At 62.0% G+C, this 57113-nt stretch carries 51 protein-coding genes (1 of these 51 running past the window's edge); 10 read left to right on the top strand and 41 right to left on the bottom strand.

Features of this window, described 5'->3' with window-relative positions:
• Positions 1-34: 34 nt before the first annotated feature.
• From PQR27_RS32185 to PQR27_RS32225, 9 genes are all read right to left on the bottom strand, one after another.
• Entirely contained in the window at positions 35-589 is a 555-nt protein-coding gene (locus PQR27_RS32185) for a fimbrial protein (RefSeq protein ID WP_408527596.1), read from the bottom strand.
• A gap of 385 nt (positions 590-974) precedes the next feature.
• Entirely contained in the window at positions 975-2360 is a 1386-nt protein-coding gene (locus PQR27_RS32190; RefSeq protein WP_408527597.1) for an MFS transporter, read from the bottom strand.
• A gap of 129 nt (positions 2361-2489) precedes the next feature.
• Positions 2490-3935: an NAD-dependent succinate-semialdehyde dehydrogenase gene (locus PQR27_RS32195; RefSeq protein WP_408527598.1), complete on the bottom strand. Its 1446-nt coding sequence runs from the start codon at positions 3933-3935 to the stop codon at positions 2490-2492.
• Complete coding sequence (locus tag PQR27_RS32200) at positions 3932-4969, bottom strand: aldo/keto reductase (protein WP_408527599.1); 1038 nt, start codon at positions 4967-4969, stop codon at positions 3932-3934. Before PQR27_RS32200 ends, PQR27_RS32195 begins: the two co-directional genes overlap by 4 nt.
• A 45-nt stretch (positions 4970-5014) precedes the next feature.
• Positions 5015-5539, bottom strand: coding sequence for a formaldehyde-activating enzyme (gene fae / locus PQR27_RS32205; RefSeq protein ID WP_093634452.1), 525 nt, complete (start codon positions 5537-5539; stop codon positions 5015-5017).
• Between the two features lie 601 nt (positions 5540-6140).
• Positions 6141-6431 (bottom strand): H-NS histone family protein, encoded by a 291-nt coding sequence (locus PQR27_RS32210; protein WP_408527600.1) that lies wholly within the window; start codon positions 6429-6431, stop codon positions 6141-6143.
• A 300-nt stretch (positions 6432-6731) separates the two neighbouring features.
• Positions 6732-6935 carry a hypothetical protein gene (locus tag PQR27_RS32215; protein ID WP_408527601.1) on the bottom strand — a complete coding sequence of 68 codons (204 nt, stop codon included), beginning with the start codon at positions 6933-6935 and terminating at the stop codon, positions 6732-6734.
• Between the two features lie 510 nt (positions 6936-7445).
• On the bottom strand, positions 7446-7706 hold the full coding sequence (locus PQR27_RS32220; RefSeq protein WP_408527602.1) for a hypothetical protein: 261 nt from the start codon (positions 7704-7706) through the stop codon (positions 7446-7448).
• Between the two features lie 87 nt (positions 7707-7793).
• The gene (locus PQR27_RS32225; RefSeq protein WP_408527603.1) at positions 7794-9299 is read right to left on the bottom strand and encodes a sigma-54 interaction domain-containing protein; all 1506 of its coding nucleotides are present in this window, start codon (positions 9297-9299) and stop codon (positions 7794-7796) included.
• A gap of 312 nt (positions 9300-9611) precedes the next feature.
• On the opposite strand from PQR27_RS32225, the gene PQR27_RS32230 reads away from it, so the two are divergent.
• Complete coding sequence (locus PQR27_RS32230) at positions 9612-11012, top strand: GntP family permease (protein WP_408527604.1); 1401 nt, start codon at positions 9612-9614, stop codon at positions 11010-11012.
• A gap of 163 nt (positions 11013-11175) precedes the next feature.
• Here the strand turns inward: PQR27_RS32230 and PQR27_RS32235 are convergent, their stop codons facing one another.
• From PQR27_RS32235 to PQR27_RS32305, 15 genes are all read right to left on the bottom strand, one after another.
• Complete coding sequence (locus PQR27_RS32235) at positions 11176-12132, bottom strand: phosphatase PAP2 family protein (RefSeq protein ID WP_408527605.1); 957 nt, start codon at positions 12130-12132, stop codon at positions 11176-11178.
• Between the two features lie 55 nt (positions 12133-12187).
• Entirely contained in the window at positions 12188-13930 is a 1743-nt protein-coding gene (locus PQR27_RS32240; RefSeq protein WP_408527606.1) for a vWA domain-containing protein, read from the bottom strand.
• Between the two features lie 113 nt (positions 13931-14043).
• The gene (locus PQR27_RS32245) at positions 14044-14652 is read right to left on the bottom strand and encodes a TadE/TadG family type IV pilus assembly protein (protein ID WP_408527607.1); all 609 of its coding nucleotides are present in this window, start codon (positions 14650-14652) and stop codon (positions 14044-14046) included.
• Between the two features lie 86 nt (positions 14653-14738).
• Complete coding sequence (locus PQR27_RS32250; RefSeq protein ID WP_408527608.1) at positions 14739-15233, bottom strand: TadE/TadG family type IV pilus assembly protein; 495 nt, start codon at positions 15231-15233, stop codon at positions 14739-14741.
• A complete protein-coding gene (locus PQR27_RS32255) occupies positions 15230-16141 on the bottom strand; it encodes a tetratricopeptide repeat protein (RefSeq protein ID WP_408527609.1) in 912 nt (303 codons plus the stop codon). Before PQR27_RS32255 ends, PQR27_RS32250 begins: the two co-directional genes overlap by 4 nt.
• Positions 16138-17100 carry a type II secretion system F family protein gene (locus PQR27_RS32260; RefSeq protein ID WP_408527610.1) on the bottom strand — a complete coding sequence of 321 codons (963 nt, stop codon included), beginning with the start codon at positions 17098-17100 and terminating at the stop codon, positions 16138-16140. Before PQR27_RS32260 ends, PQR27_RS32255 begins: the two co-directional genes overlap by 4 nt.
• The gene (locus PQR27_RS32265; RefSeq protein ID WP_408527611.1) at positions 17097-18071 is read right to left on the bottom strand and encodes a type II secretion system F family protein; all 975 of its coding nucleotides are present in this window, start codon (positions 18069-18071) and stop codon (positions 17097-17099) included. Before PQR27_RS32265 ends, PQR27_RS32260 begins: the two co-directional genes overlap by 4 nt.
• A complete protein-coding gene (locus PQR27_RS32270) occupies positions 18068-19459 on the bottom strand; it encodes a TadA family conjugal transfer-associated ATPase (RefSeq protein ID WP_408527612.1) in 1392 nt (463 codons plus the stop codon). Before PQR27_RS32270 ends, PQR27_RS32265 begins: the two co-directional genes overlap by 4 nt.
• The gene (locus tag PQR27_RS32275) at positions 19459-20679 is read right to left on the bottom strand and encodes a CpaE/TadZ family protein (RefSeq protein ID WP_408527613.1); all 1221 of its coding nucleotides are present in this window, start codon (positions 20677-20679) and stop codon (positions 19459-19461) included. Before PQR27_RS32275 ends, PQR27_RS32270 begins: the two co-directional genes overlap by 1 nt.
• Positions 20680-20706: 27 nt before the next feature.
• The gene (locus PQR27_RS32280) at positions 20707-21081 is read right to left on the bottom strand and encodes a CpaD family pilus assembly lipoprotein (protein ID WP_408527614.1); all 375 of its coding nucleotides are present in this window, start codon (positions 21079-21081) and stop codon (positions 20707-20709) included.
• Between the two features lie 22 nt (positions 21082-21103).
• Entirely contained in the window at positions 21104-22582 is a 1479-nt protein-coding gene (locus tag PQR27_RS32285) for a type II and III secretion system protein family protein (protein ID WP_408528373.1), read from the bottom strand.
• An 81-nt stretch (positions 22583-22663) separates the two neighbouring features.
• Entirely contained in the window at positions 22664-23608 is a 945-nt protein-coding gene (cpaB, locus tag PQR27_RS32290; protein WP_408527615.1) for a Flp pilus assembly protein CpaB, read from the bottom strand.
• A gap of 12 nt (positions 23609-23620) precedes the next feature.
• Positions 23621-24130, bottom strand: coding sequence for an A24 family peptidase (locus PQR27_RS32295; RefSeq protein ID WP_408527616.1), 510 nt, complete (start codon positions 24128-24130; stop codon positions 23621-23623).
• Positions 24131-24215: 85 nt separating this feature from the next.
• Positions 24216-24392, bottom strand: coding sequence for a Flp family type IVb pilin (locus PQR27_RS32300; protein WP_408527617.1), 177 nt, complete (start codon positions 24390-24392; stop codon positions 24216-24218).
• Between the two features lie 477 nt (positions 24393-24869).
• Positions 24870-28340: an ATP-binding protein gene (locus tag PQR27_RS32305; protein WP_408527618.1), complete on the bottom strand. Its 3471-nt coding sequence runs from the start codon at positions 28338-28340 to the stop codon at positions 24870-24872.
• A gap of 747 nt (positions 28341-29087) precedes the next feature.
• Here PQR27_RS32305 and PQR27_RS32310 point away from each other — a divergent pair.
• The 4 genes from PQR27_RS32310 (at position 29088) to PQR27_RS32325 (ending at position 33900) form a co-directional block, all read left to right on the top strand.
• Positions 29088-29339 (top strand): hypothetical protein, encoded by a 252-nt coding sequence (locus tag PQR27_RS32310; protein ID WP_035560791.1) that lies wholly within the window; start codon positions 29088-29090, stop codon positions 29337-29339.
• 389 nt (positions 29340-29728) lie between these two features.
• Positions 29729-30724, top strand: a complete 996-nt coding sequence (locus tag PQR27_RS32315; protein WP_408527619.1) for a DedA family protein/thiosulfate sulfurtransferase GlpE — start codon at positions 29729-29731, stop codon at positions 30722-30724.
• A 90-nt stretch (positions 30725-30814) separates the two neighbouring features.
• Positions 30815-32527, top strand: coding sequence for an FAD-dependent oxidoreductase (locus PQR27_RS32320; RefSeq protein ID WP_408527620.1), 1713 nt, complete (start codon positions 30815-30817; stop codon positions 32525-32527).
• A gap of 149 nt (positions 32528-32676) precedes the next feature.
• On the top strand, positions 32677-33900 hold the full coding sequence (locus PQR27_RS32325) for a winged helix-turn-helix domain-containing protein (protein ID WP_408527621.1): 1224 nt from the start codon (positions 32677-32679) through the stop codon (positions 33898-33900).
• A 22-nt stretch (positions 33901-33922) separates the two neighbouring features.
• On the opposite strand, the gene PQR27_RS32330 is transcribed toward PQR27_RS32325, so the two are convergent.
• From PQR27_RS32330 to PQR27_RS32355, 6 genes are all read right to left on the bottom strand, one after another.
• Positions 33923-34522 (bottom strand): LysE family translocator, encoded by a 600-nt coding sequence (locus tag PQR27_RS32330; RefSeq protein ID WP_408527622.1) that lies wholly within the window; start codon positions 34520-34522, stop codon positions 33923-33925.
• Between the two features lie 154 nt (positions 34523-34676).
• A complete protein-coding gene (locus PQR27_RS32335) occupies positions 34677-34934 on the bottom strand; it encodes a hypothetical protein (RefSeq protein ID WP_408527623.1) in 258 nt (85 codons plus the stop codon).
• A gap of 117 nt (positions 34935-35051) precedes the next feature.
• Positions 35052-37235, bottom strand: coding sequence for an NHL repeat-containing protein (locus PQR27_RS32340; RefSeq protein WP_408527624.1), 2184 nt, complete (start codon positions 37233-37235; stop codon positions 35052-35054).
• A gap of 362 nt (positions 37236-37597) precedes the next feature.
• Complete coding sequence (gene scpB, locus PQR27_RS32345; protein ID WP_408527625.1) at positions 37598-38398, bottom strand: methylmalonyl-CoA decarboxylase; 801 nt, start codon at positions 38396-38398, stop codon at positions 37598-37600.
• The gene (locus PQR27_RS32350) at positions 38395-39654 is read right to left on the bottom strand and encodes a CaiB/BaiF CoA transferase family protein (protein WP_408527626.1); all 1260 of its coding nucleotides are present in this window, start codon (positions 39652-39654) and stop codon (positions 38395-38397) included. The genes scpB and PQR27_RS32350 overlap by 4 nt, the downstream gene beginning before the upstream one ends.
• Before the next feature lie 39 nt (positions 39655-39693).
• A complete protein-coding gene (locus PQR27_RS32355) occupies positions 39694-41022 on the bottom strand; it encodes an MFS transporter (RefSeq protein WP_408527627.1) in 1329 nt (442 codons plus the stop codon).
• Positions 41023-41197: 175 nt separating this feature from the next.
• Between PQR27_RS32355 and PQR27_RS32360 the strand changes: the two genes are divergently transcribed.
• Complete coding sequence (locus tag PQR27_RS32360) at positions 41198-42115, top strand: LysR substrate-binding domain-containing protein (RefSeq protein WP_408527628.1); 918 nt, start codon at positions 41198-41200, stop codon at positions 42113-42115.
• Positions 42116-42138: 23 nt separating this feature from the next.
• On the opposite strand, the gene PQR27_RS32365 is transcribed toward PQR27_RS32360, so the two are convergent.
• Positions 42139-43038, bottom strand: coding sequence for a DMT family transporter (locus PQR27_RS32365; protein WP_408527629.1), 900 nt, complete (start codon positions 43036-43038; stop codon positions 42139-42141).
• 158 nt (positions 43039-43196) lie between these two features.
• On the opposite strand from PQR27_RS32365, the gene PQR27_RS32370 reads away from it, so the two are divergent.
• Positions 43197-44114 carry a helix-turn-helix domain-containing protein gene (locus PQR27_RS32370; RefSeq protein WP_408527630.1) on the top strand — a complete coding sequence of 306 codons (918 nt, stop codon included), beginning with the start codon at positions 43197-43199 and terminating at the stop codon, positions 44112-44114.
• A gap of 36 nt (positions 44115-44150) precedes the next feature.
• On the opposite strand, the gene PQR27_RS32375 is transcribed toward PQR27_RS32370, so the two are convergent.
• The 3 genes from PQR27_RS32375 to PQR27_RS32385 all read right to left on the bottom strand — a co-directional run bounded on the left by PQR27_RS32375 (position 44151) and on the right by PQR27_RS32385 (position 49944).
• Positions 44151-47171, bottom strand: coding sequence for an FAD-binding and (Fe-S)-binding domain-containing protein (locus PQR27_RS32375; protein ID WP_408527631.1), 3021 nt, complete (start codon positions 47169-47171; stop codon positions 44151-44153).
• 56 nt (positions 47172-47227) lie between these two features.
• Complete coding sequence (locus tag PQR27_RS32380) at positions 47228-48514, bottom strand: MFS transporter (RefSeq protein WP_408527632.1); 1287 nt, start codon at positions 48512-48514, stop codon at positions 47228-47230.
• A 209-nt stretch (positions 48515-48723) separates the two neighbouring features.
• Positions 48724-49944, bottom strand: a complete 1221-nt coding sequence (locus tag PQR27_RS32385) for a pyridoxal-phosphate-dependent aminotransferase family protein (protein ID WP_408527633.1) — start codon at positions 49942-49944, stop codon at positions 48724-48726.
• Between the two features lie 161 nt (positions 49945-50105).
• Here PQR27_RS32385 and PQR27_RS32390 point away from each other — a divergent pair, with 161 nt between their 5' ends.
• A complete protein-coding gene (locus PQR27_RS32390) occupies positions 50106-50810 on the top strand; it encodes a GntR family transcriptional regulator (RefSeq protein WP_408527634.1) in 705 nt (234 codons plus the stop codon).
• A 125-nt stretch (positions 50811-50935) separates the two neighbouring features.
• On the opposite strand, the gene tnpC is transcribed toward PQR27_RS32390, so the two are convergent.
• Both tnpC and PQR27_RS32400 read right to left on the bottom strand, forming a co-directional pair.
• The gene (gene tnpC, locus PQR27_RS32395; protein WP_408523875.1) at positions 50936-52354 is read right to left on the bottom strand and encodes an IS66 family transposase; all 1419 of its coding nucleotides are present in this window, start codon (positions 52352-52354) and stop codon (positions 50936-50938) included.
• A gap of 1247 nt (positions 52355-53601) precedes the next feature.
• Entirely contained in the window at positions 53602-53832 is a 231-nt protein-coding gene (locus PQR27_RS32400) for a hypothetical protein (protein ID WP_408527635.1), read from the bottom strand.
• Positions 53833-54153: 321 nt separating this feature from the next.
• Between PQR27_RS32400 and PQR27_RS32405 the strand changes: the two genes are divergently transcribed.
• The gene (locus tag PQR27_RS32405; protein WP_408527636.1) at positions 54154-54702 is read left to right on the top strand and encodes a PAAR domain-containing protein; all 549 of its coding nucleotides are present in this window, start codon (positions 54154-54156) and stop codon (positions 54700-54702) included.
• Entirely contained in the window at positions 54702-55310 is a 609-nt protein-coding gene (locus PQR27_RS32410; RefSeq protein WP_408527637.1) for a T6SS effector amidase Tae4 family protein, read from the top strand. Before PQR27_RS32405 ends, PQR27_RS32410 begins: the two co-directional genes overlap by 1 nt.
• 367 nt (positions 55311-55677) lie before the next feature.
• Here the strand turns inward: PQR27_RS32410 and PQR27_RS32415 are convergent, their stop codons facing one another.
• The 5 genes from PQR27_RS32415 to PQR27_RS32435 form a co-directional block, all read right to left on the bottom strand.
• Positions 55678-55869 (bottom strand): hypothetical protein, encoded by a 192-nt coding sequence (locus PQR27_RS32415; RefSeq protein WP_408527638.1) that lies wholly within the window; start codon positions 55867-55869, stop codon positions 55678-55680.
• An 8-nt stretch (positions 55870-55877) separates the two neighbouring features.
• A complete protein-coding gene (locus tag PQR27_RS32420) occupies positions 55878-56015 on the bottom strand; it encodes a hypothetical protein (protein ID WP_408527639.1) in 138 nt (45 codons plus the stop codon).
• Positions 56012-56275: a hypothetical protein gene (locus PQR27_RS32425; RefSeq protein ID WP_408527640.1), complete on the bottom strand. Its 264-nt coding sequence runs from the start codon at positions 56273-56275 to the stop codon at positions 56012-56014. Before PQR27_RS32425 ends, PQR27_RS32420 begins: the two co-directional genes overlap by 4 nt.
• Before the next feature lie 74 nt (positions 56276-56349).
• Positions 56350-56553: a hypothetical protein gene (locus PQR27_RS32430; protein ID WP_408527641.1), complete on the bottom strand. Its 204-nt coding sequence runs from the start codon at positions 56551-56553 to the stop codon at positions 56350-56352.
• Positions 56550-57113, bottom strand: partial view of a hypothetical protein gene (locus tag PQR27_RS32435; protein ID WP_408527642.1) — the 3' portion only. The gene runs 72 nt beyond the window's last position; only the last 564 of its 636 coding nucleotides appear in the window; its start codon lies off the right edge, out of view; its stop codon occupies positions 56550-56552. Before PQR27_RS32435 ends, PQR27_RS32430 begins: the two co-directional genes overlap by 4 nt.

Below are 57113 nucleotides of genomic sequence, written 5' to 3' on the forward strand. Positions count from 1 at the left end.
GCGTTCGCCCAAGCGAACGCCTCCGGCCATAGCTTTACTGATACTGCATCGTGTATTGAATCGACGTATTCACGGTACCGGGCCCTGCCGTACCCGTCGCGTAGTACTGCGCGAAATACTTCAGGTTTGCGGCACCGGTGGTAATCGTCGACGCGTTGGTTGCGATCTGGTTGTTCGAGTTCGTCGTGATATTGATCGGCTGCATTTGTGCGTTCAGCAGACGGACTTGCACGTTCGTTGCCGTACCGGCATTGATCAGGTTGCCGCTGTTCTGGTCGACAGTGGGGCCGTTTTCGAAGCGGGCGATCGCCTTGGTAGCGCCGGTGCAACCAGTCAGGGCCAGCGCGAGGTCGGTCGGACTCGACGTGCCGGCAACGTTACCCATTGTCGACAACGTACCCGTCGACACCGGTGCGAGCGTGATCGACTTGTCGGCAGAGGTACCGGACGCCGTGCCATTGATCGAACACGTGGTATTCGACACGGTGCCGGTGAAAGTGATCGTGCCGTCCGCTGCGTTGGCGCCAAAGGATGCGAGGCCCAACAGACCGCCGGCGGTGATCGCGATTGCGGAAAGAGTCGACTTCATATTTGCTGTTCCAGTGAGTTAGGAAATGAATTGGATCAACGGCGAATTGATATGGGTTGAAATCCGCCATTTGCCCTTGGGTGCTCCAATGTTCTACGCCGGGAAAATGGCGGTCTTTGCTTTGAACTATTGGCCTCTCGTTCAGGCGTAAAACAATATTAAGACTCGCGATCGCGCGTGTACCTAAGACAACTCTGATTTGGATAGGACTTTCCACACATCGCATGAGATGTTTCTGACGGACGGACTTTTGGTAACGTCAATAAATAGGACTATTCTGAAAAATTCTTGGATGGAACGAGAGAATTCAGGTTGAGCGGCACAAATGGAAAAACCCGCCGCACTGTTGCCAGTGCGGCGGGTTTGATTGAGACGCGTGGGCGCTTTAGGCGCCGCTAGCTTCGTTCAACGTCAGGTATTTTGTCTCGGGCGCCCAGGCGATCGACACCACCATCCCGACCAGCAACACGGCGGCGAGCACCATCATCGTCGCGTGGAAACCTAGGTGGAGAATGCCGAGCGGCAGCAGAAATGTGCCCACGGCCGAACCGAGCCGGCTGCAAGCGATGGCGAGCCCGACACCGCACGCGCGCACTTCGGTTGGAAAACACTCCGGCGGAAACACGCCGACCAGATTCGAAAACGCCGACATTGTCAGGGTGAAGATCGCGAATGCGACGATCATCGCGAGCGTCGCCGACTCCGGCAGCACACTCAGCGCAACCAGCGACGCGCACGTCACAGCAAACGAACCGATCAGAAACGCGCGGCGCGACAATTTGATCGTGAGCCAGATGCCGATCAGCGCGCCGAGTACCAGGAAGCCATTCAGGAGCAAATCCGCGCCCGAGCCGTCGTTCAAATGGATCGCTTTAAGAATGGTGGGCAGGAACGTGTAGACCGCGAAGTACGGAATCACGAGACACACAAAAAATGCGCAATTGAAGATCGTCCTGCGGATCAGATCCTTCCTGAACAGGCGCATGAAGCCGCCACGCGACTGCGCGTGTTCATCGTCGCCGCCATCGAGCGTCACGTTGGGACCGAAATGCTTGAGCACGATCGCCTTGGCTTCGGCAACGCGTCCCTTGCCGTGCAACCAGCGCGGCGACTCCGGTGTGCCCATGCGCAACACCAGCACAATCAGTGCCGGAACGCCCGCCGACGCAAGCAGCCACCGCCACGCATCGGGCGACGCGTCGGCATAGTGCATACCGAGCACATTCGCCACGACATAGCCGATGGTCCACACCACGCTGAACGATCCGAGCAAAGTCCCACGATGTTTGCGCGGCGAGAATTCGGCGAGGATCGCATGTCCGACCGCGAAATCGCCGCCCATGCCGACGCCGATCAACACCCGCAGCAAACACAACTCGAAGGGCGAACTCACGTAGAACTGCGCAAATGCCGCAGCCGTGATGATCAGGAAACTCAGCAGAAAGATCTTCTGTCGTCCGAGGCGATCCGACAGCCAGCCGAACACGAGGCTGCCGAGAAAGATGCCCATCAGCGCGGAGCTGCCGATCATGCCCATCCAGAACGCGTCGAGCGGCATCTGGCGATTCAGCGATGCCAGCGCGTAACCGATCGTGCCGAGCGCGAAGCCTTCAGTAAAGTGCGCGCCGAATGTCAAACCAGCGATCTTGACGTGGAATGCGTTCAGCGGAACGTCGTCGAGAGGAATGGGGCCGTGGGCGGATGCCGCGGCGGCGGCCGGCAAAGTGGGGGCGAGGCCGAGAGTGGCGGCCCGGAAATCCTGATTGCTCACGCTGTCTCCTTCGTTGTGTGGACAACCCTTGCGTGGCCGGCGTATGGCCGGCTTTTTGTGCGCGGGGCTGCATCGTCCACCTCGCCTACGTGCAGCGCGAGGTGGACGCGTAAATGCTCGATGCGACGGCTAGCGGGCGAGGCCGAGGCCGCCCATCAACATGTATTTCAGTTCGGTGTATTCATCGAGGCCGTATTTCGAGCCTTCACGGCCGAGTCCGGACTGCTTGACGCCACCGAACGGCGCGACTTCGGTGGACAGAATCCCTTCGTTGATGCCGACCATGCCGCTTTCCAGCGCTTCGGCAACGCGCCAGGCGCGTGCGAGATCGCGCGTGTAGAAATAGGCGGAGAGGCCGAACGGCGTGTCGTTGGCCGCAGCGATGGCTTCGTCTTCGGTATTGAAGCGGAAGCACGCGGCCACCGGGCCAAAGGTTTCTTCCGCGGCAATCAGCATCGACTTCGATGCATCGATCAGCACCGTCGGCTCGTAAAAGGTGCCGCCGAGCGCATGCGGCTTGCCGCCGGCCAGCACCTTCGCGCCCTTTTGCAACGCGTCGGCGACATGCGTTTCCACTTTCTTCAGTGCCGCCGCGTTGATCAGCGGACCTTGTTCGACCTCGCCTTGCAACGGATTGCCCACGCGCATGTTTCGCACCGCCGCGGTCAACGCCTGCGTGAAGGCGTCGTACACGCCGTCCTGCACGTAGAAGCGATTCACGCACACGCAGGTCTGCCCGGTGTTGCGGAATTTCGAGGCCATCGCGCCCTGGACGGCTGCGTCGATATCGGCGTCGTCGAAAACGATGAACGGTGCGTTGCCGCCCAGTTCGAGCGACAGCTTCTTCAACGTATCCGCCGACTGCTTCGCGAGCAGCTTGCCCACCCGCGTCGAGCCGGTGAACGACAGCTTGCGCACGACTTTCGACTCAGTCAGCACGCCGCCAATCGCCACGGCATCGCCGGAGACAATATTGAATACGCCGGGCGGAATGCCCGCCTTCTCTGCCAGCACCGCGAGTGCGAACGCGGAAAGCGGTGTCTCCTCCGAGGGCTTCAGCACCATCGTGCAGCCTGCCGCGAGCGCGGGGCCCGCCTTGCGCGTGATCATCGCGAGCGGAAAATTCCATGGCGTGATCGCCGCGACCACGCCGACCGGCTCGCGCGTCACAATGATCTTCGCGTTCGGGTTCGGACTCGGAATCACGTCGCCATAGCCGCGCTTCGCTTCTTCCGCGAACCATTCGAAAAAGCTCGCGGCGTAGCCGACTTCGCCGCGCGCCTCAGCCAGCGGCTTGCCTTGCTCGAGGCTCAGCAACTCGGCCAGCGCGTCGCGGTTTTCCAGCATCAGCTCGCCCCAACGCCTCACACGTATACCGCGCTCCTTCGCGGTCATCGCGCGCCATGCAGGAAAGGCCCGCTCGGCGGCGGCGACGGCCTGCGTCGTTTCGGCCGCGCCGCTTCTCGCCACCTGTGCAATCACCTCGCCGGTCGCGGGATTCAGCACCGGGTAGGTATTGACGCTGTCGTGCCATTCGCCGCCAATGTAATGTCCAGTTCGTAGAAACGCGTTCATGCTGCCTTCTCCAAGGTTTCGACGAACGCGCCCTGGGCGAGCCGCGCTTCGCGAGCAATGCGCTTGCCGGCGGTGTAGTCGTTGATCAGATCGCACGGCGTGTAGTTGCGTTCGAGTTCGAACAGTTCGTCGGCGGAAAGCGTCGTGTCCAGCGCGGCCAGCGCGCTATCGAATTGCGCGGGTGTATCGGCGCCGACCAGCATGCTCGCCACGCCGCCATGATTCAGCACCCACGCCTGCGCGATCTGCGCCGCCGAGACACCACGGCGCGCCGCCACCCGCGCCACCGAGGCAGCGATCTCGCGCGACGCGACATCGCCGTACATTTGCGCGGTGAAAAAGTCGGTCTGGTTGCGCGTGGAATTCGCGTCGCAGGTCAACAGACCGCGCGCAAGCGGACTGAACACGGACACGCCGACGCCCTGATCCTGGCAGTACGGAATCATTTCGCGTTCTTCCTCGCGATAGGCAAGGTTGAGTTGCAGTTGCATGTTGATCGGCTTGTGCCAGCCGTGGCGCTCGCAGACCTGCATGATCTTCGCGAACTGCCACGTGTACATGGTCGACACGCCGATATAGCGCGCCTTGCCGGCGCACACGATATCGTTGAGCGCGCCCATCGTTTCTTCGACCGGCGTATTCACGTCGAAGTAATGCAGCATGTAGATATCGACGTAATCCATGCCGAGGCGCGAGAGCGACCCATCGATACCGTCCATGATGTGCTTGCGCGAATGGCCGCCGGCATTCTGATACGTGCCCATGTCGTAACCCACCTTGGTCGTCACGACGATTTCCTCGCGGCGCGCGAGGCGCTTCAGAATGCGGCCCACCACTTCTTCGCCGACGCCCGTCGAATAGAAGTCGGCGAGGTCGATAAAGTTGACGCCGGCTTCGAGCGCGTGGCGCACGATCGGCTCGCTTTGCGCTTCGTCGAAGATCCACGGCTTCCATTGCGGCGTGCCCATGTTCATCGTGCCGAGGCACAGACGCGATACCTTCAGACCCGCTTGGCCGAGGCGAATGTATTCCATAGTGCTTGTCTCCTTCCTGATGGTGCGCGAGCGCTGCGCCGTGCCTTAGCGTTGTTTGGGGGTATAGAACGGGTTCGAAACGTCGCGCGCGGCGGCGAATACTTCATCGCGATGCGGCAGGCCTTTCATCGCCGCGAGGATCGCGTTTTTGCACGCGCGATAGTTGTTCTCGAAGACAGCGTCGAGATCGTCCGTGGCCGGATTGACCCAGTTCGCCGACACCACCACCCAATCGTTTTCCGCTTCGGGCGGCAGCGTGCCGTTTTCCAGCGACTCGGCGACCGCCTTCGCGATGCCCGCCTGCGAAGCGCCCCACGTCGCGTTGCCGTGGAAGTCGCTGCCGATCTGCGCCTTGTTCACGTACAGCGTGAGCGGTTTGGTCGGCACGCCTGGGCGCGCGATCACGACGAACGGCGCGTGGCCCGCGGAGGGCGTCGCCAGGGCAGTGGCGAAGGCCTGTCCCGCCGGACCGTTGCGCGGCCCAACCAGCACGTTGATGTGCGCGAGGTTGACGCCTGGGCCTTCGAATCCTTCGCCGATAAAGAGTTGTTTGTCCGTCGATACGCTCATGGTCTTTCCGTCGAGGTTGAGTGGATGACCGATTGTGCGGTTCGGCATCCGCAACCCTGTATCGATGAGTTTTGATGCGGGGTATGAGGTGAACTCAAGTCCGGGTTTGCCCCGAGCCGTTCGCATCCGGGGATTGAACGCACGCAAAGGTGAGGGTTTTCGGGACTACTGGAGCAGGCGATCGAAGCGCAGCGCAAAGGTGATGAGAGCGCACAACGGTCACGCACCGGGCGTGCGCGGCGCCATCACGAATACGGGGATGGGAAATGCGAGTGGGAAGAGTAAGCAGACGGCCTGAAAGATTCTTCGCAGAGCCTGGGAACCCCGTCGCCAAAGGCTGACGCGGCTTTTGCGGGAGTTGGCCAGCCGCCGCGGCCAAGCCACGCGAAGCTCCGCATAAGGTGCGTAACCCGCCAAAGCCTGGCTCACCGAACAATCAAAGGACAGTGCGGACCACCCTAACGTACGGATGGTTTGCAAGGACGGCACACGCGAAAGGTGAGCGTTTTCGGGACCCTGCCAGCGGTGCGAAAACCGGCGGTCGCGGCTTCACTTCAGAAAACAGCGCGCGTTGCGGGCGAACGCGCGAGGCGATGCACAATCAGGCGTCGATCAGAAAGCGATCGCGATTCTTGCCTGCCAACCAGCTAGGGGAACGGCCACGACCGCTCCAGGTCTCGCCGGTTTTCGGGTTGCGATATTTGGCGACGGAGGCCGTTTTGCGCGCCGTGGTGGGCTTACTCGTAAAGCCGAGCTCTTCCGCGGTCAAGTCGTATTCAGCGACCTTCTGCTTGATGTCAGCGATTGCCTGCGCGACTTCCTTCTCACGCGCCAACGCGACTTCCTTATGGAGTTTTTCGAGTTGGGCGGTCAATTGCTTGTACGAGGCCATGACGGATGCTCCGATCGGATGGACGAGCTGAAGTTCGGACGCCCGGAGGAAGTCCCTTTGGGGACACTATCAGACGAAAAAAGTGCCGGATAGGGAGAGGGCTATGGCTGCCCGCGATTCAAGGCGGTCGCTTTGCCCGCTCACGCACTCAGTCTTCAATGGCATCGTACACGCGACGCCGCAAATCGACCGTCAAAGCAAACGCGGCGCGAGGCAGCCGGCCTCACGCGCTACGTGGTTGACAGAGGACGTTACCCGATGGGACGGTGCACACGGAAAAACAGGATGATGCATGGCGCATCATGCCTTTTGCCTCTCCTCCAGCGCGCAGAGGGCAGCGTTGAGCCTTTTCACCCGACTTGCTTGCGCGGGCACCAGCGCCGCGCCGGACACCGAGTCGATGCGCGTGCGCCAATAGGACAGCGGGATGCGGTCTTCAGCGGAAATATGGGAGATGACGTGTTCAAGATGTTCAATATCTTTTTCGAGTTGATGGTGATTCATTGCTTTCCCCGGAACGACTAATTTGAACTGAGATAACAGCATGAAACGTGCCGCAATGGGTCATTGCATTTTCGAAACGGAAATTATTTCTTATTCACATCATTCAAGCCGGCAGGTACCGGCAAAATATGCGCATCGGTTTGCTACCGACCGCGTGAACCAAGCCTACTGCGACTAACGCCGCCGTTCCGTTAGCCTCCGCACGGACTTCGCCTATTCGCAAATACCGCGCGGGTAGTTATTGGCGCCGACAGCAAGCGACATAATCTATACCGGTCTGCCGGCATATTTATTCCGCATGATCGCTCCATCGGGCAAATGGATATTAAGCGCAGATCTTTATGACGGTGATGTGCCAATCGCGAGAGATCGGCGCTGCGCTATCACCACCTTGAAGCGGATCGACTGAAAAACTGCTGCGGGATGGGAATGCACGCCGTCGTAACCGGGCGGCGGACTACAGGAGGGCCAATGAGAAGCTGACTGCGCCGGCTGCCAGCCGGCGCGCTGTCATTTCGCCTTGCAGGCGTATAACAGGCTGAGCGTGCCGTTGTCGTTAGACTGACGCACCACGTCGTAATCGCCGCCGCAAGCCGCGCGGGCCTGCTGGGTACAGGAGTCGGAGCCGGATGGGCATTGAACCAGCGTAGTCGCACGGCCGTCCGACAGAAATAGCGGCGGGCTACTGCTGCAACCACTCACCAGGACTATTCCGCCGACGCCCAACGCGGCGCAGGCCTGACGCGCGAAAGAAGAAAGACTGCGTTTCATTTGAAACCCCGATTACGTCTTGTTTTTCGATCTTGCGATTGTGCCATGCGGCAATGGCACTGCGTCAGTCGGCGGTGCGCCACTTTGTCAAAGTTCGATGCCGTGCGCCGCGATCTTCTTATAGAGGGTTGCGCGGCCCATGCCGATCTGCGCTGCGGTTTCAATCACGCGACCCTCGTTGGCGTGCAAAGCGTCGGTGAGAAAGCGCTTTTCGAAGGCCGCCATGGCGTCGCTCCACGAGCCAGGTGCCGATGGCGGGGCGGATCTGTCGGTCGCAGCCACAGTTTGCGACAGCGCAGCGGATGCATTACCGGCCGCTGCCGTCGCCACCGAGCGCGGCTGGCGCGCGGCACCGTCATGTGCCGGCCCAATGAATGGCGCCAGCGCGCGGGCATCGATCCGCTCGCTGTCGGACATCATCACGGCACGCTCCAGCGTATTGCGCAACTCGCGTACGTTGCCGGGCCATTCACAGGCACACAGCAGTCGCAACGCATCGCCCTGCAATTCGAAGTGGCTGCCGCCGCGCGCCTGCGTCGACAGATCCTCGAGCATCGCGTAGGCCAAAGCTTCGATATCGGCCAGGCGTTCGCGTAACGGTGGTGCCTGGATCGTCAGCACGTTCAGGCGATAGAACAGATCGGCGCGAAAACGCCCTGCGGCGACCAGCGCGGGCAGATCGGCGGAGGTCGCGGCAATGATCCGCACGTCCGCGCGCACGATCCGGTTCGAGCCGAGCGGTTCGAACTCCTTGTCCTGCAACACCCGCAGCAGCTTGCCCTGCAACGGCAATGGCATGTCGCCGATTTCGTCGAGAAACAGCGTGCCGCCGTTCGCCAGTTCGAACTTGCCGACGCGGCCCTTGCGATCGGCGCCAGTGTAAGCACCGGGCGCGGCGCCGAAGAATTCGACTTCGAGCAAGGTGTCCGGCATCGCAGCGACGTTGACCGTGACGAGCGGCTGATTCGCCCGCGCCGATCCGCCGTGGATCGCATGCGCCAGCAATTCCTTGCCGGTGCCGGTTTCGCCGAGCAGCAACACGGGTGATTCGACCAGCGCCGCACGACGCGCCTGGCGCTTCACCTCGAGACTGGGCGCGCTCGTGCCGACGAAACTGCCGAACGTGTATTTGGCCCGGCGCGCCTGCGCGAGCGAATGACGCGTCGCGATCAACTCCTGCTGCACGCGCGAATAGTGCGAAAACAGCGGGGTCAGCGCTTTCAGCTCGTCGAATAGTGCAAAGCCGACTGCGCCGACCGTTTCACCCGCATCGTCTTTCAGCGGTAGCCGCGTGACGACGAGCGGCTCGCGGTCGGTTTCGAGAATATCGAGCAGAATCGGTTTGCCGGTCTGCACGACCTCACGCATCAGGCTATTTGGAATTACGGCTTCGCAATCGCGACCGATCGCCTGCTGCGGATCCGAGAAACCGAAGCGCGCGGCATAACGCTTGTTGATCCACACGACGCGCGCATCCGCATCGACGATGAACGTGCCTTCGCTGAAGTTTTCGAAGGTGCGGAAAAGCGAGTCCATCGCGCGGCGCAGCACGTCGTCGTAGGCGGCGGGAAGGCCAGCCCAGTCGTTCATCATGGTGTCGCTGTCTCCGGGTATCGTTTTAATTGTGTTTGTCTCATTTCGTAGACAAGCTTATCTCAACGACGAGATGATCGACAAGCTTGCTGCATAAGGGTTTTACCCGAATTCACCGAATCTTCAGCCAGTTTACGTCCCGTTTTTGAGACGTTTGGGTACAATCGGCCGCATCACGTTCCGAACGCCGGCCTGCGAAATCGACCGGCAGCCTGTCGTGGCGGGTGTGGCACGGAACCTGCGTCTGACGGCGCCGGGCCGTCGCCTCATCGGAACGGCGTACACGTAGAACAACCAAGCTTTGGAGACTCAATGTCCTTTGTTATCGTCCTCGCCGCGCTGGCGTTTCTGATGTTTGCAGCCTATCGCGGCTACAGCGTCATTCTGTTCGCGCCAATCGCAGCGCTCGGCGCGGTGCTGCTCACCGACCCGTCCGCCGTCGCACCGGTGTTCTCTGGCATCTTCATGGAGAAAATGGTCGGCTTCGTGAAGCTTTACTTCCCCGTGTTTCTGTTGGGGGCGGTGTTCGGCAAGGTGATCGAACTGTCGGGCTTCTCGGAATCGATCGTGGCCGCGGCCATCCGCTATATCGGACGCTCGCGCGCCAATGCGGTGATCGTCGCGGTATGCGCGCTGCTCACCTATGGCGGCGTGTCGCTGTTCGTGGTGGTATTCGCGGTGTATCCGTTCGCCGCCGAGCTGTACCGCCAGAGCAATATTCCGAAGCGCCTGATGCCGGGCGCAATCGCCCTCGGCGCGTTCTCGTTCACGATGGATTCGCTGCCGGGCACGCCGCAGATCCAGAACATCATCCCGACCACTTTCTTCAAAACGACGTCGTGGGCCGCGCCCGCGCTCGGCGTGATCGGTTCACTGTTCATCATCGTGGTTGGGCTCACGTATCTGGAATGGCGCCGCCGCGCGGCCATGGCCACCGGCGAAGGTTACGGCACGGAACTCCTCAACGAGCCGGAACGCGTCGAATCGAAGCATCTGCCGCATCCGCTGCTCGCCGTTGCGCCGCTGGTACTGGTTGGCGTGGCGAACTTCCTGCTGACCCGCTGGATTCCCGATTGGTACGGTACGTCGTACACGGTCGCACCGGACATCCTGCCCGGCGTCCATACACCCGTCACCACGACGATCAAGAGCGTGGTCGCGATCTGGGCCGTGGAAGGCGCGCTGCTGCTCGGCATCGTCATGGTCGTGATCACCGCATTTGGCCGTGTGCGCGAGCGCTTTGCGGTCGGCACCAAGGCAGCGGTGGCCGGTGCGCTGCTCGCTTCGTTGAATACAGCGTCGGAATATGGTTTCGGCGGCGTGATCGCAGCCTTGCCTGGTTTCCTCGTGGTCAGCGACGCGCTCAAGAGCATTCCGAATCCGCTCGTCAACGCGGCGGTGTCGGTGAGCTCGCTGGCAGGCATCACCGGTTCGGCATCGGGCGGCATGAGCATCGCTCTGGCGGCCATGTCCGACACGTTCATCAAGGGTGCGGAAGCCGCGCATATTCCGATGGAAGTGTTGCACCGGGTCGTCGCCATGGCGAGCGGCGGCATGGACACGCTGCCGCACAACGGCGCGGTGATTACGCTGCTGGCAGTGACCGGTTTGACGCACCGTCAGTCGTATCGCGACATTTTCGCGGTGACGGTGATCAAGACGCTGGCGGTGTTTTTTGTTATCGGCGTGTACTACGCGACGGGGCTGGTTTAATGGCGGTAACTAAAGCGGATTGATTTGCTGAGAACACCGAAGATTGAGTTTGAAATCAAACTTCGGTGTTCCCGCCCATTACCCCTGCACACCAAGATTGACCGTGTTTCCCGAGCCTGTCGACGCACGACCGCTTAACTTGAAGCCGCGCCCTCCAGGTGATTCACACCTTACTCCACGGTTCCGCCTGAATAACATCAGCATCGCGCCGCTCTCTTTTGACAAACACGAACTTATGCCTATTCCACAGCGCGATTACCGTCGCCACAGTCATTGCGCCTGCGATCAAGTCAACGAGATAGTGCTCCCCACGCGTCGGCGTTGAAGCGATAACGACAATATTTAGTATTAAGAAAACTGGATATGGGGGCGTTTTCCGCATCACATAGGCCAGCAGTATGGCCATGATCGTGTGAAAGGAGGGAATCGAAACGAGTCCCTGCATTTTTCGCAAATCGATTACTCTCAGCGTCCCTTCTCGCAAAGGCTCGAAGTGACTGAGCATCGAGACGTCGGCATATACGACGGCGTGGTAGTACTTGGCAGGTCCGGCGGCAGGAAAAAAACATGAAATGATGCTGGTTATCAGAAAACAGATAGCCAATACGCCATTAAACTCTGCAAGCTGCTCGTGTCGTCTGGTATACGCCAGATAGAGGATGGCCACGCCAATCTGCGCAAAGACGCTTGAGTATGCCAGGTCCAGAACGAAGTCGAGGCGCGGCCGTTCTTTCGTCCATAGAAAAATTGTCGGCCAATCGAAGCCGATCATATGATCCCAGCTGGCCAGCGAACTATCCACCAATGGTGCATTCGTGCTGACAACTAGATAACTAAAAATCGAGGCGACTACGGAAAACGAAATAAAAAGTGACGAGCAAACCAGGCCAACCCTCGTTCTCTCGTCATGCCGGTACCGCGCGAAAAGAAGAGGGGCGAGAATGGCAGGAACAACAAAAAAGACAGGCGCTATTCCACGTATAGTTACCGACCAATGCCCTCCCCAGCACCAGGCCATATCAACCACAGCGAGTAGCAACGTAATCACTAATAGCACCGCATGCGGCGCTATTAACTTAGCGGAGCAATGCACATCCGCGGCGTGAAGTTCCTTGCCCATTGCGTCCCTTGATCGATCTGGCCGCGCGTCGCAAGCCGGCTAACAATTTCCTCTCTCACTGCGTCAATCGAAGCACACCGAGGTTGCCGGCGATCTGCTGAAAGATAGCGTTGAGCGTCGCATTGGTTGGCGCGTGGTAGTAGTTCCCCGGCGACGCGCAACTCTGCATCATCTGCTGGGCCGCCACGCTCGTTTGATCGGTCCCGTACGTGCCAAACGTGATCGCGTAGACGATGATCCCGTCATTCTTCATGGCGGTACAGACACCGAGCTGGAACGCATTGATGTCGGAGACCGAGGTCGTCGAACCATTCGAGAGTGACGAGCCGTCCGCCGGGCGTGTCACGGTCGGTGCCTGCAACGCGCTGGTCCCGACACCGGACAAGCCATTGAACGACGGTGGCGGCATGATGCCGTTCGCACTGCCCGGGTCGTTTTCGCCGTCGGTCAGGACAATCGCCACCCGCTGCAAACCCTGGGTGATCTCCGGGCGGGGCAAGGTACTGTCGGCCGATACCCAGCCATTTCCATTCGACACATTGTTCGACCAGCTCGATGACAACATGCGCCAGCCCCACAGCAAACCCGTCGGAATGATCGTCGAGCCCGCCGCCTGCATGTTGCCGATAGCGGTAGTCAACGAGGTCGCGTCCTGGGTGAGGAATTTCACCGGTGCAATCGAGCAGGGGCTGCCCGTGCCGTTGATGTTGCCGTTCTGATCGTAGGTGTTCGTTTTGGCGTTGGTCTTGGTGGCCTGGCCCCAGGCCGCTGTGATCCCCACTCCGTTTCCGACGTTGCAGGCCGTAGCAGAACCGTTGGTCTGCAGAGTCAGCGGGACGCCGGTTACATTGGTGGTACTCGACACGACGCAATTGTTGCTGCCGCCACTCGTACTCTTGAAAGTCGTGACCTGAAAACCATTGTTCGGCGCTGTGTTGTTCGGCACGTTGTAGTAGAACGGCGTGAAACCAGGTACATCCTTCGGCGCATAGGCTTTCGGATACATATTGTTCTTATCATCGCGCGGCTCGACGGCGCAGCCGCCCCAGCCCGACCCGGTCACGTTCGGATTGACCGCCATTGAGACGTTGGTGGCGTTGTAAGTGAAGCTCGGTGTCATCCAGCTGCCGCTGGGCAGCAGCGATCCGTTGAGGTTCACCATCGTGGTGAAGGGCACGAGCCCGATGTAGGACTGGTTGTTCTGAATACCGAGAATGTCGTTCACCAGATTGGTGGCCGCAGTCCGCAGCCCCTGAATCTTCGTACCCTGCGTCTTGTCGCTGCTCGCGTAGTCAGACATCGAGCCCGTGTTGTCGAGCACCAGCACCAGTTCGAGCAGACTCTGCGGCAGGCGCAGTCCGGTGTTGCTGGCGGTAATCGTCACGGTATCGGGCAATTGTCCGCCCGAACCGGAGCCGGAGCCGGAACCGGAGCCGTCACCCAGCTTGCCGGCACCAAAGATGATCGGCGCCAGTAGCGGCGCCGTGCCTTTTGCCGAGAGCTGGATGGTCTGACCGGTGGACGGCACGCCGCTGATTGTTGCCGAAAACTGGGAGTCGGGCATGGCGAAGTCCATGTAGCCCGATGGCATGTTCGCGTTGTAGTAAGCGCGCGCGTCCGCCTGCCACTGCGTGAGATCGTTTCCGGTGGTCGAGTTGTAGTGCGAGAGGTTGACGCCTGAGGATAGCGTGGCCACATCGAGCGCCATCTGAACGCGAGTCTGCGTCATCTCGTAATGAATGGCGTCGATGGCCGTGCACATCGCGCCGATCATCAGGGTCGCGCACATCGCGAACATGATGGTAACGGCGCCCTCATCGCCCTTAAGCAATGTCGTAAGGGATCGAGGCTGTGACGGAACCACACGGCGGGCGGCCCTGCCAGCGGCTCTTGCCGCGAGGGGATTCGGGATCATGAGGCCACCAGTGGAAGCGGCTTGCCCATACGCGGACGCACATAAACACGCTCATAAATGACCTGTGTGCCCGGCGCGCTGGTCCAGAAGGGCATGGTCATCGAGAAGGGCGTGTAGGAATAAAACACTTCGACCACGATCGCCGAATCGCCGTTACGAAACGGCCATGTTGTGGGCAGGAGGTGACCGCTGGTTTCCAGCGACTTCATGGCCGGGAGGGTCCAGGGTGCGTTCTGCTGCCAGAGCTTGAGCGGCGTGCCCGCTACCATCGTCGGCGGGTTGGGCGGAGACGGTGGGTTGGCCGCGTTGGCCGAGGTGCAGCCCGGTATCGTCTGATCGCAGATCGACGTGATATACACGCCGCCCTTCCCCTGCAGGCTGTTGGGCGCAGCGATCAGCGTCGCCGCGCTCCAGATCGAACCGAGGCTGTTCGAGGAACTCGTGGTCGGGTCGTTGATAACCGACGTCATCTGCCCCAACGAATCAGCCAGTGTGAACGCCGTATGCTCGACGAGACTCACTGCCCGCATGTACATATAGATTTCGCTGAAGCCGAGCATCGTCAGCAGCATCAGCGGAACAATGACGACGAACTCAATGGTCACGCTGCCACGATCCGATCGCAGCAGGCGGCGAACGACCCGTCGCAACCCGCAGCCCTCAGCCAGGGGCACTTTTTGTGGTGTGCTTTTCATTTTTCGTTCTGCACAAGGAAATTGCGTTGGAACGTCAGCGGCAATGGCACGCCGAAAAGTTTAGGTAAACCCGTAAAGCCCGTCGGCAAGGTGACGGTGATCTGATACGAGACGACATCGCCAAAGCCGCCCATGTTGTTCTGATAGTTCGGTGTGCCGATATTGCTGTAAGTGCCATAGTTCAGCGTGTTGATCGTCACCGTCCCGCCGATGTTCTGCCAGCCGCCGAGTGTACTCATCACAATGCTTTTTGCCTGATCCGCACGCGTGCCGGTGGCCGGAGCGGTGGTGGTGAGTCCCGTGCGCGACGCGGACTCCGCCGCGATCTGCACCGATGCGTCCACGATCATGTCGAGTGCAAGTTCAAGCGTGCCAAAAACGAGGAAGAACACGACCGGCGACAGAATCGCGAATTCAATGGCCGACACCCCACTGTCGTCAGCAAGCGGGCCAGCCAGCCCGTGACGCCGCTGCCAGGCCGCCGTCTTCATCGGAGGCTCGCTGCCTGCACGGCAACGCTCGGCACGGCCACGACTTTTGCCGTCCCCGGCCGCGACTCGAGACGCTCGCGCTGGATCTCGTAGAAGCGCAAGTTGTCCTGCACCGAGGCCTTAGGCAGATCGCGTCCCAGGATTTCCGCTGCCGCGTCCGTATTTCCGAGCAGGCCGTACGCCAGCGCGAGATCCTGACGGGCCTGCGGGGGCGCGGCCGGATAGCGCGTGACGTCGAGCAGCACGTTCGCGCCCTCGCGCGGATTACCGCTGAGGATCAGCGACAATCCCAGGTTCACGCTCAGCATCGGATCGCCGGGGTTCTTGTTCAATGCGTCCCGCAGCACGGCCTGCGCGCCCAGGTGATCGCCCGTGAGGTCGAACGCCGCGCCGAGGCCAGCCAAGGCCATCGGATCGTTGGGTGTCACCACCAGCACGCGCTGATAGGTGGCAATGGCGGCGTCGAAGCGGCGCTGGTGAATGGCGACACGCGCAAGGCCGATCAATGGCGTGGTCGCATTCGGATCGATTTTGCTCGCGTGGTCGTAGTAGACCCCCGCACGCGTGAAGTCGCCAACCGCGTAGAGCGTATTGCCGAGCCCGGTCAAGCCGTCGACTGACTGCGGATCGGCCTTCACGACCTTCTCGTAGAGCGTCGTCGCCAGTTCGAGGTTGCCCGAGTCGAGCGCCGTATCCGCGATACGCAGTTCGCTCATGCTGCTCGGCGTCGAGTTCCGCGAGACGGGCCGCGTCTCCGAAACGCGTTGGGTCGTCGTGGTACAGGCCGCGGTTCCCGCCAGCAGCGCTGCGCCACCCACCACCAGCGCGGCGTGCCGGACGACGCGCAGGAGCTTTGCTCCTCGCGCGGAGAGTGTGCATGGGGCGATGGTGAAGTGAGCGTTTTTCATTGTTTGGCGATAGCGTCCATCAGTTGAATAACGGCCGGGCCAGCCGCGATCGCGACGACTGCGGGAAGAATGAACAGCATCATCGGTACGACCATCTTCGGCGCGAGCTTGGCGGCCTTCTCTTCCAGCGACACAATGTGCGCGAGACGTTCCGTGCGCGACAGCGTACGCAGTGCCTGGGTGATCGGCGTGCCGTAACGCATGGATTGGGTCAGTGTGGAAATCAGCGCACGAATCGACGGCAGGTTGATGCGTTCGGCCAGGCCGTGGAGCGCGCGCGTGCTGTCGCCGGAGAGCTTCAGTTCGTCGGCCGTCAGCGCGAATTCGCCGGCAAGCGGCGGGCAGATCGTCGCGAGTTCGTCGCCAACCCGCCGGATGCTCACGCCGAGACTGTTGCCGGCGTTGGTGCAGATCACGAGCAGGTCGAGCGCGTCGGGCAGGCACCCCGCCATCGCCTTGCGACGTCGCGAGGCACGAAATGCCATGATGTATTCAGGAATGATCATCCCGGTAATGAACACGAAGATCATCATCACGCCCCGGCCGACCGGCTGCGCGCCAAGCACCGGAATGTGCGAGCCCAGCATGACCGTCAGCGCAGCGCAGATCAGTCCGACCGCGAATTTGATTGCGAGCAGGACCGATACGGCGGCCCGACTGCGATACCCGGCCCGCAACATTTCCTTCTGCAGCTTCAGGCGGTATTTCGTATCGAAAAGCGGAAGGCGGTCGCCGATGATCGCAAGGCGGCGTAGGAGGCGCTGAGCAAACCCGCTGCCCGTCTCGACCTCCTCAATGGCCATGCTGTCGGCGCGCTGGGTGAGCGCCGCCTGCCGCGCCCGTTCGGCGATCCGGCCGCGCCGGCCACCATGCTTCGTTGCCCACCAGATCGTGAGCGCGGCCAGCAGCGCCAGCAGCATCAACAGGTTGATCAGGGTCTCGACGCTGGCGGGGCTCATCGTGATGTATCCAGTTTTGACATCTTGCCGATCACCAGCAAGCCGAACACCATGGAGATCGCGCCGAATGTCATCAGTTTTTGTCCTGGATGCGTCTCGAACAGAATAAAGAGGTAATTTCGATTCAACACATACATGGACAGCATGATGACGAGCGGGATGCAAGCCATGATCTTGGTCGTGATGCGGGCTTCGCCCGTTAGCGCCTTGGTTTTCTGACGGATCTCGCGCCGGGTCCGGACGATCGTGGCCAGACCCTCGAGCGTTTCGCCGAGTTGACCGCCCGTTTCACGCTGCAGCAGCAAACAGACGCAGAAGAACGAGAAGTCCGCGATTTCGATGCGCTCGACCGCGACCGACAGCACTTCTTCCAGATCGAGACCCACCTGGAGCGAATCGCTCATCAACCTGAACTCCTGACGTATCGGCTCGGCGCACTCGCTCGACACGGTGCCAATGACCTGTGTCACCGGCACACCCGCGCGCACCGCACGTACGATCAGATCGATCACGTCCGGAAAGCCGTCCAGAAACCGTCGGCGAAAGCGTTGGATCAGAAAGCCGTAGGCACGGACCGTCGCGAACGCGGGCAGCCCGACAACAAGCAGTGGCCTCGCGAAGTCGGGCAGCGGCATGAAGCGTGTCATCAGCAGCGCGACCACTTCCCCCGCCACAGCGGCCGCGAACACGATCCGAGTGCCGTTCTTCCCCGCGACGGTACGAAGGCGAGCCGCCTTCGGGCCATACCAGCGGCTGAATACGTTGTCCCTTTTATCGATCGTGAACAGGTCCGTGTGGTGTGCCTTGACGTCCTTGGGGCGGACGCTATGTGCACCGAATGCCTCCTCCATGCGCGACTTGATCCTTGCATGAGGCTGCTTTTTTCGCATGTCCTGCACAGTCAGCCACATCCCGCCGAGCATCAGCACGAGGACGAATGCGCACGCAGTGAGGAGGTCGACGCGGGTCATGGCCTCATCGCCTCCAGTAACGCGTCTTCGAGCCCGTAGTACGCCGCGCGCGCGGAGAACGCCGGCCGCACCAGCGCGGATTCGTACACGCCCTTGACCTCTTCGCTATAGGCCGTCGCGTCGTAGCGGAACGTGAACAGGTCCTGAGTAATGATGACATCGCCTTCCATGCCGACCAGCTCAGTGATCCGCGTCACGCGGCGCATGCCGTCGCGCATCCGTTCGATCTGCACGATCAGGTGCACGGCACTCGCGATCTGCCGGCGAATGGAGAGAAGCGGCAGGTTCCCGTTCGCCATCATCACCATGCTCTCGAGCCGGGTGATGCCGTCGCGCGGCGTGTTCGCGTGGATCGTGGTCATCGAGCCATCGTGGCCGGTGTTCATCGCCTGCAGGACGTCGAAGGCTTCAGCGCCACGTGTTTCGCCGAGGATGATCCGGTCAGGCCGCATCCGCAGCGCGTTACGCACCAGATCGCGCTGCGCCACGCCGCCAAGCCCTTCGGCATTCTCGGGCCGCGTCTCCAGACTGACGACATGCGGCTGCACGAGTTGCAGTTCAGCGGCATCCTCGATGGTGATGGTCCGTTCGCCGAGTCCGATGAAATGCGAGAGCGCGTTGAGCAACGTCGTCTTGCCGGAGCCGGTGCCGCCGGACACGATGATGTTGAGGCGGCAGGTGCTCGCGAGCTTGAGCAGATTCGCCATTTGCTGCGACATGTTGCCCTGCTGCGCCATGCGGTGCAGCGTGATGTTGCGCTTCGAAAACTTCCGTATCGAGATGGTGGCGCCATGGATCGCGAGCGGCGGCAGCACGACGTTGACCCGGCTGCCGTCGGCGAGACGCGCATCGACCATCGGGCTGCTTTCGTCGACGCGCCGCCCGACCCCTGCAGCAATCCGTTGCGCCACATTGATGACGTGCGTGTTATCGCGGAACTTGAAGGGCGTCAGTTCGAGCCGGCCATGCCGCTCGACGTAGACCTGGTCCGGCCCGTTGACGAGCACGTCGGTGATGGTCTCATCGGCGAGCAACGGCTCGATCGGCCCCAGCCCGAACATGTCGTTCAGCAGTTCGCCGACGATTTGCCCCTGCTCTGCAATCGTGATGTTCAAATGCTCGCGTTCGGCAATTTCCAGCACGAGTTGTTCGACGCCGAGCTTCATCTGCTCACGCGTCCTGCCCACCGCGGCGGAGGCGTTCATCAAGCTGAATACGCCGGTCCGGATGGTCTTGAACAGTTCCGAGCGGACCAACGTCTCGTTGCCCCCCGGCGCAGGGACGGGAGCCGCGACGGGTGCCGCCGCCGCTTCGAGCACGGCAACGGTTTCCGCGGCTGCGGAATCGTCTGCCGGGTCGGACGTGCGTACCTGTTTTTGCCCGAACATCAGCCTCTCCTGAGTCCGAGCTTCTGGAAGAAGGTGCGCTCAGCCGTTGCAGGCTGACCGGTGAGGTCGTGGCCGATGCGCGTAATGGTCTGATTGAAGCCGTGCGGACTCTTTTCTTGCGGCGCCTCGCCGAGGTTCTCCGCAATCGTGATCGCCTTGGCTTCGAACGGAATCTCATACAACGCAGCGCGTCCGACCGCCGAGGTAAAGTCCGCCGCCTGGACCTTGCCGGCGCTCGCAGCGTTCGGGTTGTTCAGCAGCAGCGAGGTGGGCGGATTGTTGTCGCGGTCCTCGATAAAGCGCAGCAGGCGGATTGTCTCGCGGGTCGAATGCACGGAACGGTCGGCAATCAGATAGACGCGCGACGCAAAATCGAACGCGTCGCCCGCAAGCGGATCGGTCGTCTTGCCGACGTCGAGAATCACATAGTGGAAGCTGTCGCACAGCAGTTCGAGCACGCGTTCCAGCGCGCCGCTCGCGAAAGGCTGGACGCTCCCGTAGTCGAGTTCGGCGGACAGCACGAAGAGCCGCGCGCCTTTGGCCACGAGCGTGCGCTCCACGTACTGCGGATCCAGCCGGTGCACGTTCTGCAGCACGTCGGTCAGGCCGTTGTTGCTCTGGATGCCGAGCATGCTGTTCGCCGCCCCGCCGTACAGGTTCAGATCGACATAGGCCACCCGGCGGTGCGTGTCCTCAGCGAGATGTCGGGCCACGTTGAGCGCGATCGTGGTCGTGCCGACGCCGCCGCGCGTTCCCGCAAACGCGATCGTCTTGCCGGCACGCGCCAGCATCACGGGGCTGACCTTGCCCTCGGCGACGTTGACGGTCCGCTTGAGCAGTTCCACCGTGAGCGGCTTGACCAGATAGTCGCGTACGCCGATTTTCAGCAAGCTGCGAAAGAGGCCGACGTCGTTACGCTCGCCCAGTGCCACGACCTGAACCGACGGCTCGCACACTTCCGCCAACCGGCCGAGGTCCGAGAGCGGCATCACCGAGTCGTGCAGGTCGACCAGCAGGAATTGCGGCGAGCGCTCGATCTTCGACAGATACGCAATCGCGTCGGTGACCCCGCCGATCGCGATGTGCGTATGCGGCATGGCCTGGTCGAGCACGAAGCTCTTGAGCACCTGCTCGGTCTTGCGATCGTTGACGAACGCAATGAAATCCGCGACCCGGGTGGCGGTGCTGCCCTTCGTGAGGTTGAACTCAGTCGTGCTCATGGTGTTCTTCCGTGGGTGTTGCTCGCGTCACTTGGAATCGCGCGATGTGGCGGTATCGAGCGGAATCACATGGCCGGTTTCGTAGCGGCGCACCGCGCTCGCCGCGACGGCGGCGTCGGCCGGACCGAGCGGCTGCGGCTTGACGAGGTCCTGCGGATGCGCCACTTGCGCCGCGAGATTGGTGTAGGTTGCACACCCCCATTCCATGCTCGGGCGATGCGAGCCCGCGTCCGTCAATACCGAAGGGCGCGCCAGGCTCGCGCAATCGGGCGGCAAGGCGGAGTGGCCGTCAAAGCCTATCGCCGACGGATCCGGCATACTGCGCGGCGGCTTGAAGCAACCGCTGACACTGGCCGCGACAGCGCAAGCGAGAAAGAGCGTGAGAAGACGGGCGGTTTTCATGATGTCGGGCTCGATAAGCGGCTCAATAGACGTATCCGGCCGCGCCGACGAGACGCGGTTGGTCAGACGCAGAAGTTGCCTCGCCAGCCTGACGCCTGTAGCTGTATTCGATGTCGCTGCTCGGCGAGACCAGCGATTCGAGCGGCGTGCGAAGTTTCGCCGAATCGGTCGGCTCGACCAGATACGGCGTCACCATGATCACGAGCTCAGTCTTGTTGTTCTGGTAGTTCGTCGACGAAAACAGCTTGCCCAGGATCGGAATGGAACCCATACCCGGAATCTGCGAAATGATGTCCTGGGTATTGCTTTGCAACAGGCCGCCGATCGCAAAGCTCTGGCCGCTGCCCAGCTCCACGGTGGTATCCGCGCGGCGCACGCTCAGGCCCGGCACGGTGATGCCGCCGGTCGTCACGCTCACTGAGGTGTCGATCTGGCTCACCTCCGGACGCACCTTCAGACTGATGCGGCGATCGTTCAGCACGGTCGGCGTGAAATCGAGCTTCACGCCGAACTGCTTGAACTCGACGGAGATCGCACCATTGGTCTGCGACACCGGAATCGGGAACTCGCCACCGGCAAGAAAGCTCGCCGTCTGCCCGGACAAGGCCACGAGATTCGGCTCGGCGAGAACGGTCAGGAGGCCTTCCTGGTTCAATGCGTCGACGAGCGCCTGGATATTGACGTTATTGGTCTTGAACGCGCCGAATAGCGAAAACGCGCCGTTGGATGGCAGGTTCACCGGAAAGGTCGTCTGGCCGTTGGGCCCGACGATCGGCTGGGTCAGGTTGTAAATCGGCCGCCCGCTAAAGATGCCGCCATAGAAATTGCCGACCGCGCTGCCCATCGCCTGCCAGTTGATCCCGAGTTGCTGCGTGACGTTCCGGTCCACCTCGGTGATACGTACGCGCAACTGCACCTGCAGCGGGCGATCGATCGTCATGCGGTTGATCAGGACTTCCTTGTCCCCCAGATAGGGCGTGACGGCCTGGACGACGGCATCCGCATCGGCGGAATTGGCCGCCTTGCCGGACAGCTGCAATGAGCCCTGACCCGTGGTCATCTGCACGTTCATGCCGGGAAAGCGCGCGGCGATCATGCTGCGCAGGCCGTCCATGTCGCGCCCGACGACGACCGTGCGCTGCACCAGTGTCTTGTTGTTCGCGCCCAGCACGTAGAGCGTCGTCGTCCCGGTCTTCTTGCCCAGCACGAACACGGCCATCGGCGACGGGACGTGAACGTCCGCGACCGTCGGGTCGGCGACGAAAACCGAGCTGGCGTTCTCGCTCAAACGGACCAGCGTCCCTTTGCCCGCGCTGAGATTAAGGGGCTCCAAAGCGTTGTACGGCATAGCGGCCGGTGCCACGGCAGCAGTGCGGACGACTACGGCATGTGCCGAAGCAGCGGACGCCGCGTGGGCGGAGGCGGCGTGCGCCTTGGCTGTATGCGGAGGAGCCGCGAGCGCCGGTGCTGCGCACGCTACTGCGCAAGCCATCACCCATATTGCGTTGCGAATCGGACTGAACGGCATTTGACGTCTCTCTATCCTGGCGAATGGGACCTGGGTCTTGCGGTTTGAACAGCCTCAGCGCGACGCGGGGAGCGACGGCAGCGGCGGCGTACTATCGCCGGCTGGGACCACGCCCGACGTCGTGTCGGATTTCTCGGAGCCTCGATAGATCGTGACCGCCCGCGGCGCGACGGGGATCGGTGCCGCGGCGGCGACCTGGACCCCACGCGATCGCGGCAGGTCACGCACGGCGCGGGAGATGTCGCCGGCCCAAACCGGCGCGGGCTGCGCGGCGGAAGCCGGCATCGCAACCGCAGGGTCGCGCGACGCCGTCGCGAAACTGCGCAACGCGAGCGACAGGCTGCCAAGGCGCGCGGCGACAGACACGACCTCACCCATGCGCGGCGTGACTTCCAGCGTGACGGTGCGGGCCCGGTTGCCGGCTACCTCCGGCGCGTCGCTGTTCTTCGGCCGCTTGATTTCCGAGCCGACAGCCAGCACCCGGACGTGCTCGACGACGGTTTCGCTCGACACCGCGAGGTCGGGTAAATCGGTGCGGCGGTCCATCTGCTGGGTCAGCAGCAGGTCGACGTAGTCGCCCGGCTGGATCAGACCGGCGTTGCCGGACACATCGTCGACCGCTACCGACACCGCGCGCATTTCAGGTTTGAGCGTCGCCGCGAGGAAACCAGGCGCGCTCGGCAGGATCACGTCTTCCGCCACCAGAACGGTGCCGCTTGCCGCCGCATGGCGCAGCAGCGCGCCCTTCAATTCCAGCGCGTCCGGCGCGCCGGAGACGATGGCGCCCGCCGGCACGTCCGCGACGGGTACAGCCTTCCAGCCAAGATCTTCGTCGCGCAGCAGAAGCCCTTGTGGCAGATCGGCGGCGCTGACCAGCACCTTCTGGGTATCGACGACCCGCTTCGCCGGATGCGAGCCGCTTACGATGACCACACGCACGATCAGGGCGATCATGAGTGCCCCGACGATGAGCACGGCGAATTTAATGACGTTTGACATGGGGACGACGTCCTATCGCTTCAGAATCAGGGGCAACACGGCGGGCAGCACAATCGCCACCCCACCGCCGAATGCAAGCGCTACGCCGTAAGGGACGCCGCGCGCTCCAGAAAACATCGCCAACGCCCGCAACGGCCGCGAAGGCTGGTCCGGATTCATGTTTCGCGTCGCAAGGCTGATCAGGGAGACCACCGTCCCGATCACTGAAATCAACGTCAGGGCCGGCAGCGCGAGACTCAGGCCGGCCCACAGGAAAATGACCGAGGCAAGCTTCGCATCGCCTCCGCCAAGCATCTTTGCCGCGAACAGCGCAGCGCAAACGAGGAAGACACCCAGCGCCAACCCCAAGTGGACGATCACCTGGTCGAGGCTCAGGCGAAGGGTTGCCGCGTCCACGAAAAACAGCGCACCGACCGCCAGCACGACCCGGGTCGGCAAGCGACGCGAACGAATGTCGGTGACCGCGAGCCAGAGCAGCGCGCACAGCACGACAAGACGGATGGCGAGAGATAGTAGGTGCACGATAGAGGCCGTACTGGAAAACGGGATCGGCCAAACGGAGAGCCGGACCAGGCGGGTCCAGATCTCCGGCACGATCGATCAGCTGTTAGCCAGCTGCTTGTGTGATCTTGGTGAACAAGTTAGAGAACATGGTGCCCACGCCGCTGGTGAACGCCGCGCTGACCGCCGTCAGAGCGACGACAATGATGCCTGCCAGGATGGCGTATTCCATGGCGCTGACGCCACGCTCGTCGCGAACGAATACTTTAAGAAATTTGCTCATTTGTTTCCCCGAAAACGGATAGAAGGACTCGCCCGGGAATGCCAGGAACCGGGTGTAGCCAGCCGCATCCCATGCCCTTGCCGCTCAAACCGAGCGAACGGACGACAGACAAACCTTTACTTCGAACTTCGAGCCGGGATGGCCGGTAACTCCTCTAACGGCGAGGCGTGGATAAACTTTAGTGATCCCTATCGATAATTTTTTTAGAACGACGATATTTCGGGACCCTGTGAAAATCGTTCAGGAATATTTATTTGAATAGTTTTACGTTTGCGAGGTCCAGCCTGCTTGAAAGGCCCCGATCGAGTGCCACTGGGAAGGCAGCTCTGAAATTTTTAACAGGTAGGTGTTTACACTACGCCCACAGTTTCAGTCTGTGGCGCGCCTCGCCGGAACTTGGTCTTTCAAGGAGACCGGCACTAAACTTCGGGGTTTTTTTACGCGCCCAAAATCTGGGACGGGCGCCGCCGCCCCACGTCAGTGCATCGGCGTTTCATCCAGCCCATACTGATCGGACAGCGCGTCGTGCAGCGAGATCGCCCGCTCGTCCATCTCCGTCGTCCAACGCTCGCTGTTCTCACACAGCCGCTGCAACTCACGGCATTGCTCTGCGAACGTCCACTCCTGCACGATCACGAACGCACCGCTCGCGCTATGCGCCCAACCGCCTAACGCCTGCTGGTTCTCCTTCTCGACGATCGCCATCAGCCTCGGCAGGTCATTTCGCAAATGCTCTTTAAGCATGGCGGTGTAGCGCGCCTTGTCCTCGGCGTCCAGCGTGTTCGCAGGTTCAGCGGCGAGCGCGGGGGTCGCCGGCGTCGCTGGCTCCTGCGGCGCTGCTTGCGTCAGCGCGGCCGCGGCCCCCAGCAACGCGGCCTCCAGTTCGCCTAACGATGCGGGTTTGGCGATATAGCCAGTAAAGCCGCGCTCATGCCATCCGTCCCGTTGCTGATTGTCAGTGACTGCGCTGAAGGCGAACACGGGCACGTTCGCATCGGACTTGCGCAACGCCGCCAGCAATTCATAGCCATCCATGACCGGCATATGGATATCGGTCAGCACCACCTCGAAGCGCGTCTGACCGAACATCGCCAGTGCCTGGCGCCCGTCGCCGGCGATGGTCGGCACACAGCCCAACGCGCTGAGCTGTTCGGCGATCAAGGTCTGAATCAGCGGATTGTCTTCGGCAACCAGAACCGTCAATCCCTGCAGCGCGGGGTTGGCCACCGGGGGCGGCATGACCGTGGGGTTCGGCGGCTGCGCCGCACTATCACTGGCGCCCGTCGCCGCAAGATCGACCGCGGCCAGAATCGACCTGCGGCTGAATTCGGTCACTTCGAGCACACCTTCGCCACAAGGAGCAGGGCGATGCGGGCCAGTACGCGTGATCCATACGACGCCCACCGGGTAAATCTCGCGCAGCGCAGCGATCGCTTCGAGGTCGTATTCGCCGGTAACCACGAACGCGTCCGGCCGGTTCACGTGCAACCACGCTTGCGCACTACGCATCGACACCACCGTTTGAACGGTCCAGCCCGCCAGATGCAAGCTGATGTCGAGGAGTTGCCCTGACTCGCGCTCCTGCGAGAGCACCAGCACGTTGCCACGGCGTGCCGGCTCGACGAACGGCACGCGCAGTTCCTCGGGAGGCGGTGCGAGCGGGATCGACGCGGTGAATGCGCTGCCGACACCGAGCACACTCTCTACTGAAATGTGCCCGCCCATCAATTCGCACAATCGCGCACAGATCGACAGGCCGAGGCCCGTGCCGCCATAACGGCTGGAGGTACTCACCTCGCCCTGCGCAAACGGACTGAAAATACGCGCCACTGTCGCCTGGTCCATGCCGATGCCCGAATCGCAAACCCGGCAAATCAAAACCGGCTGGCCCTGCGGATCGTCCTTCACCTCGGCGTTCAGCGTGATCTTGCCGCACAACGTGAACTTGAACGCATTGCTCAACAGGTTATTGACGATCTGCGCAATTCGCGTGCGGTCGCCACGTAGCACCTGGTCGAGCGTCGGCGAAAGATGCGCGTAATATCGAATCGCCCGGTCCGCGGTCATCGGCGCATAAGACAGTGCAATGTTCTCGAAGTCGTCGAGCGGGCGGAACGCTTCGGTGACGAGTCGCATCTCGCCGGCATCGATCTTCGAAAAATCGAGGATGTCGTTCACGATGCCGCGCAGCGCCTGCGCTGCGACACCCAACGTCGTGAGCCGTTGCGCATGCGCTTCCAGGCCCGGCGTGCGCGCGAACAATTCGAGGTTGCCGAGCAACGCGTTCAACGGGGTACGAATCTCGTGGCTCATCGACGCAAAGAAATTCGAGCGTGCCCGCATCATGGTTTCGGAGGTTTCTTGCGCATTCCGCAATTGCTGTTCGAGCGCATGCCGCGTGGTCACGTCGAGAATCGCGCAGAACAGCACGTCCTCGCGAGCGTATCGAGCCGAAGCGTAGGTGAATTGCAGAAACTGCGCGGGCGTTGCGTCGTTTCCATCCAGCGATGCGTGCGCTTGCGGCTGCGCGGGCGCAACAAAATCGGCGATCCTCGCGAACGTGGTCACGGAAGGCTTATTCGTTGCGTGCGCACGGAACTCGTCGACGATATGCGCGGGCAAGCAACTAGCGCCGGCTTCGATGCGCAGCAATTCATTGGCTAAAGCGTTGGCGGTCATGATCGAATAGTCGCTATGCCGGACGATGCACAAGCCGACCGGTGTTGCGCTGACCAGAATTTGATTGATCGTCTCGCTCTCCAGCGCGCGTGAGGTCTCCGCGAAGGTGGTACGCAGCAGACGCAGCCCCCAGAAACGCGCTATCAGCGCGATCGCCAGCAGGACAAGCAGCGCAAGGCCGGCGAGCGTAGCCAGTTGCCATTTCAGCGCCGCAGCCAGGCCGCTCCACGGCATGTAGCTGATCAACGAGCCAAAGCCGGGCATCAACGGCTCGCTCAAAACCGCACCGGCGCGGGTGTAGCGATACGCGTCGGACGACGCCTGAGCAGCCACGCCCAGCAGCATGTCCACGGTCGCCGTGTCGGTTGACGGTAACGACACCAGCACGCGACGGTCCGTGGTCATCAGCAGCAGCGTTTGTTCGCGGGTGGCGCCGGAAAGCCCCGCAGCAAGCACGCTTAACGGGATGCTGGTCACGATCAGCGTGGCCGGTGTATCGCCCGCATAGGAGGCGCTCACCACTGAAATCACCGGAATGCCCTGCACCGGATCGCGGTACGGTCGGAGCCAGATCCGTTCGCCCCTGGCTGGCACGCGCTTGCCGGTTTGCGCCTGTAGTTCCCGCTCCAGCGTTTGGCGCAGCGTGCTCGCTATCAATGGTGGCGGCGGCGGCGCAGGCGCACGGCCCGCGCCCGCGCCCGCGACCGGTTGGGTGAGCGAGGGCATGATAGCGGCATAGTCCTCGTTCAGCCCGAGCACTATCGCGCGTTGCGGCAACTCGAACGACTGTTGCGTCACCAGCATGGACTGCGCCGCTTCGAAAAGGCGCCACAGCTTGGTGTTGAGTTGCGGGCCCCACGCGGTGCGCGTTGCTTCGCCCACCAACAGGTCGAATTGCGCGTCGACTCTATCCACGGTGCCGCGCGCCGTACCGCTTGTGCGCACGGATTCCTCGACGCTTGCCGGCACGCGCAACACGTTGTCGGTGTCGCGATAATAGTCAAGCGTGAACTCGGCTCGCCGCAAGAACGATTCTTCGCGGTGCTGGAGCGAAGAGAGGTCGGCGGCGCTCTGGGTCACGCGCGTGCGCCAATAGTCGAGCTGGTTGCTTGCTGCAAGAACGGCCAGCAGTAACGTAAAGACCACGACGATCAGCATGAGCGAAGCAATCGTCGCCAGATACACCCGCCGCTGATGCCTGGCGTTCTGCGCGAGCGACGCGAACGCCTGCGCCAGGGACTCTTCGGTACTGTCGAGGATCTTCTGCATCAGCTTGCCGAGGTAGCGTTATTCGCGCAGGCAGACCGCTGCTGTTTCGAAGGGACGAATTGTGTCTGCTGCCCTGATATCGGCGCAGTGTAGCGCTTTTGCAAGCCGCGCGACGCATCTGGCACCGGTTTTCAACGGCTACCCACCACGCGTGAATCAACTCTGCATGAGCAACTCAGCGCTAGATAAACCCGATTGATTTACTGAGGAAAGCCTCAAGACAACGGGGTTAATGCAAGGACGAACTTCATTGGTCTGATAGATCGGCGTTAGCCCCACCTCGACAGCCTGGTATTGACGCATCAGGATGGAGCCGTCAGCGCCCAGTGGGTTTGTAAGGGCCGGCTGACCCGAGTAACAACGGCGTTTAGCAGCCCGTCCTCTTCAGGGACGGGCTATTTTTTTGCCGGTCGCGATCCATCTCGCCGGTCCGCCCCTCTCCTTCACCACATAACCGAAGCGCGCGTCGCCCCCGTGACAGCCGGGGAGAAGTGTTGCACCGCCACGGGGCACGAAAAATGCATTCGTCGCGCCGGTGAGTCGCGTTAAACTGGTTATCAGTGCCGGGCGTCATGGCACACGCCGTGCGGCGGGCCGCGTCAGCCAACGCTCGCAGCGGCGCGCGGGGCAAGCAGACGGATGAACGGGCAAACACCCAAGGCGTGAATGCAGCGCGACAGACAGCGCGCCATCCTGCCCGGACGCCCGTACAATGGTTCGATCAACAACGGAACAAGGACAACCTCGATGCGCACTACCGGGTCCTCCGGGTCAATGGCCCTGCTCACCGAATACGACGACGCAACGGCGCGCGAACTCCGCTCGCTGCGCCTCGAATCGACCGAAGACGGCAAAGGCATTCTTCTGGTCGAAGTCGATGAGCGCAAGCCAGGCATTCACCGCGAAGTGCGCTACGAAATCACGCCGGCTGAACTGATTGCGGCGATTCGCGCGCATGGCGCCGAGTTGCCCGGCGAACAGCATAATCATCGTCAATAAGCGCGGGCACGCCGCGTCGCGTTTTGATTCGCGAGCGTCGGAGACGGATGCCGTGTGTCGGCTCTGCAATACCGGGCGGCCACGCGCCGCCGCGCCTCAAGCCGTTGCTTTTCCATCCGCGCTATAAATTGCCTGAGCTTTGACATTCGGTGCGTGGCTTCCACGCAACCCTGGCGCCTGGCTTTTTTTCATACCTTTTTATTGCGAAAGGCTGGTCGGACGGCCAGCCGGTCAGCACGCCGACGTGCGCCCGCGCTAGCCCTTTTTGCGCTGGAACCACAGCCATCCTGGGCGGCCGGTTGCACGTATTGAAAATGCGTCCATAATTCTTGCATTCTCCTTCGATTTCCTACCTGCCCCGCTCCCGAAAGGGCTGCGGATGTAAGCCGATGCTACATGATCTCGTCGAGCAATATGGGCCGGCGCTCGTTTTCGCCAACGTGCTGGCCGCCTCGCTTGGGCTGCCGGTGCCGGCGATGCCGTCGCTCGTGCTGTTTGGCGCGATGGCTGCCATGCACCCCGGCTCTGTGGGCACCCAACTGGTGCCGGTTCTTGTGTTGTCCATCTTCGCCACGCTAATCGGCGACAGTGCGTGGTATCTCGCCGGGCGCCTGTACGGCGGTAACACGCTGAAAACGATTTGCCGTCTCTCGTTGTCGCGTGACACCTGTGTAAAAAAGACCGAACGCTTTTTCGGCCGCTGGGGCGTACGTGTGCTGGCGGTGGCAAAGTTCGTCCCGGGCCTGTCGATCGTCTCGATTCCGATGGCCGGCGCCATGGGTACGCGCTACCGTACGTTCCTCACGTACGACAGCATCGGCGCAGCGTTGTGGTCCGGCACCGGTCTGATTGTCGGCGCGTTGTTCGCGCAGCAGATCGACATGCTGTTCGCCGCCGCGGGGCGCCTCGGCCGCACCGCCGGACTGGTGGCCGTCGCCTTGCTGTTGTTGTACGCAGCTTATCGCTGGATCCGCCGGCGTCAGCTGATTTCGAAGCTCGCGTCCGCCCGTATTGAAGTCGACGAACTGGCGGCGCTGGTCGCGGCCGGCAAAACGCCGGTGCTGTTCGACATCCGTTCGCAGGAAAAACGCAAGCTCGATCCGTTCGTGATTCCGGGTTCGGAATTCGCCGACGAGCGGCAACTCGATGAGATCGTCGCGAGATTTCCGCACGATCAGAAGCTGGTGATTTACTGTTCGTGCCCGAATGAGATTTCCGCGGCATGGATGGCCAAGCAGTTAAACGAGGCCGGCTTCTCCGATGTGCTGCCGTTACGCGGCGGCATGGAAGCCTGGCGCGATTCGGGCAAGACGGTGGAAGCGCTGCCCAACACGCCGCCGCCGGTCGTGGCGGTGGACGACGATATCGCGCCGAAGGCCGTGTAGCGCAGCAGCGCATCTGGATTGGCGCCCTCGCGCGCCCGCGCCGCTTCGCCCGTGTCGATCAAACCGGATGAACACCGAAGGAGCGGTTCAATGCTTGCGATTCAAGAAGTTGAAGGGCAACAAACCGTCGTCGCCGACGCGCCGTTTTCGTCGCTTGCGACACGTATGCACCAGATGTTCCCCACACTCACATGTGAAGAAATCAAGCGTCTGCGCCGGTTCGGCGAACAGCAGAATTGGCAGGCCGGTGATCTGCTGTTCGAGACCGGCCACACCGGCCCGGGCATGTTTGTGCTGCTGGAGGGGCGCGTCAAGGTCTATCAGCGCGACGGCATCGGGCGGGAACTCATGATCGGCGAGCATGGACCCGGCAATTTCCTCGCTGAAGTCGGTCAACTATCCGGGCGGCCCGCGCTAGTGAACGGCAGAGCGCTGACGCCAGTCGATGCGCTGCTGATTCCACCTGACCAGTTGCGCGCGCTGATCGTCGCTGAGGCCGAACTCGGCGAGCGCATCATGCGGGCGCTGATCCTGCGGCGCGTGTCGCTGATCGAGAAAGGCGCGGGCGGCCCGATCCTGATCGGCACCAGCAGCGACGCGCGACTCGTCATGTTGCAAGGCTTCCTGTCGCGCAACGGCCATCCGCATTCGGTCATCGACGAACGCGACGAAGACGCGCTGCGTCTGATTGAGCAATTCGCCGCACAGCAGGAAGACATGCCGCTGGTGATCTGCCCGGACGGCACCGTGCTGCGCCATCCGAGCATGCCGGAACTGGCCACCTGTCTTGGCTTGCTGCCCGATCTTGACGATAGCCATGTGTACGACGTCGCGATCGTCGGCGCCGGGCCGGCGGGTCTCGCCACCGCGGTGTATGCGGCCTCGGAGGGGCTCTCGGTGATCGTGCTCGACAGCCGCGCGCCGGGCGGCCAGGCAGGCGCCAGCTCGCGGATCGAAAACTATCTCGGCTTTCCGACCGGCATCTCCGGACAGGCGCTGGCGGGCCGCGCATTCGTGCAGGCGCAGAAGTTCGGCGCGCACGTCGCGATTCCGGTCAACGTGAAAGCGCTGCATTGCGAGGCGTCGCCGCATCAGCTGGAGCTCAAGTGCGGCGGCCATATTTCGGCCCGCGCAATTGTCATCGCCAGCGGTGCCGTTTATCGGCGCCCAGCACTCGAAGGCCTCGACCGTTTCGACGGACGCGGCGTGTACTACTGGGCTTCGCCGGTTGAAGCCAAGTTGTGCAAGCGCTCGGAAATCGTCCTCGTGGGCGGCGGTAACTCGGCGGGCCAGGCGATCGTCTATCTGGCAACGCATGCGGCCAAAGTCCATGTGCTGATTCGCCGGAGCGGCTTTGAAGCCACCATGTCGCGCTACCTGATCGACCGTATCCGTTCGCTGCCGAATGTGTTTGTCCACCCGAATTCGGAGATCGGCCAACTCGAAGCGGACGAAAGCGGTCTGGCCGCGGTACGCCTGAAGAAGCCGCTGCCGGACGGCACCAATCACTTCGACACGCGGCATCTATTCCTCTTCACCGGCGCCGACCCGAATACCGACTGGCTGCGCACCTGCGGCGTGGAACTCGATGGCAAGGGCTTCGTGCTTACGGGCGCCAGCGTGGATGGCGCATCGGCTTGCGATCTCGCCACCACCGTCGAAGGCGTGTATGCGATCGGCGACGCGCGCGCCGGATCGACGAAGCGGGTTGCGGCGGCAGTCGGCGAAGGCGCCGCCGTGGTGGCGCAAATCCATCAGCTGCTGGCGGTATCGGCCGGCGAAGCAGTCGCGCTGGGCGCCTGACCTGCCGCGGCCGAACTCAGCATCCGGCGGCGCCTGCGGCGCGCCGGGCGCCGATTCGTCTGGCGTATTCACGCTACAGTAGCGGCTGCTGATCCTGGCCGGACCTCGCGTCCGCTTCCCAAGCAGTCACTCCCTGACCGATCACCCGCGTGAAGACTCTCCCGCTATCCGCAGCCCGCACCTTGCATCTGGCCGCACAAGGTTTGCTGACACCGCCGCGCCGCAAAGCCGTCAAAGCCGACGTGCTCGACACCATCCACCGCATGGCGCAATTGCAGATCGACACGATTCACGTCGTCGCGCGCAGCCCCTATCTCGTTCTGTTCAGCCGGCTCGGTGCCTATCCGCAGCAATGGCTCGACGAGCATCTCGCCGAAGGCAAACTATTCGAGTACTGGTCACACGAAGCCTGCTTCGTGCCGATCGAAGACTACGGCCTGCTGCGTCACCGCATGCTCGATCCGAGCGGCATGGGCTGGAAGTACGCGGCGGACTGGCACAAGCTGCATCGCAAGGCGATCGAAAAACTGCTCGCGCATATCCGTGCGACCGGCCCGGTGCGCTCAGCGGATTTCGCCCGCGAGGCGGGCAAGGGCAACGGCTGGTGGGACTGGAAGCCGGAGAAGCGCCACCTCGAGGTGCTGTTCGCCATCGGGCAGTTGATGGTGGCGGAGCGGCGCAATTTTCAGCGCGTCTACGACCTGACCGAGCGCGTGCTGCCGCACTGGGACGATGCCCGCGATCTGCCGCCGGCCCACACCGTCACTGACGAAGTCTTGCGCCGGACGTGCCGCGCGCTCGGCGTCGCGCGGGCCGACTGGGTTGCCGATTACTACCGCTTGCCGCGCCGTCCGTATCGCGTCGAATTGCATGCGCTGGCCGATCAGGGCGAACTGATCCCGGTTCAGGTGGAAGGCTGGAAACAGGACACGTTCGTGCATCGCGACTTCACGTCGATGATCGACGACGCCGCCAGCGGCAAGCTCGCGTCAACGGTCACCACGGTGCTCTCGCCATTCGATCCGGTCGTGTGGGATCGCAAGCGCGCCGCCGCGCTCTTCGACTTCGACTATGCGATCGAGTGCTATACACCAGCGGCAAAGCGCAAATACGGCTATTTCGTACTGCCGCTTCTGAGCCGGGGGCGTCTGGTCGGCCGCGTGGATGCGAAAGCGCATCGCACCCAAGGCGTGTTCGAACTGAAGTCGCTGCACATGGAAGATGGCGTGCGCCTGAGTGCGCGTCTGGCGGGCGACCTGCGCCGTGCATTGCAGCGTTGCGCCGATTGGCACGGCACGCCTCAACTTGAACTCACGTCGGGGACGCCGGAATGGCTCGAAGCGTTGAGCGCGGAGAACGGCGTGCAGGCATAACCTCGCCGCACCGCACGCATGCTCAATGTAGCGCCGCCCACGCGAGCGACAACGAAAATACGCCGAGCACGATCGACGCACCGCGCTGCATCTTCACCGGATTCAGCCATGTGAGGTTGCCGCTACCGAGCGCCGCGCCGAACGCAATCCACGCGAGCGCGATCGGCACCAGCAGACAGGCAAACGTCAGCATCGCGAAGGCATAGGCCGGCATCTCTACGAATGCGACAGCCGGAAAGATCGTGCCGGCGAACAACAGGCCTTTGGGATTGAGCAGCGTGGCCACGAACAAGGTGCGCATACCGCTCGCCCGCTGCGTCGATACAGGCAGCGCCACCGCCGCACGCCACATATCGACGGCCAGATAGGCGATGTACAGCCCACTCACCACGCGCAGCAACGACGGCAACCATGGCAGCGCATGTGCGGCTTGCGCAAGAAAACGCCCCCATACGGAAATCGACACCAGATAACCGACGAGTTCGGCAGCGATCAGCGGCAACGATCGCTGCACGCCCTGGCGCAAACCGGCTGCCGCAAGCAGCGTGTTGGTGGGACCCGGCGTAATCAGCACGACGATAATGCCGACAGCCAGTAGCACGATAGCGGACGCAGAGAGCATGAAAAAAGGTGCAATGTTTGAGAACAGTGCACCTTTTTATCACAGAGGAGCGGGCCGCCGGAATGACGCGAAGAATGGCAACGCCAAACGCCCGCGCCACATCGACCTTACGCCGATGCGAATCACGCCATTCACAGGCGGCGTGCCACCGCCTTCAGCGATCGATCTTCGCGCGCAACTCGCGCGCGGCTTCCAGCAGGCCTTCGTAACCCGAACGCGCGTGCTCCGGCAGATCGGGATCGCCGACGAATGCGCCGAGCGTTTCGATCAGGCTATACAGAATGCCCTTTGCGGCCCCCGAAGCAATGCTGCCTGACGATACCTGCTGGTCGACGTGACTCAGCGCTGCATCGAGATGTTCGAGGTCGGGCCGATCGCCCGTGGGTGGCTTTGGCGAAACGTCTTGCGTCATGATGGAACATCTCTCCTGTTAAAGCGTCGGTGAACAAGCCATCCTTTCACGTTGTTATATACCGATCGTGCGTCGCCGTCCATTGGGCGATCGACGCAGTATGAGGTGCGTTAAGGATCAGGGCGTCCATCGATACATGAGGATTTTCGCGCGCGCATCGTCTTCGAGCAGCACGACGTATTCGCCGTTATCGCGCCGCACCGCGCTGATGCCGAGATACACGTCCACCCAGCCGGTGGTGTTGCCGACACTCGCGCCCGGCGTCATATAACCCACCGCCTGACCGGTGCGCGCATCGTACACGTCCACTTTCGCGGTGTACAACTCGGCCACGAAGAGGTAATTGCCCGCCACCGCGACGCCTACGGTCGTCGTCTGCGGATTGCTTTGCGTGTTCCACGGTAACGAGATCGCGTATTGCTGCGTCGGTGTGCCGGAACGCCAGTTGTCATAGCGCGCGAGCACCGGGCCAGCCTCCTTCCAGTGGGTCGGATCCCATGGAATGGCGCTCGTGAAGCCGGAGATGTACATGGTGTCGGTGGCGGCAAGGTAGACGATGCGCGCAATCCGCGTGAACGGCGGCGGCATCGCGAACATCGTCGAACTCGCGTAGGTGTAGATCGGGTTGCCGGCGGTGTCGAGTCCTTGCAAAGGCATCTCGCGGATGCCGCTGGCCGGCGTGGCAAGCCATACGTTGCCCTGCATATCGACCCAAAAGAAGCCGTTGCCGACCGTGCTGCCCGTCGACGGATTGCTGCTGATCTCGCTGGCATCCACCGTGCCGTTGCCATCGCTGTCGCGCCACAGCCATTCACCATACGCGGGCTGGCCGGCGGGCCATGTGCCCGGCAGCGGATTTTGCGCCAGCAGGCCGGACGGAATCGCCATTTCGCCATGCGCCGCGTCGAAGCGATATACGTTCAGATAATGCGCGCCCGGATCGAGCGTGTAGAGAAACCGTTGACCGTTGATTCGCCGCACCATCGGCTCGCCGCGCACGCCGCGCGGCTCGTGGAATGCCGGGTCGTCGGGATAATCGAAACGGTCGAGCGTAAACGCCGCGTACGACCATTCGTGCCCAACCGGCTGACGGTAATCGAGCGTAAAGCGTTTCGAGCCGGTATAGACGGAATTGGGCGTGGCCGGATCGAACGCGGCGCTGTCGACAAAGGTCAGCCCGTACAACCGCCAGTTGAACGCGTGCGTGCTGAACACGTAACTTTCCAGCACCGCGCCTTGACCGACCGATGCCGAACCGAGCGGTCGCGGCCCTTCGCCGTTCTGCGCGACATACAGATTGCCGGCCGGATCGACACCGATACCCGTAATGCCATTGAAGCGCCAATTGCCCGGCACGCCTTTGGTCGTGTGGAAGATGCCGTTGCGCGTGCCGATCGGCGCAGTGGGTTGCGGCTGGCCGTTGGCGTCCTTGTTGAAGACGAGAATCTGTTGCGACGCTCCGTTATCCGCGACCAGAATCTGTCCCGACGGCGTGACGGCGATATCAGTCGGCACCGTGCCTGCGGGCAACGCCAACGTGCCGGCGAGCGCAGTGCCATTTGCGGCGTAATGCAAAATACTTAGGTTTCCCGATGAGACGCCGCTCATCACCCACAACGTCGAATCCGTATCCACCGCGATGCGCCCCGGCGACGGCAGGTTCCACGAGCGCAAGCGCTGCATCGTGTTCGCGTCGTAGACGAGAATCCGACTATTTGCCGTATCCGCGACATACAGTTCGGTATCGGTGGCGGCCATGCCACGAACGCTCGCATCGGTGCCGGTCGGCACGGTATTGAGCAGCAAAAAACTGTTCTTCGTCGCGTTGGCACTGTTGCCGATGCCGCCGCCAAACGGTGCGCCATTCGCCAGATTGGCGAGTGTGCGACGCGTAACGCCGTACCACGTCTGATCGGCCGGCGGATAGTCCGCTCCGACCAGGCCGTTGTTCTCGTTGCCGATCGACATCGCGGCGTACAGGTAGGTATGGTTCGTCGCGACGGCATCGCCACCGGTGTTGCCCCAGCCGTGCGTCGAACCGGCCACGGCAATCTTGTCGCCCGCGCGATAGGCGCCGATCTCGCTGCCGCTCTCGTCCCATGGCGCATTGGTGTAAACGGTGCCATCCGCGCCGACGCTGATCGCCTGAATGTCCTGCTGCATCCACTTGCCGTCGCCAAAGCCGAAGCTATTGCCGATCCAGGACGTGGTGTAGGTCAGTTGCGACTGAGCGGATGCACTGAGCGGAACAAGACCGTGGAAGAAAAATACAGCCACGCCAAGGCGAGAAAAGAATTTCACGACGATGTTTCCTTGCGAGGTGCGACGCGCGCACAGCCGCGTGTCTGGCGCGCTTGCGCAGGCATGCGGATCGTGAGCTGTCGCGCATACGTGAACGTTGGCGCTTCATCCTCGCATAGAAAAAGCGGAAATTTATTCGTAAATAATTCCCGGTGAGTGATAGATCGATTAAATAATTCGCACCGCCAATGGCGGATGCGTGGCTCCTGGAAAAGCTCACCCGTGGCTCATTCCGGTGCCTTTTTCGCTCCCGAAAACGCTCACCTTAAACGCCCGCCGGTGCGTGCAGAACGATTCGAAACATCACCATTGCCTGAATGGCGAAAGCCGCGCGGCATTGCGCCGCCCGGCGGTCCCAACATTCACTCGCCGCCAAACACCGGCGGCCGCCGCTCGGAAAACGCCGTCAGTCCTTCCGTGAAATCAGTGCTCTCACACGCCCTCCGGCGCAATTCGGCAATCTGCTCCATCGCCTGAACTGGCATCGGTTGCAAGTCTTCAAGGATGCGCAGTTGCTCTTTCACCGCCTGGATCGCTAGCGGCGCCTTGCCTGCTATCCCGCGCGCAAGTTCAAGCGCGGTCGCTTCCAGCCTGTCGCTATCGACCAGACGATTGATCACGCCAAACCGCTCAGCACGCTGCGCATCTAGCGGACGAGCGCTGAAGAACATTTCCTTCAGCACATGAATCGGCAAATTGTTGAAGAAGCGCAGCAGGCCGCTCGTCGTATACGGCAAGCCGATGTTTGCCGGCGTCATCGCAAACTGCGCGCTGCCGTCGGCAACCACGAGGTCGCAACTCATGGCGAGATCGACCGCGCCGCCCCATGCCGACCCCGACACCATGGCGATCACCACGCCGGGATAGGCACGCACGCGGCGCAGCACCCGTTCCAGCGGCTTGTCGTAAGCGATCGGATCGCGGTCGTGCGCCAGCTCGCCCAGGTCGTGGCCCGCGCTCCAGACGTCCTGGCCTACGCCACTGCCGAGTATCACGACCGGCATGCGCTGCGCCGCGAGTTCGACGAGGCGCGCGTCGAGCGCGTGCAGCAGCTCGGCGCTGAGCGCATTTCTGCGCGCAGGATGACTGAAGGTCAAGCGTGCGATCCGTTCATCCACGATATCGACCGTCACCGTGAACGACGAGGTTGGCGTCATGTTCATTGCGTCACTCCCGCAGCGGGTTCCGAGGCTGTTGCCAGCGTACGGTATTCGCCCTGTTGATGCACGGCCTTCGCGGCAAGCAGCGCCTCGATCGACGCAGCATCGAATCCGGCCTCGCGCAATACGTCCACGGTGTGTTCACCGAGGCCCGGCGGCGCATGGCGGCTGATGTGCGCTGCAGTCGTCCCCTGCGCCGCCGGATTGGACACCGGCGTCACCACCTGGCGCAGCGCACCGAGTGTCGGATGCTCGAGCGTTTCTACCAGCCGGCAATGCTGCACCTGCGGGTCGTCGAATACTTCGTTTAGCGTATTGATCGGCCCCGCCGGCAAACCCGCGCCGATGAACAGCTCGGTCCACTCACGTTTGCTGCGCATCTTCAAGCGGGTTTCAAGCACCGCCTTCAATTCATCACGATGCGCGACGCGTGCTTCGTTGGTCGCGAATCGCGGGTCGTCCGGCAGCGCGGGCAGATCGAGCAGATGACACAGGCGCAGCCACATGTCGGACGTGATCGGCGCCAGGTTAAGCGGGCCGTCCGCGGTCTCGAACACGCCATACGGTGCAATCACCGCATGCGCGTTGCCAGTGCGGCGCGGCACATCGCCAAGGCTCAGATAACGCTGGCCATGCACGCTCAGCAGCCCAACCAGACTGGCGAGCAAGGATGTACTCACGTGCTGGCCACGCCCGGTTCGCTCACGCTCCAGAAGCGCGGCGAGAACCGCCATCGCGAGCCACATGCCGGAGCTCAGGTCGCCGATCGCGGTACCGGTGCGCGTGGGGTCGCCATCGGCGAAACCGGTCAGGCTCATCAAGCCCGAATAGCCTTGCGCAATCTGGTCGAAACCCGGCCAGCCGCTCATCGGACCGTCCGCGCCGAACGCGTTGATGCTGCCCATCACGAGCCGCGGATTGCGCGCGCTGAGCACGTCATAACCCAAGCCCATGCTGTCGATAGTGCCGGGCTTGAAGTTCTCGATCACCACGTCGGCGTCGTCGATCAGCCGGTGGATGGCGGCCAGTCCCTCGGGGTGGCGAAAGTCGATGCACACGCCACGCTTGTTGCGGTTGCAGGACAGATAGTAGGTACTCACGCCCCGGTCGAACGGCCCCCAGGTTCGGCTCATGTCGCCGCCCGGGCCTGGCTCGACCTTGATGACGTCCGCGCCGAGGTCGGCCAGCACCATCGAGCAGAACGGCCCCGACAGCGCGCGGCTCAGTTCGACAACCTTGATTCCTTGTAACGCGTGCATCCGGTTCTCCAGCGAATTGATGACAGGTAAGTGAGCGCGCTATTCCGGCAGCGTCTGATGACGCGTCTCGACGGCAAACGGCAGAATCAGCAGACCGATCACGAAGGCCGCGGCCGTCCACGCAACCGGCAGACCGAGTGAGCCTTGCCAGTGAATCGCGGCAGCCAGCAGGAAGTTGACGCCCGCGCCGAGTAGCCGGCCCACCGAAGCATTAAAGGCGAAAGCGGTAGCGCGTATCCGGGTCGGGTACTGCTCGGGCAGCCACAACGAGAAAATCGCGAAATTGCCGCCGAAGAACCCGAGGAACAGCAGCGACACCATGAACAGATTGAGTCCATTTGGCAGGTAGAAGACCCAGCCGAACGCGAATACGATCGACATCGCCATGCCGGCAAAGTACGCGCCAAGCGCGAGCCGGCGCCCAAGCCGTTCGGCCAGCCACGGCGCCACCAGACAGCCGAGAATCGTCCCGACCGACAACACCGCCGCCCCGATCGACGCGAGATGCACGGCGCCGACTTTGTCGATGCCGGCGCGCGTCGCCAGTGTCACGACCGCGCTCGCTTCGTAGACTGAACCGGCCCACAAGCCGATGATCGCGACACCCACGAGGCTCGCGCTGGTGAGCGTCCGGCGCCGATACGCCGGAGCGAATATCTCCAGCAATGGCCGGCGGGCGGGTGCAGCCGGCGCATTCGTATGACCCACGCCATGCGCGGCCTTGCGCCACTGACCCGGCTCTTTTACCTTGAGCACCGTAAAGATCGCCAGCAACGCGGGCGCGAGGCCACAGAGGAACATCACGCGCCAGCCGTATGTCGCGCCGACCGTGTAGTTCAGCAAGGCGGCGAGAAAAAAGCCGACGTAGTAGCCAGTCTGCAGATAGCCCGCGCCCATCTTGCGACGATCCTCCGGCCAGCTCTCGGCCACATAGGTACCGGCCAGAGCCCATTCGCCGCCCACCCCGATGCCCGCGATCAACCGGAACGCCGCCAACTCCCAGACGTTGTGCGCGAACGCCGCGGCGCCGGTAAACACGGAATAGATCAGGATGCTCGCGGCCAGCGTCCTGACCCGCCCGAAGCGGTCGGCCAGCGGTCCCCAGATAAACGAGAGGCCCCAGCCGATCAGAAACAGCGCGAACAGGATCGAGCCATACATGCCGAGATTGCCTGGCGTGGCGGCAATGCCCGAGGCGGGCAGCAACTCGGTCAGCGCCGGGATCAGCACCAGCGCGTAAATCACCGAATCCACGCCATCCAGAACCCATCCCGAATAAACCGCCCAGAAGCCGCCTATCTGCTCGCGGGTGAGGGGCGTGCGCCGGGGCTTGGTCCCCTGCGCAGATACAGCGATCGCTTTGGACATCCTTGTCTCCTAGCCAGCCTGCGCCGGCAGTTCTGATGCGGCGCCAGCCGGTCAGGCCATGCGCACTTCGGTTTTTGTGGACTCAGTATAAGAATGCGATCGATAGTCGAAAAATATGATATTCCTCTAATACAATCTGATTTTCTTATGGCTCAGGCACGGCGAGGACACACGCATGGATCTGCGGCAATTGCGGTATTTCGTCAAAGTGGTGGAGTGCGGCAACGTCACGCGCGCCAGCGAGGCGCTGCATATCGCTCAGCCCGCGATCAGCCAGCAGATGCGCAATCTGGAGCGTGACCTGGGCATGCTGCTGTTCGAGCGCAGCGTGCATGGCGTGGCGCCGACCGCGGCGGGGCAAACCCTGTACCGGCACGCGGTCGAACTGCTGCGGCAAGCCGACAACACGCGCGAGTTGCTGCGCCAGGACGCGGAGCTGCCACAGGGCAAAGTGTCGGTCGCCATGCCGTCGAGTACGGCGCGCATGGTTGCCATTCCGCTTGCGCGCACGATTCGCGACCGTTATCCGGGCATCGCACTCGAGTTGATCGAAGCGCCAAGCGCGGACCTCGCCGGTCTGATCGGCGGCGGGCGGGTGGACCTGGCCGTCGTGGTCGACGCGGTCGAAACGCGTGGCGTGGCCGCACAGCGGCTGCTCACCGAGGCGTTGTACCTGATTGCGTGGCCGGAGTTTTCCATGCCGGGCGAGCCTGTGGCGATCGCCGAACTGGCGCGCATGCCGCTGATCCTGCCGAGCGCGCCGAATACGATTCGCAGCCGCGTCGAATGGGCGCTGCGCGAAGCCGGCCTGTCGTGCGAGATTCTGTTCGAGGCCAGTTCCACCGCGCTGCTATTTGCGGCGGTCATGGCGCAATTGGGTGTCACGATCCTGCCGTGGACCGCCGCACACGTCGAACTGGACGAGCACAAGCTCAAACTTGCAAAGGTCGATCACCGGCTGTTCTCGCGTGACCTGTCGCTCTGCTGGCACGACACGGCGCTGCTCAGCAACGCCGTGCAGAAGGTGAAGGAAACGACGCTCGAACTATTCGAGCGCCTCGGCAGGCGAGTGGAGTGGGCGGCGGCGGACTAGGACGCCGCCGCGCGCCGGCACGATCAGGAAGGCTGCACGCGGCGCGCAAAGATTCGCCGCGTCAAATCGAACGCCACCAGATTGCCGGCCACCACCAGCACGAGCCCAACCACCGCCAATCCGGACCATTGATAACCTTCGAACACGGTCGACGCCGCCAGCGCCACGATCGGAAACAGCACGGTGCAGTAAGCCGCCCGTTCCGGTCCGATGCGCCCGACCAGCATCAGATACGCGGTGAAGCCGATCACCGAGCCGAACACCGCCAGATAGGCGAGCGCACCCAGATAACGCGCGTCCGGCTCGATAGCGAAGGAAAAGCCAGCCAGCGCGCTGCCAATCGTCAAAACGCTGGCGCCGATCAGCATCGCCCAGCTATTGGTGGCGAACGGGTGCAAACCCATTGATTGCATCCGGCTCGACAACAGATTGCCGGCGGAGAAGCACAAGGTTCCGAGAAATGCGATCGCGAGGCCGAACCACGCTGCGTGGTCGCCGAGATGTCCGGCCATCTGCTGAACGAACAGGCAGACAATGCCGACCAGGCCGAGCGCCGCGCCGGCAATCGCGGTGGGCTGCAAAGGGCGGCCCATGAACAGGCGTCCGTTGATCGAGTTCAGAAGCGGCGCGGTCGAAAACACCACCGCCACGAGTCCGCTCGGCACGACCTGTTCGGCGTAGTAAAAGCACAGAAAGTTGACGCAAAACAGCGCCAGACCCTGCGCGGCCAGGTAGCGCCATGCGTCGCGCGGCGGCCAGATCGGACGGCGCATCAGGCGTAGCAGCGCGAACAGCACCAGCGCGGCGATCCAGAAACGCCACGCGATCGACACCGGCGGCGGCACCGACCCGAGCTGCCATTTAATCGCGATCCAGGTGGTGCCCCAGATCAGAACGGTGACGGCATAGAGCAACATATTCATGGCGCGGCCTGCAGAATATAAAACGGAAGCTCAACTATCCTGCAGCAGACCTGGCCGGAGTTGTCCAGGATTGCGCACTTTTAGGTGGCGCACGGCGATCGTCAACGGCTCGCCCTATACTGACGGTTACCCAGTCTCAGACGCCTTTCGCTCGTCCCGTGAACGCCAGCCCGCCCGCCTCTGTGATCGACTCCACCGAAACGCCGTTCGGCCTTCATTCGGTGTGTCACACGCTGCGCAGCGCCAATGCGAATCTCGAACGGTTCGCGTGGCTCGGCGATCAACTGGCGATCGCGGTGTGGACGCGCGACACCGAGGAAGCCGAGACCATCTATGACCAGCCCGGCCACCATACGCTCTCGTGCTATCTGGACGGCGGCTATCGCACCGAACGTCAGAAGATACCCGGCTACGGCGCGCCGACGCGGCTCTGCGCGCTGCCCGGCGATCACGAATCGCGCTGGTGGGTCCGCGGCCATATGCATTTCATGCATCTGTACTTTCTGCCCGAACACTTCACGCAACGCGCGGTGCAGGAACTCGATCGTGAGCCGCGTGAACTGACGCTCGCCGATCGCACCTATTTCGAAGACGCCCATATCGCGTGCCTCTGTCAGACGCTCGCCAACGAAAACTGGCTGGACCCCGACGGCCTGCTGCGCACCAATGAAACCGCGCATCAGGTGTTAAGCCTGCTGCTGCGCGCACAAGGCATACGCCGAACCGATGCAGCACTGAAGGGCGGCTTGTCGGTGGCAACCCGGCGGCGCCTGCGGGACTACATCGAAAGCCATCTCGGGCAAAAGCTCACACTCCGCGAACTGGCCGGTGTCGCGGCGTTATCGGAGTTTCACCTCGCGCGTATGTTCCGCACGTCGTTCGGACTGCCGCCCGCCGCGTGGATCGCGCAGCAGCGGCTCGATCGCGCGCGTACGCTGCTGCGCACCACCGCGCTGCCGCTTGCGCAGGTAGCCGAACAATGCGGTTATGCGGACGTCAGCCATTTCAGCCACCGTTTTCGCGAGAACGTCGGCGTTGCGCCGGCTGCATTCCGGCAGGCCGTCGGCGCCCGATAGCGGCAGCGGGCGCCGTCCTCGATTCACAATCCTCAATCACGCCAGCGCCATCGCCAGCACGCGCGCCACGTGAATCGCGTCGACGCCCGCGCCGTCGTGGATCTGATGACGGCAGCTCGTGCCATCGGCCACCATCAGCGTCTTGGCGTCGATCTTGCGCACCGCGGGCAGCAGTGACAGTTCGGCCATCGCCTGCGACGTGGCGTAATGCTCGGCCTCGTAGCCGAAGCTACCCGCCATCCCACAGCACGACGATTCGACGGTCGATACCTTCAGGTTCGGAATCCACTTCAACACGGTTTGCACGGGGGTGAATGCGTCGAAGGCCTTTTGATGGCAATGGCCATGCACCAGCGCCTGCTCCTTTGCCAGCGGCTTCAACGCAAGTTGCAAGCGTCCGGCTTTTTCCTCGCGCACCAGAAACTCTTCGAAGAGAAACGCCTGTTTCGAGAGCCGCTGTGCTTCGTCGCCGAAGCCGTAGTGCAGGAACTCGTCGCGCAACGAGAGCAAACACGACGGCTCCAGACCGATAATCGGCACACCCCGCTCCACGAACGGCTTGAACAGGTCGAGCATTTGCCGCGCTTCCTGCTTCGCTTCGTCGACCAGTCCCGCCGCGAGGAAGGTGCGGCCGCAGCACACCGGCCGCACGCCCTGGCGCGTGTTGAAGTGCACGCTATAACCCGCTGCCTCCAGCACCTGCTGCGCGGCGCGCGCGTTTTCCGGCTCCATGTTGTTGTTGAATGTATCGACGAACAGCAACACTTCCTTCAGCGCGCCGCCCGTTGCCGGTCGAGCAGGCACTGCCGTCGACAGAAACGATTTCCTGAAGCGCGGCAGCGTCCGTTCAGGCGCCAAGCCCACCGTTCGCTTGAACCATGCCGACAACACCGGCACATTGTCGGCGAGCGCCATCAGGCCAGGCATGCGGCTCGCCGCACCCGCATAGCGCGGCATGAACGCCACCAGCCTGTCACGCAGACGCAGACCGTGCCGCTTGACGCGCGCCGCCCGCGCCTCGATCTTGAACTTCGCCATATCGACGCCCGTCGGGCAATCGCGCTTACAGCCCTTGCACGACACACACAGATCGAGCGTGTCCTTGACGTCGTCGCTGGCGAGACCCGCTTCGCCAAGCTGGCCCGAGATCGCCAGACGCAGGGTATTGGCCCGCCCGCGCGTGACGTGCTGTTCGTCCTTTGTCACGCGATAACTCGGGCACATGGTGCCCGCGTCGAACTTGCGGCAGTGGCCATTGTTGTTGCACATCTCGACGGCCTTCGCGAGACCGCCGGAGAGATCGTTGCCACTGCCAGGCAATGTCTTCTGACCCGTCAGCGGATCGCGTTCGACGTTCCACGCGGACCAGTCAAGCGCTGTCTCGATCCGCTGCGCCTGATAACCCGGTGCGAAACGGAAATGACGCGCGTCGTCCATTTTCGGCGGACGCACGATCTTGTCGGGATTAAAGCGGTTGCCCGGATCGAATAGTGTCTTGATCTCGCTGAACGCCTGATTCAGGCGCGGTCCGTATTGCCACGCGACCCATTCGCCACGGCACAAACCGTCGCCGTGTTCGCCCGAATAGGCGCCTTTGTATTCGCGCACCAATGCCGCCGCTTCCTCTGCGATCGCGCGCATTTTCCCTGCACCGTCACGCCGCATATCGAGAATCGGCCGCACGTGCAGCGTGCCGACGCTCGCATGCGCGTACCAGGTGCCTTCCGTGCCGTGCCGGTGGAACACCTCCGTCAGGCGGCTCGTGTACTCGGCCAGATGTTCGAGCGGCACCGCGCAGTCTTCGATGAAGGAGACGGGCTTACCGTCTCCCTTCATGCTCATCATGATGTTCAGGCCAGCCTTGCGGACTTCCCACAGCGCCTTCTGCTCATCCGCGGCCGGCATTTCGACGACCGAATCGGGCAAACCGAGGTCGGCCATCAGTTCGGTCAACTGCTTGAGCGACGCGAGTTGCGCATCGCGATCCTCGCCCGCGAACTCCACTAGCAGGATCGCCTGCGGCTGGCCGACCAGCGCTTTCTCGATCACCGGCCGGAAAGCGGGATTGCTCATCGCCAGATCGATCATCGTGCGATCGACCAGCTCCACTGCCACCGGCTTCAGTTTGACGATGTGTTGCGTCAGATCCATCGCCTGCCAGAAGGTCGGAAAGTTGACCACGCCCAGCGTTTTATGCGCGGGCAACGGCGCGAGCTTCAGCGTCAATTGACGGCTGAACGCAAGCGTCCCTTCGGAGCCGACCAGCAGATGCGCGAGATTGGCGACGCCGTCGTCGGTGTAGGCGCGCGGATTCTGGCAGTCGAACACGTCGATGTTGTAGCCCGCCACGCGACGCAGAACCTTCGGCACGCGCGCCACGATTTCCTCGCGCTCGCGTTCGGCGATCTGCTTCACGCCTTCGAGTATCTGCTGCAAACGCGCGCCTTGCGGCGCCTCGCGCAGCGAAGCGAAACGCGCTTCGCTGCCGTCGGCGAGGATCGCATCGATCGCATCGACGTTGTGGACCATGTTGCCGTATTCGATCGAACGCGAGCCGCACGAATTGTTGCCTGCCATGCCGCCGATCGTGCACTGCGCTGCCGTCGAAACATCGACCGGAAACCAGAGGCCGTGTGGTTTCAACCATGCGTTCAGATGATCCAGCACGACGCCTGGTTCGACCGTCACGGTGCGCGCGTCGGCATCGAATGAAACGACATTGTTCAGCCATTTGCTGGTGTCGATCACCAGTGCTTCGCCGACCGTCTGGCCGCACTGGCTGGTACCCGCGCCGCGCGCGAGCAGCGGCACCTTCTCGCTGCGCGCGATTTCGAGCGCGATTCGCAGATCGTCCTGGTCGCGCGGCACCACCACGCCGATCGGCGTGATCTGATAGATCGACGCATCTGTCGCGTAACGGCCGCGGCTGGCTGCGTCGAACAGCACGTCGCCGCGCAATGACTTGCGCAGATGTTGCGCGAGCGGGGTCGTCAGGCGCGCGGCGGACGGCACCAGATGAATCGGCTTGACGAGTAAAGCAGAAGTGGCGTTCGTCATATCGGCGCTCTATGGGAGGACGGATTACTACCGCGTCACAGTGATCGGCGCGACGCTCAAACGCCAACACCGGTTACGGGATGCGCTTTAGTTGGTTCGTTAAGCGAAAACTTGCTTTCCGGTTGCATGCGGAACGCGAGCACCACGCCGATCGCCATCAACACCATGCTGCCGACAAACGGCAACTCCCAGCTACCGAAGTAGTCGATCAGAAAGCCGCCGACCACCGGCGAGATGATCGCGGCCAATGCCGAACCGGTGTTCATCATGCCGCTCGCGGTGCCCGAGTATTCCGGTGCGATGTCCATCGGGATCGCCCACATCGGACCGATCGTCATTTCGGCGAAGAAGAAGCCGGACGCAAGACTCGCCATCGACAGATACAGGCTGTGCGTGAACATCAGCGGCACGAGCGAGATCAGACAGAACATCATGCAGACGGACACCATCCAGCTGCGCGCACGCTTGAGGCTGCGCGTGCGGGTGAAAATCCAGTCGGTCACGATGCCGCCGAGCGTGTCGCCGATCACACCGGCAAAGAACACCACGGAAGCGAAGATCGCCGACTTTTGCAGTTGCAGGTGATAGCTATGCAGGAAGTACTGCGGAATCCAGCTGAGAAACAGCCACAAGGTCCAGCCGTAGCAGAAGTAGACGATGGTGACCGGCGCCATGCGGCGAAACAATGCTTTCCACGGCACGCCGGCGACCTTCGGCTTGGGTGCCGGCAGAACTTCGAGTTCGTCGCTCGTGATACGCGGATGATCTTTCGGATGTTCGGTGAAGGTGAACGACCACACCGCCACCCACAGCAGACTGAATACGCCACAGATATAGAACGATTCGCGCCAACCCCAGGTCGCCATTACCAGCACGATCAGGCCGGGCGCCACCGCATTGCCGATACGCGATGCAGCATGCGTGATGCCTTGCGCAAAACCGCGCTTTTCTTTCGCGACCCAGCGCGCCATCGCGGAAGTTGCTGCCGGAAAGGTGGCGCCTTCGCCGAAACCGAGCAGCACGCGGGCTGCAAGCAGGGAGATCAGGCCGCCGGCGAGTCCCGTCAGCAATGTCGCCACGCCCCAGATCGCGCCGCAGAAAATCAGCGTGCGTTTCGCGCCGAAGCGATCGCTCACCCAGCCGCCGATGATCTGAAAGATCAGATACGGATACGCAAATGCCGAAAACACCAGGCCTACTTCCGTGTGCGACAGGCCGAATTCCTTACCGAAACCGGCCGCCGCTGTGCTGACGTTGACGCGGTCAAGGTAGGTGATGAAGTACATGATGCATAGCATCACTAGAACGATACTGGTCGCACTGGTCACACGAAACCGCTTCATCGTCTCTCTCCATTGCAGTGTGTCGACGGCGCGCCTCGAATGACACGCCGCGTCGTCGCCCGTCAGCGGCGCACGCTGCGGGAACATCGCATGTTGTTCATGGGCCGCGGTCTACGCGCGGCTTCGTGAGGGAAGGACTCCCCGTCTTCCCTTGCTGCGAGGTGCTTGCCGGCTTTCCGTTGCGGTGTGTTTTGCGCGGATGACCGTGGTCAGGCCGCCGCTTTCAGACCCGACGCAGGCGTCAGCTTGCTCAGCCACTCCATAGCGGCAGGCAAGCCACTTTCCTTGAGCGGCACACCGGCGATCCGCAGTCCCATTTCGCAACCGGCCAGTGTGGCCAGCAGCATCAGGTCATTGCAGTCACCCAGATGACCGATGCGGAACATGCGGCCTTTCATCTTCCCGAGGCCGGTGCCGAGCGACATGTCGAAGCGTTCGTAGATGACCTTGCGCACCGCATCGGCATCGATGCCGTCAGGCATCATCACGCCGGTGAGCACCGGGCTGTATACCGCCGGATCGGCGCACTGGATCTCCAGCCCCCATGCGCGCACCGCACGGCGCGTCGCCTCGGCGAGACGCTCGTGACGGGCGAAGACGTTGTCGAGTCCCTCACCAAGGATCATGTCGAGTGCTTCCGAGAGCCCGTACAACAGATTCGTGTTCGGCGTGTACGGCCAGTAGCCGGTCTTGTTCATCTCGACGATATCGGTCCAGTCCCAGAAGCTGCGCGGCAACTTTGCCTGTTTGCTGGCAGCCAATGCTTTCGGCGAAATCGCGTTGAAGCTGATGCCCGGCGGCAACATCAAACCCTTTTGCGAGCCCGACACGGTCACGTCGACGCCCCATTCGTCGTGGCGATAGTCGGCGCATGCGAGACCCGAAATCGTGTCGACCAGCAGCAGTGCCGGATGACCCGCTGCGTCGATGGCGCGGCGCACGGCGGCGATGTCGGACGTGACGCCCGTGGACGTTTCGTTGTGCACCACGCACACCGCCTTGAGCGCGTGCTGCGTGTCGGCACGCAGACGCGCCTCGATCATCTCGGGCTGGACGCCGCGGCGCCAGCCTTGGATGCCGGGCAAGCCGAGAAACTCGGGCTTCAATCCGAGGCTTTCCGCCATCTTTTTCCACAGCGTTGCGAAGTGACCCGTTTCAAACATCAGCACGTTATCGCCCGGGCTCAGCGTGTTCGACAGCGCCGCTTCCCATGCGCCGGTACCGGACGCCGGGTAGATCACGACCGGTTGTTGCGTCTTGAAGATTTTCTTGATGCCTTCGAGCACCTTCAGGCCGAGTTCGCCGAACTCCGGGCCACGGTGGTCGATGGTTGGATAGCTCATGGCCCGGAGGATGCGATCGGGCACCGGGCTCGGACCCGGAATCTGCAGAAAGTGACGGCCAGCGGGATGAAAGTCTAGCTTGAGCATTGGGTTCCTCCGATTGAATTTTGCATTCAAAAAACTATAGCAGAGGATTTACGCCGTTCCCAAGGCTAAAATTGGGTGCCTGGACCGGTGTTTACCCGCGCTATTAACTAATCCGCGGGCTTCCGCTAAAATCCGGCTTACACGATGTAGAGGGCTTTTGTATGCAAAATTCGGATTTTGATGCCGGCGTGGCTGCTTCGCCACTGATGCCGAAGGTTGAGCGGCAGCGTTTGCACGACACGGTGGTGGAGCACATTCGTCGCTTTATCGTCGAGGGTGTGCTTGAGCCTGGCAAGAAACTGAACGAGCGCGAGTTGTGCGAGACGCTTGGGATTTCGCGTACGCCGTTGCGCGAGGCGCTGAAGGTCCTGGCGGCGGAGGGGTTGATTGAGATTTCGCCGAACCGGGGCGCGTCGGTCTCGAAGATGTCGGAAGCGGAGTTGCGCGAGACCTTTGAATTGATGAGTGGTCTTGAGGCTTTTTCCGGCGAGCTGGCGGCGGAGCGGATGACGGCAGCGGAGCTTGCCGAGATCAAGGCGCTGCATTACGCGATGCTTGCGTGTCGCACGCAGAATGATCTGCCGGGGTACTACAGCCGCAACCAGGCGATTCACGACAAGATCAACGAGGCGGCGAGGAATTCAGCACTGCGGCAGACTTATGTTGCTGTTAACCGCCGGCTGCAGGCGTTGCGGTTTCGGTCGAATTTTCAGATCCCTAAATGGGATAGTGCTATTCATGATCATGATGAGATGTTGAAAGCGCTTGAAGCGCGAGATGGGAAGAAGCTGAGCGCTATTCTTCGGCAGCATTTGCTTGATAAGAGGGATGCGGTTTTGCAAGTGCAATCTATAGATTTGGTTTAGGTTTTTTGCCTTTGGCGGCGGCATTTTCCTTGTGCCTGCGGCGGTGGCCTTTCCTTGTGTTCTTATTGGTCTATTAGCGTTCCCCCTGTGCGCGGGGGCACCTACTTTTCTTTGCCGCCGCGTAACTATTCAGCAGCAGCCAGAGGCGAAACGACGAACCCCGCGAAGCTCAGGGCCAGCGCATTGATGAGCGAACGGCCCTGTTTGCGTAGGGTAGCGAGGTAGGAGCGGATCGTGCAGAACGCCTGCATGCCCGACTCTGCGCGGAAGCATCCGGAGATTTTCTGTTTGAGTTTGGGCATGCGGATATCGCGTTCGGCCTGGTTGTTGTCGAATGGTACGCGGTACTCCGTAATGAAGCGCCACACCTCGCGCACGTGCGTGCGCAGGCGCGCGAGCAGGTTGTAGGTGAAGCTTTGCCTGACCCTGCCGCGGCGTTCCTTGCGGGTCGGCTCGCGCGCCTGCCGCGGATTGAGCCTTCGCGCCTGGGCAAGCAGTGCCCCGTTGCGTCGCCTGTAATAGCGTTGACGCGGCTCATCCAGCGCTGTGGCGCCCGCGGCCTGACTGAGCTGAACTTCCCGCTTTGCCTGGCAAAGCAGGTCGATCATCTGCTGGGCCCACGGTTGCTCCGTGGACTCCAGCACAAAGACCAGTTCGCGCAGATGGTGTGCATTGCATAGTGCATGTTCACACTCGTAGCGCGCGTAGGGCCCCCAGCCGTCATGTACCGCGATTCCCGGAAAGCCAGGCAGAATGCCGAAGCTGTCCAGCGCCTCACTACCACGCTTGCGGTGTGAGCCATACCAGCTCAACGCGCCGGTCGAGGCGACGTGCAGCCAGTAAGGCGTGCGTCCTACGCGCATGCTGCTCTCATCGAAATGCACCACGGGCTGCTCGCGCAGCGTCTGCCTGATCTGTTCAACCGCTGGCGCCAGCAACCGGGCCGCCTGATCAATGCTGTGCTGCACGGTACCCGTACTCACATGCAGGCCAAACAGATCCGCCAGCGCCTGGGCGGTACGCGCAACCGGCAACTGCTGGTATTGCGTCAGATAGACCGCAGCGGCGCGCACCTGAGGACCATACTGAACCGCCTGGCTCACGCCCTCGGGAAACGCGCCTGAATGGTGCTTGCCGCAGCGGCACTGCGCGATCTGCACGCGATGCTCGGTCACCTCAAGGCGCGTGGGCGGCAGATCGATCACCTGACGACCTTCAGGCAGCACGGTGATGTGAGCGCAGTCGATCCGCTGTCCACAGGCGTCGCACACCGGCGCCACCGGATGAATCTCGATGTGATCGGGCTGCGCCACGCGTTTGAGCGTCTTCCCCGGGTGCCCGGGCTGCGCGCCGGGCTTTGCGCCGCTCGTGCCGCGCAATGACTTCGGCTTGCGCCTGGGCCCATCGCCTGACGGTGGTTTGCTGGAGTTATGACTGTCCTTCTCAAGCTTCGCCTCAAGCTCGTTCAGACGTCTCACCAGATCAACGATGAGCGCGTCCTTCTGCTCCGGTGTCAGGTCCTTGATGTCGGGCATCTTCGTCATGTCCTTCACTATGCACGGCCTGCCTCAGGTTTACAACAGCTGAATAGTTACGCCGCCGCAAAGAAAAGTAGGCAAAAGAAAGCGGCTCCAACCGCCAACATTTAAGCGGCTCCCCTGGCTTGGAGGGGATCGTGGCCCCGTAGAGATTGACCCTGCGCACATCCCCGCGTGAGTGACCAGGCCGTCATGCTTCCGGCGGCGCTGCGCGCGCCGACGCGGTACTTCATCAAACCGTCCGCCGGGTTCCAAAATTCTCGGTGTGTTTCGACGCCTCGCCGAGGCGAAGCCGATGGCCCCCACCGAGCGCAACCGAAGCGCTCGGTTTCCCTGGCAGACCCATCCGCGACGCACGTAGTGCGGAGTGGGAGCGGATGACGGCTGTGTCACAGACCGTTATGGACCGAGGTGTGATCCGTTAATCGGACCACCAGCCCCTCCAAGCCAGGGGACCCACTTAAATGTTGGCGGTTTGAGCCGCTTTCTTTTGCCTACTTTTCTTTGCGGCGGCGCCCCGAAGGAAGTCCACTTGGTGGGCAAAGAAAAGTAGGTGCCCCCCCGCACAGGGGGAACGCTAATAAACCAGTAAGAAAACAAGGAAAGGCCAACGCCGTAGGCACAAGGAAATGCCGCCGCCAAAGGCAAAAGAGAAAACCAAACCCCTGCCTGGGAAGGCAAAAAACTTGTCCACGTAAATTGTTGGCAAGCCTGTGGACAACCCCCTCGCATTCGCGCCAACTATTTGACCCAGCAGAAAAAACCCCCTGCGGTTCAAGCATGAGCACCTGCCCTCGTCTCGGCCCAGCGGGCAGGCAAAAATAACCAGCCGCCCCACACGCGGCCCCCAACCTCTAGTTGTCCACACAATTTGTTCAGAAGTCCGTGGATAAGTCTTCCCCCACAGCGCTCAACCCCACGCCATAAGGCTTTGCGGGCCATGTGAGGGGAAATTGAGCATTCCCCGCTGGCCGCCAAACATCGTTCCCCCACGTTTCCCCGCACGCTGCGGCGCGGGGAAACCGCCTTTCCCCTCAATGGGAAAGGGCCGACATATTAGACATGTGTTTTGTAAAACACTCAACCTAACGGCGATTCAGGTGCCGTTTCTACAAGTCACTTGTTAAAGCAGAAAGCTGACGGGTTGGTTGTGTACGCTGCGGCGCACACACGATGGGGAACGCCAGGAACATTCCCCACAACGCGCGATGATAGGGCTACAGCTCCCAGCGCTGCCCGTCTTCCGTTACCAGCTAGGGCGTACGGCAGCACGGGTCTTCAAGCACCGGGATGCCATTGAATTCGCACTCGTCGTAATGGACGCCCGAGCGTCGCATGTGCAGTTCATCACACAGCATGCGCTTGTGGTCGGGATGAAGAACCAGCTCGACAGGTTGCTCCCCGCGATGTTCCTTCAGATACCGGTAAAGCCCATCTGTGATAAAGGCGCAGGCGCTCATGCCTGGCCGGAAACTCAATGTCATAAATCACACCCCCATGATTTTTCGATGGTAAGAAGACCGGCCTCGGCAGGCTGGCTCCGCAAGCCTCCAGACAGTTCCACGATACCTGACACGACCTGTCGAAGGTCAACCTGTGAATGCGCGCCAATGCGCCATGAATCGTTCGCGCCCCAAATCAGATTTGTCCGATATCCCCTTCGCGAAAGCAGCGTCAGCATCGCCTGAACGGGAAATGAATTCGCCGCTGCGTCGCCGGTTGCATTACCGGGCCGGTTGTTTTCGCTTACTTCATGGAGGTATCGGAATGCCTAGAAAGCAACACTACAACACGGAAGGCTTTGCATGAGGCGAGCCATCCTGAAGCTGGGCGACAAGTCCACAAACGGCGGTGTGGTCACGGAAGGCATCGACAGTTGCACACACCATGGAACGCCAATCACATTCATCGGTGCCAAGGTCTGGTGCAACGGCTGCAAGTCCGAAGGTGTGATCGGCTGGAAGGGACCACACCGGGACGCAACCATGATGGGCAAGCAGGAAGCGCTGGACGGCGATATCTGCATCTGTAGGTGTACACCGCCACCCGTCATGATCGCTTCACAGGATAGCGCCTGGCATGTGTTCACCCCTGAAGAATGGGCGACGACGGATGGTGGCGCTTCCGGCACTTCGATGACCAGCGAATATCGCGGCGCATACGACGAACAGATACGCGCCATGGGTAACGGCGCTACTCCGGGTTATCCGTACTTTATCGAAACTTCAGACGGTAGAACGAGATCAGGAAGGCTCGACGGTACTGCATTAATGCCACGCATCGATACAGACATGGCTGATAGTTACACGGTCCATTGGGGCGATGACGCTCTGGCACATGAAGGGTGGAACTAATGCCAAACAGGAAAACTGTTGTACATACAAACGACAGGCCCGGCTCAATAAAAGAAATACAGTTGAAGGCCGTCTCGTTTTCTGAATTGTGGGCAGCCTATCCTCATTCCGCACCGTGCATCGATCCGGCAACGGGGAAGCCCGCGTTCGAAGACGAGTGCGCAATTCGTTTTGGCACCTGTCTCGCGGGCGTCGGTATCACGAACAATTCGTTCAAGGGAGAGACATGCTGGTTCCACGGACATCCAAGGAGCCATATGCTTCGTGCCAAGGAAGTTGCACAGTGGTTGCAGTTACAGCCATTCGCCGGATGTCCAAAGCCGGAAACGGTGACAGGCAGTGACTGGAAAAGCAGAATCAAAGGACGTACAGGTATTGCGTTCTTTGGAAGCTACTGGCGTCGCAGTCTCAAGGAGAAGCAGCCCAGCGGAGATCATATAGACTTGTGGGACGGCGACCGCCTCACGCCGAGTGCAGAGACAACATTGCGGTTCAGCCTCGGAGTGTCGAAAATATGGAACCCTCTTTCGGCTCTAGGGATAGGCCCCGAAAATTTTTACTCTGACCTGTCCGAAGCGAAGACCATCCTGTTCTGGGAAATAAAGTGAGAATTGCGCTCGTGTACGGCGGCCTGATTGTTGCCGGTGCCATTCTGGCCGCTTTCGTGAGCCTGTGCATTGTCCTGCCCGATAGCGCCATCCCGTGCGGGGATGAATGTGGCGGGCGTGCCCTGGTTACAGCACTCTGGAGCGCAGTAGCGGGTGCAATCGCCTTTCCCGTTTGCGGATATACCATCCTTCGATCCAGACGCCGGAGCAAGGGTAACAACTAAGCACGCGTGCTGAATCGGAGCAACAAGTGACTTGAAAAGAAGGCGGCCGCACGGGAGTGGGGCCGCCTGTGGCACGTCGATGATGATGATGATAGGGGCCGCCGAAAAATACCACCGCTGCGCGGCGTCCAGAAAATCACACCCTATGATTTTTCCTCCTGCTCCCACTGGATGCCTGACCGCACGGCGTCAACGGTGAGCGTCGCAGGCGTTTCCTCGCCATCGGGTCCAGAACCGCCGACGACCAGCGCACGCCCCAGCAGCGGCTCGTAGGGGAACAGCGGCGTGAAGAACGCGCTGCATGGGGCGCTGCCGTTTGCCTTCCTCGTCCACATACAGATAGTCACTCTGCTCGGTCAGTATGGTTTCTGATGTTCTCACAGCCGATCAGTTCATAAGCGCCGTTCGGCCCTGCGAACTCGCCACTATACTCGACCTCTTCAACGGTGCATTTTTCCGGGTCAATCAGGATCGCTCTCATTGCTTTCCTCCCGTGTCGTACCAGCGCACACCCGTGTCATCGTCGTCCTCGGCAAGCGCGCGCTGCGCCTCGGTACGGGCGATCCCCTTGCCACACTCGGCCCAGCGTTGCAGGCTGTGGCGAATCTCCATGATCTGCATGGCCGTGGCATGACCCTCACGCACGGCGGCAATCGCTGCGCTGCGCGTGGTGTCGGGTGGTGCGGTAAGTGTGATACGTGCGAGCACATCGGCCTGCTCGCGCAGCGTCATACGGTACATGACTGCCTCCTTCAAGCGTGAATCCCTGCCACGACCGTGCGCATGCACGGCGCGACGCCATGGGTGGCGGTTGCTCACCGTGCGCCCCTTATCTCATCCATGCGCTCCGCGATGCGCAGCGTATCGAAGAAGTATTTCCAGCGCGTCGTGTCCTGTCCTTCCATCACGTGCGACACGCAGAGCACGCCCTTGAGCATCGCGAACTCGTCCGCGTTACCCTTGAAATACTCGATCAGTTTTTCCGTGCGGACCTTGCGCCCTTCAAGTCGTTCGCTCATACGGTCACCATGTCCCGTGCGTTCCAGTACATGCGCTCACACGCCTCCTTTTGCAGCCCGAGCGCCAGCCCTTCGGCCATGTCCCGCGCCGTCTGGCGCAGGTAGTCATCGGCCTCGGACTCGATGCCCCAGAGCGAATCGCCCACGCCATCGACCACCTCGCCGTCCTCGTCCAGCAGCTCGACCACGACACCGACCCACTGCCAGTCGTCGTTGCACCAGCCATGCAGGAACTCGAAGTCGCGGCGCACGGCCCCCGCCGTGATCTCGCCCTTCGTGAGGGGCTTCCATGGCCCGCACTGCTCCTGCAAGCGGAATCTGCCGTCATCGCCTCGCACCGCAAAAGTGACGCGACGAAGCTCTGCCAGCAGGGTTAAGCGGTGCTCATCACGCAGCCCCCAGCCATCCCGGCGTGCGATCTTCATCGACGCCTCAACGTCGTAGTAGCGACGCGAGCTGCGGTCGGTGTTCAGCACGATCTCGCCGGGGCGCTTGTCGCGGGTCGTCCAGTCGCTCACCACGCCGTGGCCGTCATGCTCTTCCCACGGTGCACCCATGCA

Source organism: Paraburkholderia fungorum (assembly GCF_046027215.1).
Taxonomy (GTDB): Bacteria; Pseudomonadota; Gammaproteobacteria; order Burkholderiales; family Burkholderiaceae; genus Paraburkholderia; species Paraburkholderia fungorum_D.

Excerpts from the sequence above, each read along its gene's own strand:
- PQR27_RS32185 (WP_408527596.1), bottom strand. The coding sequence starts at position 589 with ATGAAGTCGACTCTTTCCGCAATCGCGATCACCGCCGGCGGTCTGTTG.
- PQR27_RS32195 (WP_408527598.1), bottom strand. The coding sequence starts at position 3,935 with ATGAACGCGTTTCTACGAACTGGACATTACATTGGCGGCGAATGGCAC.
- PQR27_RS32200 (WP_408527599.1), bottom strand. The coding sequence starts at position 4,969 with ATGGAATACATTCGCCTCGGCCAAGCGGGTCTGAAGGTATCGCGTCTG.
- fae (WP_093634452.1), bottom strand. The coding sequence starts at position 5,539 with ATGAGCGTATCGACGGACAAACAACTCTTTATCGGCGAAGGATTCGAA.
- PQR27_RS32210 (WP_408527600.1), bottom strand. The coding sequence starts at position 6,431 with ATGGCCTCGTACAAGCAATTGACCGCCCAACTCGAAAAACTCCATAAG.
- PQR27_RS32215 (WP_408527601.1), bottom strand. The coding sequence starts at position 6,935 with ATGAATCACCATCAACTCGAAAAAGATATTGAACATCTTGAACACGTC.
- PQR27_RS32220 (WP_408527602.1), bottom strand. The coding sequence starts at position 7,706 with ATGAAACGCAGTCTTTCTTCTTTCGCGCGTCAGGCCTGCGCCGCGTTG.
- PQR27_RS32225 (WP_408527603.1), bottom strand. The coding sequence starts at position 9,299 with ATGATGAACGACTGGGCTGGCCTTCCCGCCGCCTACGACGACGTGCTG.
- PQR27_RS32230 (WP_408527604.1), top strand. The coding sequence starts at position 9,612 with ATGTCCTTTGTTATCGTCCTCGCCGCGCTGGCGTTTCTGATGTTTGCA.
- PQR27_RS32235 (WP_408527605.1), bottom strand. The coding sequence starts at position 12,132 with ATGGGCAAGGAACTTCACGCCGCGGATGTGCATTGCTCCGCTAAGTTA.
- PQR27_RS32240 (WP_408527606.1), bottom strand. The coding sequence starts at position 13,930 with ATGTTCGCGATGTGCGCGACCCTGATGATCGGCGCGATGTGCACGGCC.
- PQR27_RS32250 (WP_408527608.1), bottom strand. The coding sequence starts at position 15,233 with ATGAAGACGGCGGCCTGGCAGCGGCGTCACGGGCTGGCTGGCCCGCTT.
- PQR27_RS32255 (WP_408527609.1), bottom strand. The coding sequence starts at position 16,141 with ATGAAAAACGCTCACTTCACCATCGCCCCATGCACACTCTCCGCGCGA.
- PQR27_RS32260 (WP_408527610.1), bottom strand. The coding sequence starts at position 17,100 with ATGAGCCCCGCCAGCGTCGAGACCCTGATCAACCTGTTGATGCTGCTG.
- PQR27_RS32265 (WP_408527611.1), bottom strand. The coding sequence starts at position 18,071 with ATGACCCGCGTCGACCTCCTCACTGCGTGCGCATTCGTCCTCGTGCTG.
- PQR27_RS32270 (WP_408527612.1), bottom strand. The coding sequence starts at position 19,459 with ATGTTCGGGCAAAAACAGGTACGCACGTCCGACCCGGCAGACGATTCC.
- PQR27_RS32275 (WP_408527613.1), bottom strand. The coding sequence starts at position 20,679 with ATGAGCACGACTGAGTTCAACCTCACGAAGGGCAGCACCGCCACCCGG.
- PQR27_RS32280 (WP_408527614.1), bottom strand. The coding sequence starts at position 21,081 with ATGAAAACCGCCCGTCTTCTCACGCTCTTTCTCGCTTGCGCTGTCGCG.
- cpaB (WP_408527615.1), bottom strand. The coding sequence starts at position 23,608 with ATGTCAAACGTCATTAAATTCGCCGTGCTCATCGTCGGGGCACTCATG.
- PQR27_RS32300 (WP_408527617.1), bottom strand. The coding sequence starts at position 24,392 with ATGAGCAAATTTCTTAAAGTATTCGTTCGCGACGAGCGTGGCGTCAGC.
- PQR27_RS32305 (WP_408527618.1), bottom strand. The coding sequence starts at position 28,340 with ATGCAGAAGATCCTCGACAGTACCGAAGAGTCCCTGGCGCAGGCGTTC.
- PQR27_RS32310 (WP_035560791.1), top strand. The coding sequence starts at position 29,088 with ATGCGCACTACCGGGTCCTCCGGGTCAATGGCCCTGCTCACCGAATAC.
- PQR27_RS32315 (WP_408527619.1), top strand. The coding sequence starts at position 29,729 with ATGCTACATGATCTCGTCGAGCAATATGGGCCGGCGCTCGTTTTCGCC.
- PQR27_RS32320 (WP_408527620.1), top strand. The coding sequence starts at position 30,815 with ATGCTTGCGATTCAAGAAGTTGAAGGGCAACAAACCGTCGTCGCCGAC.
- PQR27_RS32330 (WP_408527622.1), bottom strand. The coding sequence starts at position 34,522 with ATGCTCTCTGCGTCCGCTATCGTGCTACTGGCTGTCGGCATTATCGTC.
- PQR27_RS32335 (WP_408527623.1), bottom strand. The coding sequence starts at position 34,934 with ATGACGCAAGACGTTTCGCCAAAGCCACCCACGGGCGATCGGCCCGAC.
- scpB (WP_408527625.1), bottom strand. The coding sequence starts at position 38,398 with ATGAACATGACGCCAACCTCGTCGTTCACGGTGACGGTCGATATCGTG.
- PQR27_RS32350 (WP_408527626.1), bottom strand. The coding sequence starts at position 39,654 with ATGCACGCGTTACAAGGAATCAAGGTTGTCGAACTGAGCCGCGCGCTG.
- PQR27_RS32355 (WP_408527627.1), bottom strand. The coding sequence starts at position 41,022 with ATGTCCAAAGCGATCGCTGTATCTGCGCAGGGGACCAAGCCCCGGCGC.
- PQR27_RS32360 (WP_408527628.1), top strand. The coding sequence starts at position 41,198 with ATGGATCTGCGGCAATTGCGGTATTTCGTCAAAGTGGTGGAGTGCGGC.
- PQR27_RS32365 (WP_408527629.1), bottom strand. The coding sequence starts at position 43,038 with ATGAATATGTTGCTCTATGCCGTCACCGTTCTGATCTGGGGCACCACC.
- PQR27_RS32375 (WP_408527631.1), bottom strand. The coding sequence starts at position 47,171 with ATGACGAACGCCACTTCTGCTTTACTCGTCAAGCCGATTCATCTGGTG.
- PQR27_RS32380 (WP_408527632.1), bottom strand. The coding sequence starts at position 48,514 with ATGAAGCGGTTTCGTGTGACCAGTGCGACCAGTATCGTTCTAGTGATG.
- PQR27_RS32385 (WP_408527633.1), bottom strand. The coding sequence starts at position 49,944 with ATGCTCAAGCTAGACTTTCATCCCGCTGGCCGTCACTTTCTGCAGATT.
- PQR27_RS32390 (WP_408527634.1), top strand. The coding sequence starts at position 50,106 with ATGCAAAATTCGGATTTTGATGCCGGCGTGGCTGCTTCGCCACTGATG.
- tnpC (WP_408523875.1), bottom strand. The coding sequence starts at position 52,354 with ATGACGAAGATGCCCGACATCAAGGACCTGACACCGGAGCAGAAGGAC.
- PQR27_RS32400 (WP_408527635.1), bottom strand. The coding sequence starts at position 53,832 with ATGACATTGAGTTTCCGGCCAGGCATGAGCGCCTGCGCCTTTATCACA.
- PQR27_RS32405 (WP_408527636.1), top strand. The coding sequence starts at position 54,154 with ATGAGGCGAGCCATCCTGAAGCTGGGCGACAAGTCCACAAACGGCGGT.
- PQR27_RS32410 (WP_408527637.1), top strand. The coding sequence starts at position 54,702 with ATGCCAAACAGGAAAACTGTTGTACATACAAACGACAGGCCCGGCTCA.
- PQR27_RS32415 (WP_408527638.1), bottom strand. The coding sequence starts at position 55,869 with ATGTGGACGAGGAAGGCAAACGGCAGCGCCCCATGCAGCGCGTTCTTC.
- PQR27_RS32420 (WP_408527639.1), bottom strand. The coding sequence starts at position 56,015 with ATGAGAGCGATCCTGATTGACCCGGAAAAATGCACCGTTGAAGAGGTC.
- PQR27_RS32425 (WP_408527640.1), bottom strand. The coding sequence starts at position 56,275 with ATGTACCGTATGACGCTGCGCGAGCAGGCCGATGTGCTCGCACGTATC.
- PQR27_RS32430 (WP_408527641.1), bottom strand. The coding sequence starts at position 56,553 with ATGAGCGAACGACTTGAAGGGCGCAAGGTCCGCACGGAAAAACTGATC.